Annotated in this window: 51 protein-coding genes, 1 tRNA gene and 1 pseudogene (1 of these 53 running past the window's edge); 40 read left to right on the forward strand and 13 right to left on the reverse strand. The window is 68.3% G+C overall.

Going from position 1 to position 57,671, the window contains the following annotated elements; all coding sequences use genetic code 11:
- On the reverse strand, positions 1 to 813 hold an 813-nt coding region (locus tag E6J58_09695), incomplete at its 3' end, for a hypothetical protein (GenBank protein TMB38157.1).
- Positions 814 to 979: 166 nt separating this feature from the next.
- Between E6J58_09695 and E6J58_09700 the strand changes: the two genes are divergently transcribed.
- The 24 genes from E6J58_09700 to E6J58_09815 all read left to right on the forward strand — a co-directional run bounded on the left by E6J58_09700 (position 980) and on the right by E6J58_09815 (position 27,573).
- On the forward strand, positions 980 to 2,539 hold the full coding sequence (locus E6J58_09700) for a tetratricopeptide repeat protein (protein TMB38099.1): 1,560 nt from the start codon (positions 980 to 982) through the stop codon (positions 2,537 to 2,539).
- Between the two features lie 15 nt (positions 2,540 to 2,554).
- A complete protein-coding gene (locus E6J58_09705; GenBank protein TMB38100.1) occupies positions 2,555 to 2,881 on the forward strand; it encodes a hypothetical protein in 327 nt (108 codons plus the stop codon).
- An 11-nt stretch (positions 2,882 to 2,892) separates the two neighbouring features.
- Complete coding sequence (gatC, locus tag E6J58_09710) at positions 2,893 to 3,186, forward strand: Asp-tRNA(Asn)/Glu-tRNA(Gln) amidotransferase subunit GatC (GenBank protein TMB38101.1); 294 nt, start codon at positions 2,893 to 2,895, stop codon at positions 3,184 to 3,186.
- Positions 3,183 to 4,643, forward strand: coding sequence for an Asp-tRNA(Asn)/Glu-tRNA(Gln) amidotransferase subunit GatA (gene gatA / locus E6J58_09715; protein TMB38102.1), 1,461 nt, complete (start codon positions 3,183 to 3,185; stop codon positions 4,641 to 4,643). The genes gatC and gatA overlap by 4 nt, the downstream gene beginning before the upstream one ends.
- A gap of 1 nt (position 4,644) precedes the next feature.
- Positions 4,645 to 6,048 (forward strand): Asp-tRNA(Asn)/Glu-tRNA(Gln) amidotransferase subunit GatB, encoded by a 1,404-nt coding sequence (gene gatB, locus E6J58_09720; GenBank protein ID TMB38103.1) that lies wholly within the window; start codon positions 4,645 to 4,647, stop codon positions 6,046 to 6,048.
- A 128-nt stretch (positions 6,049 to 6,176) separates the two neighbouring features.
- Entirely contained in the window at positions 6,177 to 6,506 is a 330-nt protein-coding gene (locus E6J58_09725; GenBank protein TMB38104.1) for a hypothetical protein, read from the forward strand.
- 75 nt (positions 6,507 to 6,581) lie between these two features.
- Positions 6,582 to 7,034: a GNAT family N-acetyltransferase gene (locus E6J58_09730; GenBank protein TMB38105.1), complete on the forward strand. Its 453-nt coding sequence runs from the start codon at positions 6,582 to 6,584 to the stop codon at positions 7,032 to 7,034.
- On the forward strand, positions 7,031 to 8,041 hold the full coding sequence (mtnA, locus tag E6J58_09735) for an S-methyl-5-thioribose-1-phosphate isomerase (protein TMB38106.1): 1,011 nt from the start codon (positions 7,031 to 7,033) through the stop codon (positions 8,039 to 8,041). The genes E6J58_09730 and mtnA overlap by 4 nt, the downstream gene beginning before the upstream one ends.
- A 110-nt stretch (positions 8,042 to 8,151) precedes the next feature.
- Positions 8,152 to 8,457 carry a 50S ribosomal protein L21 gene (gene rplU, locus E6J58_09740; protein ID TMB38107.1) on the forward strand — a complete coding sequence of 102 codons (306 nt, stop codon included), beginning with the start codon at positions 8,152 to 8,154 and terminating at the stop codon, positions 8,455 to 8,457.
- A gap of 13 nt (positions 8,458 to 8,470) precedes the next feature.
- Complete coding sequence (locus E6J58_09745; protein TMB38108.1) at positions 8,471 to 8,743, forward strand: 50S ribosomal protein L27; 273 nt, start codon at positions 8,471 to 8,473, stop codon at positions 8,741 to 8,743.
- Positions 8,744 to 8,784: 41 nt separating this feature from the next.
- Complete coding sequence (gene obgE / locus E6J58_09750) at positions 8,785 to 9,840, forward strand: GTPase ObgE (GenBank protein ID TMB38109.1); 1,056 nt, start codon at positions 8,785 to 8,787, stop codon at positions 9,838 to 9,840.
- Positions 9,828 to 10,604, forward strand: a complete 777-nt coding sequence (locus E6J58_09755) for an RNA methyltransferase (GenBank protein TMB38158.1) — start codon at positions 9,828 to 9,830, stop codon at positions 10,602 to 10,604. The genes obgE and E6J58_09755 overlap by 13 nt, the downstream gene beginning before the upstream one ends.
- 16 nt (positions 10,605 to 10,620) lie before the next feature.
- A complete protein-coding gene (locus E6J58_09760; GenBank protein TMB38110.1) occupies positions 10,621 to 11,247 on the forward strand; it encodes an outer membrane lipoprotein carrier protein LolA in 627 nt (208 codons plus the stop codon).
- Between the two features lie 8 nt (positions 11,248 to 11,255).
- A complete protein-coding gene (locus E6J58_09765; GenBank protein ID TMB38111.1) occupies positions 11,256 to 13,349 on the forward strand; it encodes a tetratricopeptide repeat protein in 2,094 nt (697 codons plus the stop codon).
- A gap of 115 nt (positions 13,350 to 13,464) precedes the next feature.
- Positions 13,465 to 14,667 (forward strand): hypothetical protein, encoded by a 1,203-nt coding sequence (locus E6J58_09770; GenBank protein TMB38112.1) that lies wholly within the window; start codon positions 13,465 to 13,467, stop codon positions 14,665 to 14,667.
- On the forward strand, positions 14,645 to 15,634 hold the full coding sequence (locus E6J58_09775; GenBank protein TMB38113.1) for a site-2 protease family protein: 990 nt from the start codon (positions 14,645 to 14,647) through the stop codon (positions 15,632 to 15,634). Before E6J58_09770 ends, E6J58_09775 begins: the two co-directional genes overlap by 23 nt.
- 99 nt (positions 15,635 to 15,733) lie before the next feature.
- On the forward strand, positions 15,734 to 17,605 hold the full coding sequence (locus E6J58_09780; protein TMB38159.1) for an ATP-dependent DNA helicase: 1,872 nt from the start codon (positions 15,734 to 15,736) through the stop codon (positions 17,603 to 17,605).
- Positions 17,606 to 17,772: 167 nt separating this feature from the next.
- On the forward strand, positions 17,773 to 18,456 hold the full coding sequence (locus tag E6J58_09785) for an MglA protein (protein ID TMB38114.1): 684 nt from the start codon (positions 17,773 to 17,775) through the stop codon (positions 18,454 to 18,456).
- Between the two features lie 3 nt (positions 18,457 to 18,459).
- Entirely contained in the window at positions 18,460 to 19,866 is a 1,407-nt protein-coding gene (locus E6J58_09790) for a histidine kinase (protein ID TMB38115.1), read from the forward strand.
- Positions 19,863 to 20,783: a thiamine-phosphate kinase gene (thiL, locus tag E6J58_09795; protein TMB38116.1), complete on the forward strand. Its 921-nt coding sequence runs from the start codon at positions 19,863 to 19,865 to the stop codon at positions 20,781 to 20,783. The genes E6J58_09790 and thiL overlap by 4 nt, the downstream gene beginning before the upstream one ends.
- 101 nt (positions 20,784 to 20,884) lie before the next feature.
- The gene (gene mfd, locus E6J58_09800; GenBank protein TMB38117.1) at positions 20,885 to 24,442 is read left to right on the forward strand and encodes a transcription-repair coupling factor; all 3,558 of its coding nucleotides are present in this window, start codon (positions 20,885 to 20,887) and stop codon (positions 24,440 to 24,442) included.
- Between the two features lie 126 nt (positions 24,443 to 24,568).
- Complete coding sequence (locus E6J58_09805) at positions 24,569 to 25,606, forward strand: peptidylprolyl isomerase (protein ID TMB38118.1); 1,038 nt, start codon at positions 24,569 to 24,571, stop codon at positions 25,604 to 25,606.
- Between the two features lie 16 nt (positions 25,607 to 25,622).
- Positions 25,623 to 26,585, forward strand: a complete 963-nt coding sequence (locus tag E6J58_09810) for a hypothetical protein (protein ID TMB38119.1) — start codon at positions 25,623 to 25,625, stop codon at positions 26,583 to 26,585.
- 34 nt (positions 26,586 to 26,619) lie between these two features.
- Positions 26,620 to 27,573 (forward strand): peptidylprolyl isomerase, encoded by a 954-nt coding sequence (locus E6J58_09815; GenBank protein TMB38120.1) that lies wholly within the window; start codon positions 26,620 to 26,622, stop codon positions 27,571 to 27,573.
- A 21-nt stretch (positions 27,574 to 27,594) separates the two neighbouring features.
- On the opposite strand, the gene E6J58_09820 is transcribed toward E6J58_09815, so the two are convergent.
- From E6J58_09820 to E6J58_09835, 4 genes are read right to left on the reverse strand one after another with little or no spacing between them, the layout of a single operon-like run.
- Positions 27,595 to 28,542 (reverse strand): hypothetical protein, encoded by a 948-nt coding sequence (locus E6J58_09820; protein ID TMB38121.1) that lies wholly within the window; start codon positions 28,540 to 28,542, stop codon positions 27,595 to 27,597.
- 23 nt (positions 28,543 to 28,565) lie between these two features.
- Positions 28,566 to 29,135, reverse strand: a complete 570-nt coding sequence (locus tag E6J58_09825) for a hypothetical protein (GenBank protein ID TMB38122.1) — start codon at positions 29,133 to 29,135, stop codon at positions 28,566 to 28,568.
- Between the two features lie 46 nt (positions 29,136 to 29,181).
- Positions 29,182 to 30,261, reverse strand: coding sequence for a hypothetical protein (locus E6J58_09830; protein TMB38123.1), 1,080 nt, complete (start codon positions 30,259 to 30,261; stop codon positions 29,182 to 29,184).
- On the reverse strand, positions 30,251 to 31,231 hold the full coding sequence (locus tag E6J58_09835) for a tetratricopeptide repeat protein (protein ID TMB38124.1): 981 nt from the start codon (positions 31,229 to 31,231) through the stop codon (positions 30,251 to 30,253). Before E6J58_09835 ends, E6J58_09830 begins: the two co-directional genes overlap by 11 nt.
- Before the next feature lie 160 nt (positions 31,232 to 31,391).
- On the opposite strand from E6J58_09835, the gene E6J58_09840 reads away from it, so the two are divergent.
- Complete coding sequence (locus E6J58_09840; GenBank protein ID TMB38125.1) at positions 31,392 to 32,462, forward strand: hypothetical protein; 1,071 nt, start codon at positions 31,392 to 31,394, stop codon at positions 32,460 to 32,462.
- 102 nt (positions 32,463 to 32,564) lie between these two features.
- Positions 32,565 to 36,344: a hypothetical protein gene (locus tag E6J58_09845; protein TMB38126.1), complete on the forward strand. Its 3,780-nt coding sequence runs from the start codon at positions 32,565 to 32,567 to the stop codon at positions 36,342 to 36,344.
- A gap of 12 nt (positions 36,345 to 36,356) precedes the next feature.
- Here E6J58_09845 and ychF read toward each other — a convergent pair whose 3' ends face one another.
- Complete coding sequence (gene ychF / locus E6J58_09850; protein TMB38127.1) at positions 36,357 to 37,466, reverse strand: redox-regulated ATPase YchF; 1,110 nt, start codon at positions 37,464 to 37,466, stop codon at positions 36,357 to 36,359.
- Positions 37,467 to 37,522: 56 nt separating this feature from the next.
- On the opposite strand from ychF, the gene E6J58_09855 reads away from it, so the two are divergent.
- From E6J58_09855 to E6J58_09865, 3 genes are read left to right on the forward strand one after another with little or no spacing between them, the layout of a single operon-like run.
- Complete coding sequence (locus E6J58_09855; GenBank protein ID TMB38128.1) at positions 37,523 to 39,877, forward strand: phosphoketolase family protein; 2,355 nt, start codon at positions 37,523 to 37,525, stop codon at positions 39,875 to 39,877.
- Entirely contained in the window at positions 39,865 to 40,878 is a 1,014-nt protein-coding gene (locus tag E6J58_09860) for an acetate kinase (GenBank protein ID TMB38160.1), read from the forward strand. Before E6J58_09855 ends, E6J58_09860 begins: the two co-directional genes overlap by 13 nt.
- 48 nt (positions 40,879 to 40,926) lie before the next feature.
- Entirely contained in the window at positions 40,927 to 41,952 is a 1,026-nt protein-coding gene (locus E6J58_09865) for a DUF2891 domain-containing protein (GenBank protein ID TMB38129.1), read from the forward strand.
- A 24-nt stretch (positions 41,953 to 41,976) separates the two neighbouring features.
- On the opposite strand, the gene E6J58_09870 is transcribed toward E6J58_09865, so the two are convergent.
- Entirely contained in the window at positions 41,977 to 42,207 is a 231-nt protein-coding gene (locus E6J58_09870) for a hypothetical protein (GenBank protein TMB38130.1), read from the reverse strand.
- 252 nt (positions 42,208 to 42,459) lie between these two features.
- On the opposite strand from E6J58_09870, the gene E6J58_09875 reads away from it, so the two are divergent.
- The 6 genes and pseudogenes from E6J58_09875 (at position 42,460) to E6J58_09900 (ending at position 47,121) form a co-directional block, all read left to right on the forward strand.
- Positions 42,460 to 42,530 (forward strand) — tRNA-Gln (locus tag E6J58_09875).
- Between the two features lie 56 nt (positions 42,531 to 42,586).
- Entirely contained in the window at positions 42,587 to 43,357 is a 771-nt protein-coding gene (locus E6J58_09880; protein TMB38131.1) for a hypothetical protein, read from the forward strand.
- Positions 43,358 to 43,365: 8 nt separating this feature from the next.
- Positions 43,366 to 43,605: pseudogene (locus tag E6J58_09885) on the forward strand (hypothetical protein).
- Positions 43,606 to 44,957: 1,352 nt separating this feature from the next.
- Entirely contained in the window at positions 44,958 to 46,220 is a 1,263-nt protein-coding gene (locus tag E6J58_09890; protein ID TMB38132.1) for a hypothetical protein, read from the forward strand.
- Positions 46,217 to 46,945 (forward strand): hypothetical protein, encoded by a 729-nt coding sequence (locus tag E6J58_09895; GenBank protein ID TMB38133.1) that lies wholly within the window; start codon positions 46,217 to 46,219, stop codon positions 46,943 to 46,945. The genes E6J58_09890 and E6J58_09895 overlap by 4 nt, the downstream gene beginning before the upstream one ends.
- Positions 46,942 to 47,121 (forward strand): hypothetical protein, encoded by a 180-nt coding sequence (locus E6J58_09900; protein TMB38134.1) that lies wholly within the window; start codon positions 46,942 to 46,944, stop codon positions 47,119 to 47,121. The genes E6J58_09895 and E6J58_09900 overlap by 4 nt, the downstream gene beginning before the upstream one ends.
- Here the strand turns inward: E6J58_09900 and E6J58_09905 are convergent.
- Positions 47,088 to 47,621, reverse strand: coding sequence for a hypothetical protein (locus E6J58_09905; GenBank protein ID TMB38135.1), 534 nt, complete (start codon positions 47,619 to 47,621; stop codon positions 47,088 to 47,090). The two genes, E6J58_09900 and E6J58_09905, sit on opposite strands and share 34 nt — an antisense overlap.
- An 86-nt stretch (positions 47,622 to 47,707) precedes the next feature.
- Here E6J58_09905 and E6J58_09910 point away from each other — a divergent pair, with 86 nt between their 5' ends.
- A complete protein-coding gene (locus E6J58_09910) occupies positions 47,708 to 48,421 on the forward strand; it encodes a hypothetical protein (protein ID TMB38136.1) in 714 nt (237 codons plus the stop codon).
- Between the two features lie 19 nt (positions 48,422 to 48,440).
- Here the strand turns inward: E6J58_09910 and gyrB are convergent, their stop codons facing one another.
- The 5 genes from gyrB to dnaA all read right to left on the reverse strand — a co-directional run bounded on the left by gyrB (position 48,441) and on the right by dnaA (position 55,228).
- Positions 48,441 to 50,876, reverse strand: coding sequence for a DNA topoisomerase (ATP-hydrolyzing) subunit B (gyrB, locus tag E6J58_09915; protein ID TMB38161.1), 2,436 nt, complete (start codon positions 50,874 to 50,876; stop codon positions 48,441 to 48,443).
- 108 nt (positions 50,877 to 50,984) lie between these two features.
- Positions 50,985 to 52,115 carry a DNA replication and repair protein RecF gene (gene recF / locus E6J58_09920; protein ID TMB38137.1) on the reverse strand — a complete coding sequence of 377 codons (1,131 nt, stop codon included), beginning with the start codon at positions 52,113 to 52,115 and terminating at the stop codon, positions 50,985 to 50,987.
- Entirely contained in the window at positions 52,116 to 52,472 is a 357-nt protein-coding gene (locus E6J58_09925) for a hypothetical protein (protein ID TMB38138.1), read from the reverse strand.
- On the reverse strand, positions 52,473 to 53,594 hold the full coding sequence (locus E6J58_09930; GenBank protein TMB38139.1) for a DNA polymerase III subunit beta: 1,122 nt from the start codon (positions 53,592 to 53,594) through the stop codon (positions 52,473 to 52,475).
- A gap of 194 nt (positions 53,595 to 53,788) precedes the next feature.
- A complete protein-coding gene (gene dnaA / locus E6J58_09935) occupies positions 53,789 to 55,228 on the reverse strand; it encodes a chromosomal replication initiator protein DnaA (protein TMB38140.1) in 1,440 nt (479 codons plus the stop codon).
- 315 nt (positions 55,229 to 55,543) lie between these two features.
- Here dnaA and E6J58_09940 point away from each other — a divergent pair, with 315 nt between their 5' ends.
- The 4 genes in view from E6J58_09940 to yidC are tightly spaced (at most 16 nt apart) and all read left to right on the forward strand, a layout consistent with a single transcriptional unit that may run on beyond the window.
- Positions 55,544 to 55,693: a 50S ribosomal protein L34 gene (locus tag E6J58_09940; GenBank protein TMB38141.1), complete on the forward strand. Its 150-nt coding sequence runs from the start codon at positions 55,544 to 55,546 to the stop codon at positions 55,691 to 55,693.
- Between the two features lie 16 nt (positions 55,694 to 55,709).
- Entirely contained in the window at positions 55,710 to 56,087 is a 378-nt protein-coding gene (rnpA, locus tag E6J58_09945) for a ribonuclease P protein component (GenBank protein ID TMB38142.1), read from the forward strand.
- A complete protein-coding gene (gene yidD, locus E6J58_09950) occupies positions 56,084 to 56,329 on the forward strand; it encodes a membrane protein insertion efficiency factor YidD (protein ID TMB38143.1) in 246 nt (81 codons plus the stop codon). The genes rnpA and yidD overlap by 4 nt, the downstream gene beginning before the upstream one ends.
- Positions 56,326 to 57,671 carry the 5' portion of a membrane protein insertase YidC gene (gene yidC / locus E6J58_09955; GenBank protein TMB38144.1) on the forward strand. Its footprint extends 403 nt past the window's final position, so the window shows 1,346 of its 1,749 coding nt (coding positions 1–1,346); the start codon lies at positions 56,326 to 56,328; its stop codon lies beyond the right edge, outside the window. The genes yidD and yidC overlap by 4 nt, the downstream gene beginning before the upstream one ends.

The raw sequence follows: 57,671 nt of genomic DNA on the forward strand, positions 1-57,671 counted from the left end.
GACGCCCGCCGATCCGGCGGGAGGCGGTTCCGACCGCATCGGGCGTGACGCGCCGGGCGGGAGAGAAACTCTCTTCCGCCGTCCATCGTCGAACGGCTCGCGAGGATCCTGGGGCGGCTCGTCGGCCGGCGCGACCACCAGGTCGAGCGCTGCCTGGCGCGGCGTCTGCCGCCGCGGCTCGACGATGCGCGCATCGTCGCCCGCGAACAGATCGGCTTCGTCGCCGAACGAGACCGTCCGCGCTTTCGCAATCGCTGCCGCGGCGCCGCGCACCGCCAGCGCTCCTCCGGCGACTCCGAGCTTCGCGGCGCCACGCGCCGCGTGCAGCGCCCACAGATCCGTCGCCACGACCAGCGCCGCGCCGCCGACCGCACAGAGCAGCACCGCCGCACCGGGAACGGAAAGCGCCGATCGCGCTGCGAAGGAGAGCATCGCTCCCACTGCGCCGCCGGCAGGGTGGCCCTGGAGGCGCGCGTGCGCAGTCAGGTCGAGCAGACCCATGGCGCACAGCGAGAACGTCAACCAGGACCCGGCGCGCGCCAACGACAGCCGCGGCCGTCCGACGACCAGCGCGCAGGCAACGGCGAGGAAGAAGATCGCCATCGCGTAGGCGCCGACCCCGATGACTTCGAGCAGCCCGCCTGCGAATCCGTACCCTACGGGCCCGGCCCAATTGCCGGTGAGGCCGCGAGGCCGGTACGACGAGAGCGCCAGGATGGCCAGCAGCGCCGCTCCCGCCAGGAGGATTCCGGCGACCGGCTTGTTCCAGCTCGCACCCTTCGGCGCCGACACGGTTTTCCCCTTGCGCCCCATCCGAACCTCCCGGGCGCACGACCACCGTTGCTGGCGGATGCGCCCGCGGCGACTTTAAGAGCGACCCCTGTTCCGTCAACTTTTCGGGTACGGCCGGGTCTGATACCGCCGCTTTACAGGTTACAGTGCCGATCCTATAGGTCACCGTCCGCACGGGGGCGCCTCCATGGAAGTCCGTTGCGACAAATGCCAGGCCCGCTACCGCGTCGACGACGCGCGGATCGGCCCGCAAGGCCTCAGCATGCGCTGCGGAAAGTGCCAGAACGTCTTCAGGGTAATGCCGCCGGGGGCAGCCGCGGCAGAGCCTCCGCAGAAACCTGTTCCGCCCGCGCCGAAGACGCTGCCCCGGCCGAACGCGACCGCAATTTTCGCTGCGCCTCCTCTTCCGAACAGCATTCCGTCCCCCGCGAAACCACCGCCACAGGCTGCCGGGGCCGGGAGGCCGCCTCGGTCGCCGGCCGCGCGGGTACCGCCCACATCCGAGGAGGCGGCGGGCCGGACCATGATGTTTCCGACGGCGAACCTGCCTTCGCAGCCGGCCGCCGCGAAGAAGGCGCCGGTTCCTTCCAAGCCAGCCGCCGGCGGGACCATGGTGTTTGGCGAGTCGCCCGCGAAGTCGGTGCCTCCGCCAGTGCCCGCCCGAGGTCCAAAACCTGCCGCCAAGGCGGCAGACGCAGCGCGATCGACGATGATGTTCGGTGCGCCGCAACCCAGGATCCAGGCAGCGCCTGCCGCGGCGGTGCCGACGCCGGAGCCGGCTGCGCTCGCGGAACCGCCTGCGTCGCCTGAACCTGCGCTGGAAGAGCCTTCAGCGATCGATGGCATGCCGCCGCCGCCTTCAGCCGGCGAGGCAGACGGCCCCGCCGCCGAAGCGCCTGCGGAGGCGCCGCCGGCAGCGGAAGGTGACGAGATCGCCGGAGAGCCGGGGCGCGAGGCTGGAACCTTCGACCGGGCGCCGCCGCGGGCCCTGCTCGTCGGCGTCGCGGCGGGTCTCGTGCTCCTCCTGGCCGTTGGCGGCGGACTCGTCGCATACCGCAAGCTCGGGCGCCGCGCTCCGCCGGCCGCGGCGGTCGAGACGCTCTCGGCGGCGCAGGCCGAGGCCGAGAAAGATTCGCTCGCGTCGATCGCCAGCGCCGAGACGAAGGCGCGCGATGCGCTCGACGTCGCCGGCCCCAGGGCGCGCTTTCCGGAAGCAACCGCGGCGCTGGCGCGCGTCGAGATCCAGTGGGCGGATGCCCTCGCCGATCAGGCGAGTCGCATCGCGGAGAAGAACGCGGACGATCCCCGCGCCGCCCAACTGCAGGCGCAGGCCAAGACCAAGGTGAAGGCCGCCTTCGATCTGCTCTCTCCAGCGGCCAAGGCCAACGCGGGCTCGCCCGACGTGCAACTCGCGTTCGCCGACTACTACCGGGCGAAGCGGCTGCCCTCGAGCATGAGCAGGTACCTCAAGGAGGTGAAGGACGAGCCGCGGGTGGCGCTGATCGAGGGCCTTGCGCTCCTGCAGGAGGACGACGGCGCGGAGAAGGCGCTGCCGAAGCTGAAGGCGGCGCTGGCGGCGAGCCCGCAGAGCGCGCGGATCCATTACCGGCTCGCACTCGCCCACCTCGCGCTCAAGGACGAGGGCAGCGCGCGTACGGAGCTGAAGGAGACGCTACGACTCTCCCCGCAGCACGAGCGGGCCCAGGCCCTTCTGGAGCAGCTCGGCGGCGCAGCGGAGCGGAAGTAATCAGAAGGACTGGAGATGACCATCGAGAGGCCGAGCAACTTCGAGGACGAGTACTTCGCGCGCGAGAACGCCGAGCGCCTGCGCAAGCTGCACTACGAGGAGCAGAAGCGCCTGCGGCAGAGCGAGAAGGACGCGCTGCGCGCGCTCCACGCCGGGCGCTGCTCCCAGTGCGGGGCGCTGATGGTGCCCGAGGACGCCGGCGGCGTGCGCATCCTCCATTGCCCGGCCTGCGGAGGCGCGTTCCTCGACAAAGCGACGTGGCATTTCCTCCATGCGCATTCCGAGCCGCACCGGGTCATCGACGCCGTGCTCAACTGGTTCAAGTCGGCGAACAAGCCGTAGGGAGCAGCACCGTGGCCATCGATCGCGCCCAGGTGAGGCACGTCGCCCGCCTGGCCCACCTGGCGTTGTCGCCGGAAGAGGAAGAGCGTTTCGCCGCGCAGCTCGCGCACGTGCTCGAGTACATCGAGCGGTTGCAGGCGGTGGACGTCAGCGGCGTCGAGCCCCTCGCCTTCGCCGGCGATGCGCAGGCCGGCGTCGTCATGCGGGCGGACGAGCCGCGCCCGTGCCTGCCTCGGGAGAAGGTGCTTTCGCAGTCGCCGCAGCATGACGGGCAGGCATTTCTCGTGCCGAGGATCATCGAGTGAAGATCGACCTCCTTCCGCTCTCGCAGATCTCCGACGCGCTCGCCTCCGGAGCGGTGTCGCCGGAAGCGCTGCTCGAGGCGTCGCTCGCCCGGATCCGCGCCGTCGACGGCCGGCTGCACGCGTTTCTTCGTCTGACCACCGACGAGGCGGGGGCCGCGGCGAAGGCCTCCGCGCAGCGCCGCTCGAGCCGCAAGCCGCTGGGTCCGCTGGACGGCGTTCCCCTCGCGCTCAAGGACATCTTCTGCATGGAGGGCGTCGAGACCACCTGCGGGTCCAGGATCCTCGAGGGCTATGTCCCTCCCTACGATGCGACGGTCGTCCGCAAGCTGAAGCAGGCCGGCGCGGTGATCGTCGGCAAGCTGAACATGGACGAGTTCGCGATGGGCTCCTCCACGGAGAACAGCGCCTTCGGTCCGACCATGAACCCGTGGGACCTGTCCCGAACGCCGGGCGGTTCCTCGGGTGGCAGCGCGGCCGCGGTTGCCGCGCGCCTGGTCGCCGGCGCGTTCGGCACCGATACCGGCGGGTCCATCCGGCAGCCCGCGGCGCTCGTGGGGTGCGTCGGGATGAAGCCCACGTACGGGCGCGTCTCGCGGTTCGGCGTCATCGCGTTTGCCAGCTCGCTCGATCAGGTCGGGCCGTTTGCCCAGGACGTGCGCGGAGTGGCGTACCTGCTCGGCGCGGTGGCGGGCCACGACAACGACGACCAGACCTCTTCGCCGCGCCCGGTGCCGGACTACGCAGCCGGTCTCGACCGGGGCGTGCGCGGTCTGCGGATCGGCGTGCCGCGCGAGTATTTCGGCGAGGGCCTGGCACCGGAGGTGGAGCGCGCGGTGCGCGCCGGTGTCGAGAAGCTGCGCAGCCTCGGGTGCGAGATCCGCGACATCTCGCTGCCGAATTCGCCGCATGCAATCGCCACCTATTACATCGTGGCGACGGCGGAAGCGTCGTCCAACCTCGCTCGCTACGATGGCGTGCGGTACGGTCACCGGGCCAAGGCCACCCAGCTCCTCGAGATGTACGAGAAGACGCGGGCCGAAGGATTCGGCGCGGAGGTGAAGCGCCGGATCATGCTGGGAACGTATGCGCTCAGCTCCGGGTACTACGACGCGTATTATCTGCGGGCACAGAAGGTCCGGGCGCTGATCCGGCGCGATTTCGACCAGGCGTTCGCAACCGTCGACGCGGTGCTGTCGCCGACGAGCCCGACGACGGCGTTCAAGCTGGGCGAGAAGTTGGACGATCCCCTTGCGATGTACCTGAACGACGTCTACACGGTCCCGGCGAACCTGGCGGGGCTTCCGGGCATCTCCGTCCCCTGTGGTTTCGATTCGAGGAAACTGCCGATCGGCCTGCAGTTGATCGGCAGACCGTTCGACGAAGAGACTCTGCTCCGCATCGCCCGCGCCGCCGAGCCGTCCGACTGCCCGCTGCCGCCGGTGTTGGAGGGCCGCTGACATGCCGGTCGCTGATTTCGAGCCAGTCATCGGCCTGGAAGTCCATGCACAACTGCTCACGCGGTCGAAGATCTTCTGCGGCTGCTCGACGCAGTTCGGCGCGCCGCCCAACACGCAGGTCTGCCCCGTCTGCCTCGGGCTGCCCGGCGCGTTGCCGGCGCTGAACCGGGCCGCCGTGGAGATGGCGATCAAGGCGGGCAAGGCATTCGGCTGCACCATCGCCAGACGCAGCATCTGGGCGCGCAAGAACTACTTCTACCCGGACCTGCCGAAGGGCTATCAGATCTCGCAGTACGAGGTGCCCATCTGCTCCGGCGGCGCGGTCCCGGTGCCCGGACTGGGGAAGATCGGCCTCGAGCGCATCCACCTCGAGGAGGACGCCGGAAAGAACATCCACACCGAGCGCGGCAGCGAGGTCGACCTGAACCGTTCGGGCGTACCCTTGATCGAGATCGTAGGGAAACCGGAGCTGCGTTCGGCGGAGCAGGCGAGCGAATATCTCAAGGCGATCCGCCTGGCCCTGATCTATCTCGGGATCAACGACGGCAACCTCGAGGAAGGGTCGTTCCGCTGCGACGCCAACGTCTCCGTCCGCCCGAAGGGGGCGACGAAGCTCGGCACCCGGGTCGAGCTCAAGAACATCAACTCCTTTCGCTTCGTCCGGCAGGCAATCGACTACGAGATCGCGCGCCAGGTGGAGCTGATCGAGAGCGGCGGCAAGGTGACTCAGGAGACGCGGCTGTTCGACAACGAGAAGAGCGTGACCCGCCCGATGCGCAGCAAGGAGGAGGCGAACGACTACCGCTACTTTCCCGAACCGGATCTCCCGCCGCTGGTCGTATCGCAGGAGCTGCTCGACACCGTCCAGGTGCCGAAGCTTCCGCAAGCGATCGCCGACGAGCTCATCACGGCTGGCGTTCCACAGGCCGACGCCCGCACGATCGTGAGCGATCCGCGCCTCGTCGACACGCATCGCCGCATCGGCGGAGATCCGAAGCGCGCGGCGCTGTTCGTGGTCGGCGAGCTGGCCCGAGCGGTCAACGAGAACGAAGCCGATCTCGGAGCGCTGAAGTTCGACCCGGCGCTGGTCCGGGACGTGTGGAAGCTGCAGGACGGAGGCTCGATCTCCTCGACGGCGGCGAAAGAGGTTCTTGGCGAGCTGATCCGGACCGGGGAAGCGCCCCAGCGGATCGTCGAACGGAAGGGCCTTGCCCAGGTCTCCGATGAAGGCGCGCTCGAAGCCGTGGTCGACGCCGTGATCGCGCGCAACCCGGGAGAAGTGGAGAAGTACAAAGGCGGCAAGACCAACCTGCTCGGGTTCTTCGTCGGCCAGGCGATGAAGGAGCTCAAAGGCAAGGGAAACCCCGGCGTCCTCAACACGCTGTTCCGGAAGAAGCTCGGCTGATGCGCAAGCGATTGCCCTCGCCCTCCTGCTCGCCGGCTGCAGGTCGACTCCCAAGCGCGAGCCGCAGCTCCGGGAGGCGCCTCGTCGCGGAAGCGGACGCACTGGAGAAGGCGAAGTAGTCTCGGCCCGTGCCGGCAGTGTTCGCCACCTTCCTGCTCCTCTCGCTCGCGCTCGCGGGCGCGCTCGCCTTCTCCGCGCCGAAGACGCGGCGCTGGCTGAAATGGGTGCTGCTGCTCTCGCTCGCCCTCGCCTGGCTCGCTCTCGGTTTCGCCGTGAGGGACATCGTGCAGCGCACCTCGGCGACGCTGGTGACGCCAGGCGGGGCGCGGCAGCCCCGGCTGGTGGAGCAGGCCGCGCGCGAAGGAGCGACGCTGGTCGCCTCGCTGGGCGGACCGGCGCTGCTCGCGACGTTCCTCGCGTGGCTTGCGGTGAGGGCGACGCGGCCCGGCCGGGGCTAGGGCGAATCTCATGAGGTGTACAGTCTCAGAAATAGTCGCCAAGCCGCCTTCGGCGGCCGCGACTAGAATCGACTCATGCAGCTCGTGCCCGTGGACCGCAGCGGACCTCATCTCGACGAGGTCCGGACTCTGCTCGGCGAATACTGGCGATCGTTCGGGTTCACCCCGTGCTTCCAGGGATTCGACGAGGAGCTCGCGAGTCTCCCCGGCGCTTATGGTCCACCCCGCGGCGCGCTGCTGCTCGCTCCGGGGCAGGGCTGCGTCGCGCTCCGCCCCCTCGACGCCGCGACGGCCGAGATGAAGCGCCTATATGTGCGGCCGGGCGCGAGAGGCACCGGCCTGGGGCGGTCTCTCGCCCTGGCGGCAGTGGCGCACGGGCGCGAATCGGGCTTCTCGCGCGTCGTCCTCGACACCATCGCCGAGAGAATGGCGGAGGCCGTCGCGCTCTACACATCGATGGGATTCCACCCCATTCCTCCGTACTCCGGCACCCCGGGAGTGCTCTGCATGGAGCTCCTGCTGCGATGAGCTTCCGCACCCTCTGGTTCGAGGACGGCACACTGCACCTGCTCGATCAGCGGCGGCTTCCCGCCCAGGTCGAGATCGTCCAGGCGCGCACCGCGCGCGAGACCGCGCAGGCCATCCGGGAGATGATCGTGCGCGGCGCTCCCGCCATCGGTTGCGCCGCGGCCTACGGCCTCGCGCTGGCAGTTCGGTCCGGTGAGAATTTCGCCGAGGCCCGCAGCGCCCTGCTCGATTCGCGACCGACGGCCGTGAACCTGCGTTGGGCGGTGGAGCGCCTGTCGGCGGTGCAGCCCAGGACGTTCGAGGCGTTGCGTGCCGAAGCGGACCGCGTGCTGGCGGAGGACCTCGCTGCCTGCAGGGCCATCGGCCGCCAGGGAGCGGCGCTGGTGCCGGACGGACGTGGAATCCTCACCCACTGCAACGCCGGAGGGCTCGCGACCGCCGGATACGGCACCGCGCTCGGCGTGGTTCGCGCCGCACTGGAGGCAGGGAAGAAGTGCGCGGTGTTCGCCGACGAGACACGCCCCTGGCTGCAGGGAGCGAGGCTGACCGCCTGGGAGCTCCTGCAGGACGGCATTCCCGTCACGTTGCTGCCGGACGCGGCGGCCGCTTCGTTGCTCTCGAGCGGCAGGATCGGCTGCGTGGTGGTCGGCGCCGACCGGATCGCCTGCAACGGCGATACGGCGAACAAGGTCGGGACGTATCCGCTCGCCTTGGCTGCCGACGCCGCCCAGGTGCCCTTCTTCGTTGCCGCCCCGACGAGCACTGTCGACCTGCGCGCCTCGAGCGGGCGCGAGATCCCCATCGAGGAGCGCGCGCCTTCCGAGGTCACCCACCTCGCCGGATCGCGGGTCGCCGCCGAAGGCGTGCACGTCTTCAATCCAGCCTTCGACGTGACGCCCTCGCGCTACATCACCGCCATCGTCACCGAGTGGGGCGTGGCGCGTCCGCCGTACGAGCGGACGCTTGCGGCGCTGGTCAGGCGCGAAAACCCGCCCGAAGGGCGATAGCTTGACTCCATGACTCCGACCCGCTAGATCGCCCGTTCCTTTCCGCGCCTGGCGGCGGGACTTCCCTGCCCGCCGGGCCGGTTCCAAGCCGGAAAGCCAGGAGATCTCCGATGTACGCAGTCGTCAGGACGGGTGGAAAGCAATACCGGGTCAAGGAAGGCGACCTTCTCAAGGTGGAGAAGCTTGCCCAGGACGTCGGCGCCAAGGTGGAGCTCGAGGTGTTGCTGGTGGGCGAGGGCGCGGACGTGAAACTGGGGGCTCCGCTCGTCTCCGGAGCCAGCGTCCGGGCCGAGGTGGTCTCGCACGGCAAGCGCCGCAAGCTCTGGCACTTCCGCACACAGGAAGAGGGCTGGGACCGGATCCGAGGGCACCGCCAGCCGTATACCGAGCTCCGGATCACTGGTATCTCGAGCTAAAGGACGCAAAGCGATGGCGCACAAAAAAGGTCAGGGGTCCTCGCGCAACGGGCGAGACTCGCCGGGACAGCACCGGGGCATCAAGGTGTTCGGCGGCGAGGCGGTCGTGCCAGGGAACATCCTCGTTCGCCAGGTCGGCACCCGGGTGCATCCCGGACGCGGTGTCGAGATGGGCCGCGACTTCACGCTCTACGCGGTGGTCGTGGGCAACGTGAAGTACCAGAAGGGACGCGGCGATCGCGTCTACGTGCACGTCGAGCCCGCCAAGGCGCAGGCTCAGGCGTAAGGCCCGCGCCGCGGTGGTCCGGCACAGGCCGCCGGAACGCCATGCAGTTCATCGACGAAGCGGAGATTTTGGTGAAGGCCGGCGACGGGGGCGCCGGCGCGGTGGCCTTCCGCCGCGAGAAGTTCGTCCCGCGCGGGGGGCCCTCGGGCGGCGACGGCGGCAACGGCGGCGACATCGTCCTCGAAACCGACGAGCGGCTCACTACGCTGCTCGACTTCCGCTTCAAGAGCGAGTACCGGGCAAGGAACGGCGAGCCCGGCCGCGGTCGCGATCAGAACGGCCATGCAGCGCCGGAGATGGTGCTGAAGGTGCCCCCGGGAACGCTGGTCCGCGATGCGCAGACCGCCGAGGTGGTCGCCGACCTGCGCGAGAACGGCCGCCGGTGGGTGCTGGCGAAAGGCGGCAGAGGCGGCCTCGGCAACATGAACTTCGCCACGGCCACCCTGCAAGCACCGCGCTTCGCGCAGCCGGGCACCGAGGGCGAGGAGAAGCGGGTGCGCCTGGAGCTGCGGCTGCTGGCCGACGTCGGCCTGGTCGGCTTTCCCAACGCCGGCAAGAGCACGCTGGTCTCCCGCCTCTCCCGGGCGCGGCCGAAGATCGCCGACTACCCGTTCACGACGCTTCAGCCCCACCTCGGGGTCGTCCAGTACAAGGACGGCCGCAGCTTCGTGCTCTCCGATTTGCCGGGCCTGATCGAAGGCGCGCACCGCGGCGCCGGCCTCGGACATCGCTTCCTCAAGCACATGGCGCGCTGCAGGACGATCATCCACCTCGTCGACGCAGCGCAGGATCGCGATCTCGTCGCCGACTTCGACGCCATCAACCGGGAGCTGGAGCTCTTCGATCCGGCGCTCGGGCGCAAACCGCAAGTCATCGCGGCGAACAAGATCGACATCCCGGAAGCACGGGAGCGGGCAGAAGCGCTCCAGCGCAAGCTGAAGCGCCGCAGGATCGGCGTCCATCTGGTTTCGGGCGCCACCGGAGAAGGACTGGATGCGCTGCTCGACGCGACCGTGCGGGCGCTGGACGCCGCGCCGATGCCGACTCCTCTCGAGCGCGACTCGCATCCCGACAAAGTTCGGAGATCGCGCACGTGAGTCGCCGCCGTCCGCCGCGCCCGTGGCCAGGTCCGGTGAGGCCGGTCGATCCGGCAGATCTGGTCGGACCGCGGGGCCTGACGGAGGAGGTCCTGCGCGAGGACTGCTGCGATGCGCCGGAAAGCGGCCCGGCGCAGTTCTTCTGGTCGCTGCTCACCACGGAGCGCAGGACGCGCATCCAGTCGGTGGTCGACGCGCGGCTGCAGAGCGTGACCGTGGTCCTCGATCGCCTGCTCGATCCGCACAACACCGCCGCCATCCTGCGCACGGCCGAAGGGCTGGGCCTTTCGCGGGCGCACGTCGTCGCGCACGCGGCAGGCGACGCGGTCGCGCATCGGCGCGTGACGCAGGATGCGCACAAGTGGATCGACGTGGAGGCGCATCCGGGCGGTGAGACGGCCGCGGAGAAGCTGCGCGCGGACGGCTACGAGGTCTGGGCTGGTCACCTCGATGCCGGCGGGCGGCTCTACACCACATTGCCCGCCGATCGGCCGGTCGCGCTCCTGTTCGGCAACGAGCACGAAGGACCATCGCCCGCGACGGTTCGTGCCTGCACGGGCACCTTCCGCATCCCGATGGCGGGGTTCACGCAGAGCTTCAACGTCAGTGTCGCCGCCGGCATTGCCCTGGCCTGGCTGGCGGACGCCCGGCGCCGCCATCTCGGCCAACCGGGAGATCTTTCCGGGGAGGCGCGCGTTCAGCTTCGGGACCGTTACACCCTGCTCGCCGCCAGGCTCGCCCGCCGGATGAAGGCCGGCCGCTGACACGAGTCCAACTTCCATGACCGCCCTCGTCGCCGCTCTCCTCCTCGCCGTCCCCGCGAAGGATCCCGGCCGCGCCATCGCCCGCCGCGTGCAGGCCTTCTACGCGCAGACCAAGGACTTCTCCGCCGGCTTCCGGCAGCACTACACGTACGTCGCCATCGGCCGGGTCGAAGAATCGGAAGGCGTGGTGCAGGTGAAGAAGCCCGGCAGGGTCCGCTGGGATTACGCGAAGCCGGACCGCCGCACGCTCTACATCGAGGACCGCACGCTGTGGATCTGGCGGCCCGACGAGCAGGAGGTGCAGGTGAAGCGCGATTTCGGCGGGGAGCAGCTGAGCAGCGCCTTTACGTTCCTGTGGGGCAAAGGGAACCTCCTCAAGGACTTCTCGCCGCGCGCCGTGCCGGCTCCGGACGGCCTTCCGAAGGGCGACGCGCTGGAGCTGACGCCGATCAAGGCGATGCCGGGCATCGAGAAGCTGCTCTTCGTCGTCGCCAGGGACGGTCAGGTCCTCGCCAGCGTGGTGACGAATCCCCAGGGCGACATCAACCAGATCGTGTTCACCGACGCGAAGATCGATCAAGGCCTGTCCGACTCGCTCTTCCACTTCGCGCCGCCGAAGGGCGCCTACGTCCAGGAATTGTGAAGCAGCGGATGACAAAGGAACGCGGTACAAGGCAGCTCGCCATGCAGAGGATGACCGCGGTCCTGTTGCTGTTCCTCTTCGCCTGCGCTCCCGCGCGCACGGTCAGGATCAACGGGCAGGACGTGCCGTACGAGGAGGCTGCCCGGGCCGAATTCAACGTCGCGAAGGCCTCCTATGACCAGGGCCGCTATGACGCTGCGGCGCAGCAGTTCGGCGCCTTCGCGCAGCGCTACCGCGACAGCGAGCTGCTCGACGAAGCGGTCTTCCGCCGCGGCCAGTCGCTGTCCAAAGCGGGCAAGCTGCAGGAGGCACAGGCGGCGCTGCAGGAGTTCCTCGACCAGCGCCCTTCTTCGCCGTTCCGGAACCCGGCCGTGGTCGAGCTGGCCTCCGTCCAGACGAAGCTGGGGCAACCCGCACCGCCTCTGCCGCCGATCGACACCTCGCAGATGAGCGACAGGGAAAAGAACCAGGCGGCGGCCGCTCTCGCCGAGTCGTACGCGCGCAACGGCCAATGGGGAGAGGCGATGCGCTGGTCGGCGCGCGTCTTCGAGACAGCGCCGCCGGCGGAACGCGAGACGCGGCGCAAGGACTACGAGCATGCCCTCGAGGCGGCCCCCGCGCAGGACGTCGCCAGGTTCGTCGCCGATCTGGATCGCGGATCTCCCGCCTGGCCCGCCGCCGCTCTCAAGCTGGCGCGCATCCAGCTTCACATGGGCGATCGCGCCCACGCCTCAGACCTGGCGCGCGACGTGCTCGCCTCGCAGTCGCAGGGCGCGTACGCGGACGGCGCCCGCGCAGTGCAGCAGGCCGCGCAAGGGAGCGGAGTGCGCCCCAATCTCATCGGCATCGTCCTGCCGCTGACGGGAGACCTGAAGGGATTCGCGGATCAGGCGCTCAACGGGATCGCCCTCACCCTCGACCTGCAGGGCCGCGGCAAGGTGCAGGTGGAGATCGTCGACACGAAGGGCGAGCCGGACGCCGCGGCCGAGGCGGTCGAGCAGCTTGCCCAGCGCGGGGTTATCGCCATCCTCGGGCCCCTCGGCATCGCCGAAGGGCTGGCCGCGGCGACGCGCGCTCAGCAGCTCGGCATTCCGATGATCTCGCTCTCCCGCGCCGACGGGCTCACGGCGCTCGGCGAGTACATCTTCCGCGACATGCCCACTTCCTATGCGCAGGCCAAGGCGGTGGCCGAGTACGCGCAGAAAAAGCTCAACGCGAAGAGCTTCGGAATCCTGCAACCCGACTCCGCCTATGGCGACGAGATGGCGCACTACTTCTGGGACGCCGTGGACGCCGGAGGCAGCGAAGTGCGCGCGTTCGAGCACTATCCGCTGCGCACCACCACCTTCAAGCCGTTCGTGCAACGGATGGTCGGCCGCTCCCCGGCGGACCTCGAGGAGCGCCAGCAGTTCTCGCAGGAGGCGGAAAAGATCACCCGGGAGATCAAGGATCCATACCGCCGCCGCAAGGCGCTGAGCCAGCTCCGCAACCAGCAGGCGCCCATCGTCGACTTCGACGCGATCTTCATTCCCGACGCGGCGCGCACGGTCCGCCTGATCGCTCCCTCCATTGCCGCCGAGGACGTGATCACCACCGGCTGCGATACGCGCGAGCTCGAGGTGGTGAAGCGGACGACCAAGAACGAGCAGCTGCGCACCGTGCAGCTCCTCGGGACGAGCCTCTGGGATTCGCCCGACCTGGTCGACGAGCGCTCGGGCGTCGCCCGCTACGTGCAGTGCAGCATCTTCGTCGACGTCTTCTTCGCGAATTCCGAGCGCCCGGCGACGAAGAAGTTCGTCGACGACTTCGGCAGCGCGTACAAGCGCGCGCCCGGCTTCCTCGAGGCGCACGCCTTCGACGCCGCCGGCATCCTCAAGCGGACGATCGAGGAGCGGCGCCCGCAGTCGCGCGACGAGCTGAGGGCGATGTTCGCCGGCATGGGCAAGCCCTTTGAGGGCGCTTCCGGGGACACTGTCTTCGGAAGGGACCGCGAGGCCCAGAAGCCGTTCTTCTGGCTGTGGATCAACCGCGGCAGCATCGTCGAGTTCGACCCCGAGGGCCCGCCGCCGGTGCCGCCGGCCGCGCCCGTTGCCAGACGCTAGTCGCGGCCGCCGAAGGCGGCTTTGCGACTACGCTTTTGCCTGTTCAAATCTGTGCGCTTGCGCACAGGCCGCGCCCGGTCCCCGGCACTAGACTTGTGCCTGCGCGGGGGTGCGCGTGGCCAAGCAGATGATGGTCTTTCCGTTCACCGTGCCGCTCGACGGCAGCGGGCGGATGCTCGATGCCGCGCAGGGTGTCTACGCCCGCTCGCTGGCGAGGACGCTGGCGGAGCGCCTCACCGAGCCGCCCCGACTGAACGCGAACCTCGCGCAGCTCACCGCCGACGGTCCCCTCGAGGGCGAGGACGGCGTGCGCGGTCATGGCTGGGTCGTGGCGTCGCAACCGTGGACGCTGGAGGAGGCCTGCCACATCGGCCTGCCCGAAGGCACCGAGTTCGTGCTGCACGGCTGCGCCGAGCTGACCGACCGCGTGCGCATCCGTATCCTGCTGGTGGACTCGCCGCAGAAACAGCTGGCGCTCGATCACGTGGTCCTCAGGCCCCGCAGCGAGCTGTTCTCCGCGCTCGACGAGGCGGCGGTGGAGATCGCCCGGGCCGTCGGGGAGGAGCCGCCGAATCTCGCCTGGCCGACGCGCGACGTGGAAGCGTACCTTGCTTATCTGCGCGGACGCGACATGAGCGCGGCCCACGAGATGGGGGTGCGCGTGCCCGACCCGCGCCGCAGCTTCGAGCCGTATCTGGAGGCAATGCGCCGCGACCCTCGCTTCGCCGACGCGCAGGAGCGCTTGCTGGCCCTCGCGCTCGACTTCGCACTCGGCGGCCAAGGCCCGCTGACCGCGGCGCGCGAGGCATGCGAGAAGCTGCTGGCCATCGATGCTTCCGCCTTCAAGGCCCACCTCGCGCTCGCCGAGATCGATCTGGCACAGGGCGACGCCGTGGCGGCCGAAGGCCGCATCGCCGCCGCGCTGAAGCTGCAATCGCAGTGGGCGCCGGCGTTCGAGCGCATGGGGACGGCGCTGGTGCGACAGAAGCGCCACGCGGAGGCGATCGGCTGGTTCGAAAAGGCGATTCGAGAGCGGCCCGAAGACACGGACGCGCTCCAGGGCCTCGGCGTCGCGCTGGCGGAATGCGGCCGGCTGGAGGATGCGGTGCGCAACTGGGAGGCGGCGCTGTCGCACGGCGTCCACACTGCCGACCTCCACGACAACCTGTCCAATTCCCTCTCGCTGCTTGGACGCCGCGCCGAAGCCCGCGCACACCGTGCACTTTCGCGCCGGCTGCAGGGCAAGCGGAGATTCGGGCTGGATCTGCTCCGCGAAGCGTGGGAATGGCTGTCAGGTGGAACCGGTCCCCGGCGCTGAAGAGACGCTGCTTCCACCGCCGCCCCCCGGCCCAGGTACCCTGGGCGCGCTCCGGCCGCCGCTGCTCAACATCTTCCTGTTCCTCTTGACGTTTGCCTCCGCGTTCCTCGCGGGTAGCGCGCTCAAGGACACCCAGATGCCCGAACCGTCGCGCGCCGAGATGTTGCGCCACGGCCTGGGGTTCGCGCTCGCGCTGCTCTTCATCATGCTCGCGCACGAGATGGGGCACTTCTTCCTCGCCAGAAAGCACGGCGTCGATGCGACCTGGCCATTCTTCATTCCGGCGCCGCTGCTCTCGGTGATCGGAACGCTGGGAGCCGTGATTCGCCTGCGGTCGCTGCCGCGTACCCGGCGGGCTCTGATCGACATCGGCGCGTCAGGGCCGATCGCCGGCTTCGTCGCCACCATCCCGGTGCTGGTGCTCGGACTGCGCTGGTCGACGGTCGTGCCGGTGGAGCCGGAGACGCCGCGCTGGACCCTCTTCGAGGCGTTCCTTCAGTGGTTCCAGCAGGGAACCTGGCCGTCCCCGCGGGAAGCCTTCGATCTCGGCTACCCGCTGGGCATGTCGCTGGTGCAGCAGCTCGTCGTCGGCACACTGCCGGAAGGCCAGACGCTCGCGCTCCACCCCATCGCGGTGGCCGGCTGGTTCGGCTTTTTGCTCACGGCGCTGAACCTGCTGCCGCTCGGGCAGCTCGACGGCGGCCACGTGCTCTTCGGCGCCTCGCCCAGGTTGCACAGCCTGTTCGGGCCGCCGCTCTCGGCGGTGCTGCTCGCGCTCGGCGTGTTCACCGCGTTTCCCGGCTGGATCCTCTGGGGCCTTTTGATGGGCCTGGGCCTCGGCATGCACCCGCGCCTCGCCGAACCCGAGGAGCGGATCGACGGCGTCCGCCGGGCGTGGGTCGGCGCGAGTCTTCTGCTGTTCGCGCTCTCGTTTTCACCCGTGCCGCTGGCCCTGCTCGCGCGGTAGAACGGTCGCATGTCCGATTCCTTGCGCGAGGTGCTCGGGCCGGGCGGCGCGCTCTCCCGGGTGCTGCCCGGTTACGAGCCGCGCCCCCCGCAGCTGGCGATGGCGGCGCGGGTGGAGGACGCGCTCGCGCACGGCAGGGCGCTTCTGGTCGAGGCGGGCACGGGCACCGGCAAGACGCTCGCGTACCTGCTTCCGGCGGCCCGCAGCGGCCTCAAGGTGGTGGTCTCCACGGCCACGAAGACGCTGCAGGAGCAGCTCGCGGACAAGGACGTTCCCCTGCTGCGCGCCCTCGGGGTCGACGCGAAGGTCGCCTTCCTGAAAGGCCGCCAGAACTACCTCTGCCTGCTCCGCTTCGATCGCTTCCTGCGCAATCCGACCTTTGCGGTGCGGGAGGAAGCGGCGGTTTTCGACGGCATCGCGGCCTGGGCGGAGACGACGCAGACGGGCGACCGCGCCGAGCTGAGCGACCTGCCGGAGAACCTCGCTTCCTGGCGCGATCTCTCTGCCAGCGCGGACCAATGCATCGGAACGAAGTGCGAGCACTACGATCGCTGCTTCGTCTTTCGCGTGCGGCGAGAGGCAGCGGACGCCGACGTAGTGGTCGTCAACCATCATCTCTTCTTCGCCGATCTGGCCCTGCGCACCTCCTCGGCGGGAGACGCCGGAGCGGCGGTGCTTCCGCGTTACGACGCCGTCGTATTCGACGAGGCCCACGCGGTCGAGGAGGTCGCGACCGAGCACTTCGGCGCGCAGCTCTCCAGCTTCCGCGTCGGCGAGCTCGGCCGCGATGCCCTGAAGAGCCTCGCGGCCCATTCCTCGCGGGTAGAGGCCGCGGGGCTGGCGGCGCGCCTGATGCGGGAAGGGCGCGAGTTCTTCGACGTGGCGCTCGAGTCGTCGCAGGAAGGGCGCTGGCCGCTCTTGCGCGGCGCGCTCCAACCCGCAGAGGCCGAGCGGACCAGGCTCGCGGAGCTGGTTCGCGCCCTCGGCGCCGCCGTGTCGGGCAGCGGAGACGAGGAGCTCGCGCTGATCGAGCGCCGCTGCCTTGCGCTCGGCGCCGACCTCGAGCTCTTCTCGGAGACCGAGCGCCGCCCCGATCTGATCCACTGGGCCGAGTCGCGCGCCGGGCACCTCTTCCTCCACGCCTCGCCGATCGACGTCAAAGGCCTGCTCCAGGACAAGCTGTATGACCGCATCGGGCCGGTGGTCTTCACCAGCGCAACCCTTGCGGTCGCCGGCCACCTCGAATACTTCGCGCAGCGCATCGGCCTCTCGGACGACTCCGGCCCCCTCTTTCCGCTCGAGTCGCACGTCCTGGCCTCGCCGTTCGACTACGCCTCGAACGCCGCCCTCTACCTGCCTCGCGACATGCCCGACCCACAGGATTCGGCCTTCCCGGAAGCCGTCGCCGGCGAGCTGCGCGAGCTGTTACCGATCACGTCCGGACGCGCCTTCGTGCTCTTCACCTCGCTGCGCAACATGCGCGCGGTGCACGCGCTCCTCGCCGCCGAGCTGCCCTGGCAGGTGCTGCTACAGGGCGAGGCGCCCAAGGCGCAGCTGCTCAAGCGCTTCCGCGATCGGCCGAGCGTGCTCTTCGCTTCCCAGAGCTTCTGGGAGGGCGTCGACGTTTCCGGCGAGGCGCTGAGCCTGGTGGTGATCGACAAGCTGCCGTTCGCCTCCCCGGGCGAACCGATCGTCGCCGCGCGCATCGAGCGCCTCCGCGCGGAAGGGCAAGACGCGTTCTACGGCTACCAGCTACCCCAGGCGGCGCTGGCGCTGAAACAGGGATTCGGCAGGCTCATACGCAGCTCGAGCGACCGCGGCATCGTCGCCGTCCTCGACGCGCGCATGAGCCGAAAAGGGTACGGGCGGGTATTCATCGAATCGCTGCCCCGCTGCCGCATCCTGCGCAGCCCTGCGGAAGCGGCGGACTTCTGGACCGGCGAACCCTGTAAAGGTGCGACAGGAGCGTAGCTGCGCTTACCCCGCCGTCCGGAGGCGGCCGGAAAGACTCTTGGCGGCATCGTGTGTTCAGGAGAAACTACCCGGTACTGAACTCTTCACCCGCAGTGATGGCGGGCGAAGGCCGGGGACCGCGCGAAGGCCCATCGGGCAGGCGTGTCGGGACGGGTGACCGCAGCGTGCAGTTCAACACGGGCCAACGCGAGCTGACGCTCAAGATCGTCTACTACGGCCCCGGCCTCTCCGGGAAGACGACCAACCTCCGCGCTCTCTACCAGCGCATCCAGCCGCAGCTACGGGGGCATCTGATGACGTTGGACACGGCCGACGACCGGACCCTGTTCTTCGACACGCTGCCCCTGGTGTTCACCGCCGGCACCCTGAAGGTGAAGCTGAAGCTCTTCACCGTTCCAGGCCAGGTGATGCACAACTCGACGCGGCGGATCGTCCTGCAGGGCGCCGATGCCATCGCCTTCATCGCCGACAGCCAGCCCTCCAAGCGGCAGGAGAACTACAAGTACTGGCTGAACATGGTGGAGAACCTGAAGGCGAACGGCCTCGAGATCGAGTCGATGCCGAACGTGGTCCAGTGGAACAAGAAGGACCTGGGCGACGCCTCCACCGACGAGGCCATCGAGAAGATGCGCCGCGAGAACAAGCAGCCCGTGTTCGAGGCGGTGGCGGTGCGCGGCGAGGGAGTGTTGGAGACGTTCCTGGGCCTCGTCGACCTCACCTTCGAGCACGTCGACAAGGTCTACATGCTCTCGCAGAAGATCGGGCTCGATCGGCGCGCGTTCGTCGAGGAAGTCCGTCGCTGTCTGGTCGATCCGCCCTCCGGGAAGACAGGAACGGACGGAGCCTGAGAGGTGGCCGAGAGCGTCATCCACAAGCAGCTCGTGTTGGGCGAGTTGCTCGATCTGACCAGCTTCACCAACGTCTGTCGCACGTTCGTGGACCTCTACAAGGTCGGCCTCAAGGTCTTCGACGCCAACGGCACGAAGCTCGTGGACATGAAGGTCGCCTCCGGCGACTTCTGCGCCTACATGTTCACCGGCCCCAACGGCCGCCGGCTGTGCACCGAGACGGTGACGCACATCAAGGTGCGGCCGCTGGAAGCGCCCAACGCCCAACCGGCGCTCGCGGTCCGCAACTGCTTCAGCGGTCTGCGCTATCTGATGATGCCCATCCTCTACGAGGGCGACATACTCGGTCGCATCATCTTCGGTCCCTTCATGCCCGAGGAGGTGGGCGACCTGGGCGCCGAGCTGCAAGCGCTGCAGGGCGAGTTCGACCTGAAGAAGGCGAAGGAGCTGATCGACCGGATCCGCAGGGCGCCGGAGACCACCGTCCGCCGCATCCTCGAGCACTTCGCCAAGCTGGTCGACGTGCTCGTCTTCACCTCGCACAAGGCGATGATCTCCAGCCAGCTTCACATCGAGAGCGTCACCGAGAGCTACCGGGAGGTGCAGGAGAAGAACAAGAAGCTCTCCGACGCGCTCGAGCGCCTGCAGGAGCTCTCGCGGCTGAAGTCCAACTTCCTCGCCACCGTTTCCCACGAGCTACGCACGCCGCTCACCTCGGTGATCGGCTACAGCGAGATGCTTCTGGCCGGACTTGCCGGCGATCTGAACGACGAGCAGAAGGACTATCTGAAGACGATCCTGGAGAAGGGCGAGTCGCTCCTTCGGCTCATCTCCTCCATCCTCGACCTCTCCCGCATCGAGGCCCGCGGCGTGCAACTCGTGCGCAAGCAGACCAGCCTCGACGAGATCGTGCAGAGCGCGATGGAGAGCGTGCTTCCGCAGAGCCTGAAGAAGAACCTGCAGCTCAAGTCCGAGGTCTCGCGCACGGTGAAGACGATCACCGTCGACGGCGACAAGATCCGGCAGTGCGTCGTGAACCTGCTCTCGAACTCGGTCAAGTTCACGCCGGCAGGCGGCCAGATCCTCATCCAGGCCGGTCCCGCGGAGCGGCCGCCCACCCAGGCGGGGCCCTTCGGCAGCTCCGGCTACTTCCAGATCGTGGTCACGGACAACGGCATCGGGATTGCGCCGGAGATGCAGCCCAAGGTGTTCGAGACGTTTTTCCAGGCGGATTCGTCGGCGTCGCGCGAGTACGGGGGAGCGGGCCTGGGGCTCTCGATCGTCCGCAGCTACATCGAAGCACACGGCGGCGAAGTGTCGTTGAAGAGCGAGCTCGGCAAGGGGTCGACGTTCACGCTGATCGTGCCCATCGAACCTCCGGGAAGCGCGCTCGAGATGCCGCGCAATTGAGCTCGGAATTCGACCTCATCGCCGCATTCCTGAAGCCATTTCCGCGTGGATACCGGGTTCGCCTCGGCCCGGGAAGCGACTGCGCGGCGGTATCCGTCGCTCCCGGCATGCAGCTGGTCGCGACCACGGACGCGGTCATCGAGGGCGTCCATTTCGATCTCCGCCGATTCTCGCCGGAAGACGTCGGGTGGAAGGCCCTGGCCGTCAACCTGTCCGACCTGGCCGCCGCGGGCGCGCGGCCGCGGTGGTTCCTCTGCGCACTGGGCATCCCCGCGAGCAGCCGCGTGGTGCAGATCGCGCAGAGGATCTCCCGCGGGATGTCGTCGTTGGCGCGCAAATCGCGTTGCGCGCTGATCGGCGGCAACGTCACCTCCGCCGCGGAATGGTCGGTGACCATCACGGCGCTCGGCGAGGCTCGCCGCCCTCTGTCGCGCGCCGGTGCGCGTCCCGGTGACGCGCTGGTGGTCATCGGGTCGCTTGGCGACGCCGCCGCCGGCCTGCGCTCCTATCCGTCCCCGGTCGCGGCGCGCGCGCAGCGCCGTCCGGTTCCGCGGGTCCGCGAAGGTTTGCTGGTGGCGCCGTTTGCATCCGCCGCCATCGACGTCAGCGACGGCTTTCTCCAGGATCTCGGGCACATCTGCGCCGAGAGCAGCGTTGGCGCGGTCGTCGAATGCAGCTCGCTTCCGCTGGGAAAGGCGGCTCGCCGTCTTCCCGACGGCATGGAGCTGGCACTGGGCGGCGGCGAAGACTACGCGCTGCTTCTGACCGTCCCGAAGCGGAAACTGCCGGCCCTTCGGAAGAAATTGAGGCTCGTCGAAGTCGGCCGCATCGTGCGCGGTCGAGGCATCCAGCTCACCGAGCTGGGCTCACCTCGCCCGCTTCCACGCCGCTCCGGATTCGACCACTTGAGAAAATAAAACCTTGGCGCGCTGAGCGTGCTTGGCGGTTGATCTGAAGCGCCAGTCCTCTTAAACCTTGCGCTCCGTCCCGCGCCTTCGCGCGGAGGCGGTCGTGTGCTTTGGAATCGACTCCGTCCGCAGCCTCGCACTTCGCCCCGCGCCCCAAAGGGAGCCCGACTGCGCTCGCCGAGCTCCTCGCTGCCTTCCGCGAAGGCGCGCGCAAGGTCCAGGCGCGCGGCCTTTTCGGCGCCGCCCGCGGATACGCGCTGATCCGGCTGGCGGAGGACTCGAAGCGGCCGCTCGTCTGCGTGGAGCCCGACGAGGAGGCGGCGGAGGCGCTGGAGCGCGACCTGCGGTTCTTCGCCCGCGACCGCGCCGTGGTGCGCATCCCGGGCGACGAAGTGCTGCCTTACGAAGGGCTCACCCCGGACCGGTTCGTCGCGCAGCAACGTCTCGCGGCCCTCTTCCGCTTGCACCTCGGCGAGCAACCGATCGTGGTCTGCTCGATCAAGTCCGTCGGGCGCCGTGTGCTTCCCCGCGCCGCCCTGGATCGGCGGAGCCTGCAGATCTCGCTGGAGATGGAGCACGACCGCGACGAGCTGGCCCGCAAGCTCACCGCGGCCGGCTACGCCCGCGTCCCGCTGGTGGACGATCCCGGCACCTTCGCCATCCGCGGCGGCGTGTTCGACGTCTGGTCTCCCCTGGACGCCCAGCCGGCTCGGCTCGAGTTCTTCGGCGACCTGGTGGAGAAGATCCGCTCGTTCGATCCGCAGACGCAGCGCACCTCCGGCGACCTGAAGGAGATCTCGCTCTGCCCGGCGCGCGAGATCGTGCTGGACGAGGAAGGGCGTCGCGCCGCCGTCGCCACTGTGCGCGCAGCCGCCGACGCGGTCGAGACTCCCTCCCGGCAGCTTCGCGAGCTCATCGACGATCTCTCCAATCTCTCGCAGGACGACGAGCTCTTTGCCGCAGGTCTGACGGCGATCCTTCCGGGGTTCTACCCGGGGGGCCTCTCGCCGCTCACCGAGTACCTGCCCAAAGACGCGATCTGGATCCTGGACGATCCGCTGGAGCTCGAGCGCCAGTGGGGAGATCTCTGGAGAGCATTGGAGGACGCCTTCACCGGAGCCCGCAGGAAAGGCGAGCTCGCGCTGCCCCCGGACCAGCATTTCGTGCACGAGCGCGATCTGCGCCCGACCGTGGAGGCGTCGCCGCTGCTCGAGCTGTCGGACCTCGCCGTCGGCGCGGACGCCGCGGTGGGAACTGCCGAGATCGACTTCGAGCTGCAGCCCACCCGCGAGCTGCGCGCCGAGATCCAGAGCCATCATGGCGAGGACGGGGCGCTGACGCCGCTGGTGCGCAGGCTGGAGTCTCTCCGCGAACGGGGCGCGACGGCCATCGTTGCCTGCCACTCGTCGGCGCAGGCGGAGCGGACGCGAAGGCTTTTCCTCGACCGCAATCTCATGGCGCAGATCGTGCCGCTGCAACAGGCGGCCTTCTCGCCGCACATCCACGCCCACCTGGTGGTCGGCGAGATCAGCGCCGGCTTCGTCGATTCCCACGAACGGTTCGCCCTCTACTCGGACGAGGACATCTTCGGTCCCCGCGCCGAGGTACGCCGCGCGCCGCGCAAGCCGCGGACGTTTGGCCCCGAGGGTGCGGACTTCCGCGACCTCAAGGAAGGCGATCTGGTGGTGCACGTCGACCACGGGATCGCACGCTACGACGGACTCACCCGCCTGAACGTGCGCGGGTTTGCGGCGGACTTCATCCTTCTGCAGTTCGCAGGCAAGGACAAGCTGTACCTTCCGGTCGGCCGCCTGCGGCAAATCCAGAAGTACGCCGGCGGCGATCCCGAGAAGGTCAGGCTCGACTCGCTCAAGAGCCAGACCTTCCAGAAACGAAAGGCGAGGGTCAAGGAAGAGCTGCTCCGGATGGCGGCGGAGCTGCTCGACATCTACGCGGCCCGGGCTGCGCACCAGGGTTACGCCTATTCGCCGCCCGACTCGATGTACCGGCAATTCGAGGCGGACTTCGAGTTCGAGGAGACTCCCGACCAGGAGCGCGCCATCTACGAGGTGCTCGCGGACATGCAGCAGAAGAAGCCGATGGACCGGCTGGTCTGCGGCGATGTCGGGTACGGCAAGACCGAGGTGGCGTTGCGCGCCGCGTTCAAGGCCGTCGAGGACAAGAAGCAGGTGGCAGTGCTGGTTCCGACCACGGTGCTTGCCGCGCAGCACTTCCGGACCTTCTCCAGGAGGTTCGCGGACTATCCGGTCATGGTGGAGATGATCTCGCGTCTGCGCGACGAGAAGCAGATTCGCGGAGCCCTCGCCCGCGCGCGCGAAGGGAAGGTGGACGTGCTGATCGGCACGCACCGCCTGCTCTCCGCGGACGTCTCGTTCAAGGACCTCGGGCTGGTCGTGGTGGACGAGGAGCAGCGCTTCGGCGTGAAGCACAAGGAGCAGCTGAAGAAGCTGCGCAAGCTCGTCGACGTGCTCACCCTCACCGCCACTCCGATCCCGCGCACGCTGCACATGTCGATGATGGGCGTGCGGGATCTCTCGATCATCGGGACCCCACCCGTGGACCGCCGCGCCATCCGCACCTTCGTCTCCAAATTCGACGGAGCGACCATCAAGGAGGCCATCGAGCGCGAGCTGGCCCGCGGCGGCCAGGTCTTCTTTGTCCACAACCGCATCGAGACCATCTCTGGCGTGTTGGACTACCTGACCCGGCTCGTTCCCCAGGCGAAGATCGCCGTGGCGCATGGCCAGATGGCCGAAGGCAAGCTGGAAAGGGTGATGACGGAGTTCATCGACAGGAAGCACGACGTGCTGCTCTGCACCGCCATCATCGAGAGCGGCCTCGATATTCCCTCCGCCAACACCATCCTCGTCGACCGCGCCGACCACTTCGGACTCTCGCAGCTGTACCAGATCCGCGGCCGCGTCGGCCGCAGCCGCGAGCGGGCCTATGCCTATCTGTTGATCCCGGCGCGCCGGAAGATCACCCGCGAAGCGCAGAAACGCCTCCAGGTCCTGCAGCAGTTCACCGAGCTGGGCGCCGGATTCCAGATCGCATCCCACGACCTGGAAATCCGCGGCGCCGGCAATCTCCTCGGTCCTGACCAGAGCGGCAACATCGCCTCGGTCGGATTCGATCTGTACACGCAGCTCATGGAGGAAGCCGTAGCGCAGATCAGGGGCGAGGAAGTGCGGCAGGAGTTCGAGCCGGACGTCGAGCTGCCCATCCCGGCGCTGATCCCCGAGGACTACGTCCCGGACGTGCAGCAACGGCTCTTCTTCTACAAGCGGCTCGCGTCCGCCAGCACCGAGGAGGCGCTCTACGACGCCAAGGGAGAGATGCGTGACCAGTGCGGCGACCCCCCGGCGGAAGTCGATGCGCTGGTCGAGGTGATGTCGCTCAAGAACGAGCTGCGCGCGCTGCGGATGCGCGGCCTGAAGAGCGGTCCGGACCGTCTGGTCGTGCAGCTCGGGCCGGACGCCGCTCTCGATCCCGCCTCCCTGGCTCAGCTCGTGGCGAAGGGAAAGGGGCGATATCGCCTCACACCCGGGATGGAGCTGGTCGCCACCATCAATGGCGTGTCTTCGCCACTGGAGAGCGCTCGGCAGCTCGTCCGGGAGCTGCGCGCCTGCGCACAGGTCTCGGACTAGCCCGGCGCGAGGTCTGCGCCGGCTGTCCCGTAGCGCCGCGCGAGCCCGCGCGCCTCGGGGAGTAAAGCCTTCCCCCAGCGTGTTCGCTCTGGTATCTCCTGGCCCCCTGACCGAAGGATCCGCCGCATGAACACCCGCTTTGCCAGCGTCCTCTGCGCCACGCTCGCCCTCGTCGCCTGCAAGAAGAGCGAGAAATCCGGACCTGTCGTGGCCGAGGTCGGAGACGAAAAGATCACTGCCGAGGAAGTCCGGCAGCGGCTGAACGAAACCAGCCCCTTCCTTCGCGCGCGCTACAGCACGGTCGAGCGGAAGAAGGAGTTCCTCGAGAACCTGGTCCGCAACGAGCTGCTCGCCCAGGAGGCGGTCCGGCAAGGCTACGACAAGAGTCCGGCCGTCCGCGACCAGATGAAGCGGGCGATGATCCAGGAGCTGATCAAGCACCAGCTCGATGCGAAGCTCTCCGGCACCGACATTGGCGATGAGGAGCTGAAGAAATTCTACGAGGCGCACCTCGACGACTTCGTGAAGCCGGAGCGGGCGCGCGTCTTCCACATCCTCCTGCCGGCAAAGGACGCGAAAGAGCGGGCCGATGCGCGCAAGAAGGGCGCCGCGCTGCTCAAGGACATCGACGCCCGCGAGAAGAAGGGTGAAGTGAACGCGTTCCAGAGCGCCGCGATGAAGGAGAGCAAGGATGCCCTCTCGGCGCCGATGGGCGGAGATCTCCGCTTCCTCTCCCGGGACGAGCTCGCCAAGGCCTACAACTCCGAGCTCGCCCACGCGGCGTTCGAGCTGAAGAACCCCGGCGACAAGTCCGGACCCGTCGATACGTCCGCCGGCGTGGAGCTGGTGAAGCTGCAGGTGAAGACGGTGGCGGTGAACCGCACCTTCGAGGAGAGCAAGGAACCGATCCGGCAGCGGATGGCGCGGGAACGGCGCAGCCGCGACTACGACGAATGGGTGAAGGGCCTGCGCGAGCGCACCAAGGTCGCCATCTACGACCAGGAGCTGGACAAGATCCAGGTGGACGCCGCTGCACAGCCGCCGCCTGCGGGTCCGGCGAGCATCTCCGGCGGCCATCCGGTGCCCCAGGCGATCGCGCCGGCTGCGCCGCCAGCGGGGCAGAAGTCGCCTTCGACGGCGACGTCGAACATCGGCGGGAAGTAGCCGCGTGAGTCGGGGCATGAAGAGGGCGATCCCGTTCGCGCTGGTCGCGCTCGGGCTCGTCCTCTCCGTCGCCGGATGCAAGCGCTCGAGACCAAATGCTCCTCCGCCGCCGCGCGCTGCCGCAGTGGTGAATGGCGCCCCCATCGCGGTGACCCGCGTCCAGGCCGAGCTGGACCGCATGCGCCGCGGCTCCGAGGAGAGCCAGGCAAAGGTCGCGCCGCAGGACGTGCCCCGGCTGGCCCGCGCGCTCCTCGATGCGCTGGTCGATCGGACCATCATCCTCCAGCGGGCGAAGGCAGCGGGGTTCGCGGTCACCGAGGCGGAGGTCCAGCGCGCCACCGACGCGCTCGCGGACGATACCCGCCAAGGAGGGGCGGCCTGGGGCGAGCAGCTCGCGAAGGCGGGGCTGAACCCGGAGCAGCTCTCCGACGATACCCGCGAGCGCCTGCTGGCGGAGAAATACGTGGCGGAGCAGACCCGCGCGGAACGCGCCTCGCCGGCGGAAACGCGGGCGTACTACGACACGCACATCGCGCAGTTCGAGGACCCGGAGGCAGTCCACTGCTTGCAGATCGCGGTGCGCACGCCCGAGGAGGCCAAGAGCGTCCTCGATCAGCTCCGCGGAGGAGCCGCCTTCGACAAGGTCGCACGCCAGGCGGGCACCTCTCCCGACGCGCGCACCGGCGGCGACCTCGGCTGGTTCTCGAAAGGCACGATGCCGAAGGTCTTCGACGACACCTGCTTCTCGCTCGGTACAAACAAACTCTCAGGCGTGGTCGCCTCGCCGTACGGGTACCACGTGTTCAAGGTGGTCGGACGGCGCGCGCCGCGGACGCGCAAGTTCGAGGACGTGAAGACGGAAGCCGGGCGGCGCACCACGGCGGAGAAGCGCGTCCAGGCCGAGCGCCAGCTTCTGCAGCAGCTCCGCTCGGCGGCCCAGGTCAAGATCGACGAATCCGCCCTCGCCCTGGTGCGCTAAGTCTTCCCTTCTTGATCTGAAGAATGGATCGATTATGGTCCGCCCCATGCTGCGTTTCTCGTTGGTGCTGACCCTCCTGCCGCTTGCGGCGCTTGCCGAGATCAAGGACCGGATTGCGGCCGTGGTGAATGGCCTGCCCATCACGCTTTCCGAAGTGGAGGAACGCGTCGCACCCGAACTGGCGCGCGTCCCTTCCGGTCCGGCCGGAGCGGCGCAGCGCAAGGACATCCTCAAGCATGCCCTGGGGCAGCTGATCGACGAGCAGCTCGTGGCGAGCGAAGCGAGCGCGCTGGGCATCGACGTGACCGAGGACGAGCTTCAGCGCCTCGTGGAACAGCTCGCGAAAGAGAACCGCCTCGACATGTCCCAGTTCCGCCAGGCGCTCGCGCAGCAGGGGCTCAGCCTCGAGACGGTGCGCGAGTCGCTCAAGCGCCAGCAGCTCACGGTGCGGCTCCTCCAGTACAAGGTGAAGCCACGCCGCGTGAGCGACGAGGAAGTGCAGGCGGCCTATGCCACGATGAACCGGAACGCGGAATACGAAGTGCGCGCCCGCGACATCTTCATCTCCGCGCCGGACGGGGCGAGCGCGACGCAGCAGAGCGCAGCGAGGGCCAAGGCCGATGCGGCCCTGCGCCGGATCCGCGAAGGAGAGAGCTTCGCCAAGGTCGCTCGCGACGTGTCCGACGGTCCCACCGCGCGCGAGGGCGGCGATCTGGGGTACTTCCGCCGCGGGCAGATGCTCCCGCAGCTGGAGCAGGCCGCTTTCGCACTGCAGCCGGGGGAGACCTCTGGGCTGATCCGCGTCGTCGGAGCGCGCGGGGGCTATCACCTCGTGACCGTCGAGGACCGCCGGCAGCTCGCGGCGCGCCCGCTCGCGGAAGTCCAGGAGGAGATCCGCAACCGCCTGACTGCGGAATCGGTGATGAAAGAGCGCGAGCACTATCTCTCGCAGCTTCGAAAGACGGCGCAGCTCGACGAGAAGCTCTAGCTTTGGGCTGTACAGGTTCGTTCAACGAGCGGGATCCGTCGGCGCGTTTCCTCTGCTGTCGAGGGCGGGCGCGAGGTCCTGGTTCTCCACGGGTCTGACCGACCCCTTCGTGGATTGCACGTCGATGGAGGCGAGCGCCCAGACGGCGCCAGGCGGATCGCCCGGACGGGATCCGTCGCGGTCGATCCAGGTCGCCTCCAGCTTCGCGTTCTTGCGCACCAGGTCGCGAAATGCCGCGTCGGGATCGTCGACGGTCTGCGCGAATTGATCGACGGTGAGACCGGAGCCGTTCTCCACCAGGAGCGTGTACGCCTGGACGTGCGCGCGCAGCGAGGCAGCGAGATTGTCGATCGCGTCTTCGCCCGCATACTTCTTCGCGTCATCCGCATGGTACGTGGGCCCGGAGTACCCGGTCGCGTACAGCTTCGCCTTCGCGACGGGAAGCCGATCGAGCCACGCTGGCCCGTTCCTTGCCGTCGTCGAGCCGCCGACCTGCGCCTCGGCGGCACTCTTTCCGCGCACGGAGTCGACCTCCAGGGTCGCCAGCGCCCAGACGCCGCCGGGCTCGCTGCGCTCGCCGTTCTCGTCGGTCCAGGTCGCCTCGATGCGAGAATTCTGCAGCACGACGTCTGCAGCTTCCTTGCTGATGGTGGCGCCCTGGTTTGCGCTCGCGGTGGCCCGGTCCAGTCCCAACACCTCGACGTGCGAGGCGAGGGCAAGAGCGAGCTTGCCCCGCGCGTCATCCGCCGCAGCGTTGATGGCGTCCTGTGGCCAGAAGCTCGCCTGCGCGTACCCGACCGCGACCAGCTTGCCGTTGCCGCTCTCCGGAACCTTTTCCACCCACGGCGGAACGGCGACGCCTTCCTTCCACGGCTTGCCCCAGCGATTCAGCTTCGGAGACGGCTCGACGCGCTTCTGCGCACCCGCGCAGGCGGTGCAGGCAAGTACAGCCCCAAGCCATAGCCGCAAAGCCACCCCAGAGACGGCAGCGGCTAGCGGACTCTCTTCGCTTCCTCGGCCGAAAGCTCGTCGAACGCCTTGTCGGCATTGGCGCGGACGGTGTCGCGCACCTTGGCATTCAGCTCCTTCATCTTGTCCATGTTGTTCTTGAAGGAGTCCATGTCCAGCGCAGCGAGAGCGTATTCGGTGCCGTCGGTATCCACCCAGTGATCGATGATCTGCACGCCGGAGAGCTCCATCTGCGAATAGGTCTTGAGGGCCTGCTGGACGTGCTGCTCTTCCGTCGACTGGCTCATGTCGCCGGCCGTGGTCGACGCCATGTAGTCCTTGTTCAGCACCGAGACGTAGGTGTCGAGGATCTTCGAGATCTCCGCCCGCCCCCGCGAGTCGGAGGTCGAGCGGCGCATGGCGGCGTTGCGGATTCCACTGGCGATGCCGACGCCATAGAAGACCTTGCCCTTGTCACCGCCGAACGCGCCCGTACCACGATTCACCCAGTCCGGGCCGTTGGCATGCAGCACCTGATTCGACATCTCCGGCGGCTTGCTGCCGCCGCACGCGGCGAGCGCCGCCACCATCGCGAACCCCAGAATCTTCTTCACTGTCGTTCCTCCATGTTTGCGGCGGCCTTGCCGACGCGCATCCGGTTCAGAGTCCCGCGTTCTCCTTCGCCACGAGCGCCGCCGCGAGATCGCTTCCCGCGCCGAGACCTGCCTCGCTCGCCGCTGCCTGCTGCGCCGCCTCTGGGGTCCGGCCCACCCCTTTGGCCTGCTTCTGCGTAGAGGCGACCACCGCCCCGCTCCGCGCATCCAAAGCCCGGACATCCAGAGCGGCGGTGGCGGCCACCTGAGCAAACACCCTGCCGCCCGGCGTGGTAGTCGCGTGGACCACGATCACCCACGGCATACCCTGCGCCTTTGCCTGAGCCAAAGCGGTATTTTCGCTGGCCTCGCCCTGCGTCTGGGCGGTGAAGCCTTGCCTGGAGAGGGCCTGCGTCACCGCTCCGGCTACCCAATCCGGCGCTACGACGATGGCCCTACGCGCCTTGCTCTGCGTCGCGTTCGCCGCGTCCTGCGCCTTCTGCAGCAGCGCGGCCGCGGTGGCGAGCTCGCGATCTCCGGTGGGGGTATTCCCGGCGACCTCCCTGGCCTTGGCCACGGCATCGCGGTAGCGGACGAGCGCGGCGATCACGTCGCCCTGCCTCTCCTGATCGCGTCCCTCGCGGTAGCGGGCCGCCGCGGCCGCAGCGGTTTGCTGGGCCTGCTGCGCCTGTCGCTGGCGCTCCTTGTCCACTTCGGCGCGAGGGAGCTTGAGGAGCACCCAGACGTCGTACCTGTCGACGGTCCCCGCACCCACCTCGCGCGAGATCCTCTCGTAGTAGACGTCGGCCAGCTCGGCGGACCGGAGCATGGCATTGGCGCGGCTCCTCACCGTGTCCTTCGCCTTGTTTTCCGCCTCCTCGGTGCTCATGACGTCGTGGTGCTCGGCGCTGATCTCCACGCCGATGTACTGCGCCGCCTGGCTCCGCGCCGACTCGATCGCGCTCGCCTTGCCCTCTTCGAGCGAGGCCGCGCCCTCCTTCGCTCCCGAGAAGTACAGCGAATCCCCAGAGGCAGGAACCTTTGCGAGCCAGACCGGCGGCTTCGGCGAGGAGCTGGTCTTCACCGCCGGTTTCTCGCCTCCGCACGCGGCGGCGAGGACGGCGAGCGCAAGGACCCTACTGCGCACCGGTGGCCTCCGGCGCCGCGGTCTGCTCGGCGAGCTTCTTCGCGTCGGCCTGGAGCCGGTGGATGTTGTCGATCTCGCCGAGCATGTCCTTCTCGTTGGAGAGCGAGTAAGCCTTGTTCACCATCGCCTCGGCCTTGTCGTATTCGCCGGCGTACTCATAGGCGAGGCCCAGGTTCCAATAGCACTTCGCGACCTGTCCCGCCTTCAGCTTGACGTTCTTCTCCGCAATCTGCGCCGCGTCGTTGAACGTGCTCTGCGCCTTCTTCCAGTCGCCGCGCTCCGCCCAGCCGATGCCTCCCTCCAGCTGAGGGATGTCGGAGTCCTTCTGGAAGTTGGCGTACATGAATTCCTGGTGCGGAACGATGGCCTTCATGAACCGCTCCACCACGGCGCGCCGCGCCGCGTTCTCGAGCGGCATGCGGTCGATGGGCTCGGGCCGGCGATCGAGTGCGCGGTTGGTGTCGTCGCGCCGCTCCTCGTAGGTCTTGGCGACGATCAGGCGACCCGTGGCCACGTCGACGATCTTGAACGTGGCGCGGACGTATGACTCGCCCTTGAGCGAGTACCAGACGTGCCAGACCTTCTTGTCGTCCTGGTAGCGCGTCTCGTTGGGCTGCTCCCGGTAGCTGTTCTGCACGTCTCCGAAGATCAGCGCCCCGGCCGTCACCACCTTGCCGAGCTTCGCGGCCGCCCTCGGATCGGCCAGATCGGTGGAGGAGAGCTGCAGCTCGCGCATCAGTTGCGCGATGTGCTGCCGGTCGACCACGGTGAAGCGGTTCGTGTTGACCAGCGCCTCCTCGAGCGAATCCGTCATCGGCCGGTTGCCCACGCCCGTCATGTCCCCGACCGCGACGTTCTGGTACGGAGCCATGTTGATCTCCGCCGGCCTCATCACCGGAACGCGGACCGCGACGCTTCCACAGGCGCAAAGAAGCCCTGCACTGAGCAGGCCGAGAACGAGGTTCTTCATCGTCGGTTTCCCCGAGGTACTAGAGCCAGTTGCGCGATCCGATGGCGTAGCACTCGCTTCCCGGTAGGGTCAAATTCCCGGTCGCAATTCTGGACGGTGGCCATCCGCGGCGATTAGCGTGTCCCCGGAACCGAAAAACCAGCCTTCCGCGGGACGGGTCATGCGCAATTTCCTTACCTTCGCGCTCTTCGCAGTGCCTGCTGTTGCCTTCGCGCAAGCGCAAGGCGCGCCGACGGTCGCCATCGCCGAGGTGACCGCGCGCGGCAACGCGGACGCCGACATGGCGTCGGAGGTGAACGACGCGCTCACCGACCAGCTCGTCTCGGACGGCCGGTTCCGGGTGGTCGAGCGGCAGCAGATCGCGAAGGTGATGAAGGAGCAGATGCTGGCGCAATCCGGCGTCATGAGCGACGAGGTGCAGATCAAGGTCGCCCAGCTCGTCGGCGCGCGGTTCATCGTGCTCGGGAGCGTGGGGACCAAGGGGCGCAGCTACGCGCTGTCGCTGCGGGCACTCGACTCCACCAGCGCGCAGGTGGCGTTCTCGGAGACGCTGAAGGTGGGCACGGAAGAACAGATCGAGGCTGGCTCGAAGCAGCTGGCGCGCAAGCTCGCGGACAAGCTGGTGGGGCCGTCCGCGGGCGGTTCGGCGCAGTCGGCGGCCTCGGCCGAGGTGCTCGGCGATTTCGACGCCGCCCAGGTGAAGGACGGAGCGCAGGCGGTGGCGCGCTCGCTGGCGTTGCGGTTTCCCAAGCTGACGGGAAGGATCGTGAACGCGCTGCCGAACGGAACCGCCTCCTGCTCCTTCGAATCCGGCGAGCCGTTCAAGGGCGAATTCTTCGAGGTGTCCGGCCGCGACGACGTGACCGAGCAGGACTCGCGCAAGGGATACTTCCTTCTCGGCAGCTGGTCACGGAACGGCTGCAGCGGCCGCGTCAAGCGCGAACCGGGCGGGATCATCGAGGACGGCGATACCCTCACTTCCTTGCCCGTCAAGATCGGCGTCGAAGCGCTGCAGCCCGGTCCCGGAACGCCACCGGAGCTTGCATCGCTCGTGGCGACCGAGCTCCGCGCCGCCCTGGACTCGTTCCCGCAGTTCCAGATCGCCCCCGATCCCCAACTCACTGCCACGGGCCGCGTCTCCGGCCCTCGCGGCCGCCGCAGCATCGAGGTGCAGGTCATCGACAAGTCCGGCACCGTCATCCAGAAAGTGAATGTCCCCACCTCGTTCTGACGGGCAACGCTGTACGAAGCGCATCACCGCGGAATCGTGAGCGAAATTCCGCTGTGCTGGCGCGGCGCCGTTACCGGCGTCACGCGATCGCACAGTGCGTGAATGTGCTCGCTTGTAGGAGCCCGGGGTACGCGGCGTACACTCCCGCCACTTCCAGGGACGGCCATCCCCGCATCAGGGGCTGCGCCGGGGGGAGCGGAGTTCGACATGACCATCATCCGGGATCATTCCTACCTCTTCGTGTGCCTCGCTGCCGCATGCGGCGGCGCTCTCGATTCCTCGCTCGTGGAGCGCGATCGCGCGCTCACGGCCGCGACCGCCGATTCTCCAGGGCAGGGAGAGATCGTCTGCAACAACAAGGTGGTCTTCTTCGGCCGCAGCGGCGCTCCGTCGGGCAGCGTCATCACCGCCGCTACGTTCGATTCCGGGATGGTACGACGCACGTGCACGGCCACGGTGGCGAAGGATCAGACCTGGTCCTGCGCGCAGACGCTTGGGGATGGGGGCTACACCTGGACCGCGCAGGTGGCCGCGAGCGGTCCGGCCTCGCAGCAGGTCGACTTCGTCGTCAACACGCGCGGCTACCCCGCGCCGACGATCGATCACACGCCGTCGCCGAACAGCGATGCGAAGCCTATCCTCACCGGCACCGTCAGCGCGTCGCTCACCAACAAGAGCTTCCATCTGGAGGTCACCGAGAACGGGAAAGCGATCTGCATCGTCTCGCCGATCAAATCGACGAACTGGGCCTGCGCGCTCGCGGACAAGCTGGGCGATGGGCCGCACGTGCTGAGCGTGGACGTCGACTTCTCCAACGGCGACGAAGCCACTCCTTCGGGAAATGCGAACGCGTTCGTGGTGAAGACGTCGATTTCGAAACCGACGCTGGCTCCGGTGCCCACCCCGACCAGCAGGACCAGCATCCTCTTCTCCGGCACCGGCGAACCTGCCGCGGTGGTGACGCTCGCCCAGAGCACTGGCGCGGGTGTCGCGGCGTCGCAGGGCAGCGCGGTGCTCTGCCAGAGCACCGTTTCCGCCGGAGGTGCGTGGTCGTGCATGCCGCCCTCGCCGCTCGGCGATGGTGCGCACACCGTCTCCGCCACGCAGCAGGACGCTGCGGGGAACGTCAGCGCCGCCGCCACCGCTTCGTTCGTCATCGACACGCACGTGCCGGCGGCGCCCACGCTGCAAGCGCCTGCGACGCCCACGGACAACCCCCGGATCACCTTCGCAGGCTCGGGCGAGGCGGGCGCGCGGGTGTCCGTCATCGACAGCTATTCGCGGCTGCTTTGCTCGGGGGCCGTGAGCGGAGCGGGAGCCTGGAGCTGCGCACCGGCGTCCGCCGTCGCCGACGGCGATTATCTGTTGACCGCGTTCCAGGTGACCCAGGTGGAAAACCGCAGCGGTCCCTCCGCGGCGGTGCCCCTCAGCGTGCGCACGCTGAAGACGCCGGTGTTCGACGCTCCGTCGTCGCCGACGCGCGATGCCTCGCCGCTCCTCACCGGCCATGCCCAGTCGGGATCTCTCGTCTCCGTGTACCTCGGCGAGACAGCGGTCTGTGACAGCAGCGCCGACGCGTCGGGATCCTGGAGCTGCAGGCCTGCGGCCCTCGCCGACGGCCCATACTTGCTGCAGGCGCGCGTCACCGACGCCCAGAGCCATGCCTCCGGACCGAGCGCCGCTCGCGCGCTGGTGGTCGACACGACCGCGCCGGCCGCGCCGGTCCTCGATCAGCCCGCTTCGCCCACTCGCAAGCGCGAGCCCGTGCTCAGCGGCACTGCGGAAGCCGGCTCCGCGGTGACGGTGACGGATGTGACGAGCGGCGGCGAGGTGTGCTCGGCGAACGCGACTGCCGCCGGAACCTTCCGCTGCGCGCCCTCGGCCACCCTGGCGCTCGGCGACCACCACGTGACGGCAAAGGCGGCCGACGCGGCGGGCAACCTCTCGCTGGCGGCAGAGGAAGTCGACTTCACAGTGTCCGACACGATGCCGCCTGCGCCGACCATCGAATCGCCCGCGAACGGCACCGTGCTCGACGAGCGACGGCCCGTGATCTCGGGACGCACCGCGCCGGGAACGCTGGTGGAGATCTCGGTCGACGGCCAGAGCTACGTGGCCCAGGTCACGCCGGGCGGCCTCTGGACGCTGCTGCCGGCCGCGGACCTGGCGGTGGGGAATCACGAGCTCCTCGCCTCCGCGACGGACCCCGAACAGAACGTAAGCGACACTGCGACGAGCCGGTTCTCGATCGCAGAGACGGGTTTTGCCCGTGGAGGGTGCAGCAGCGGCGGCATGCCCACGCCCGTGCTCGCGGTCGCGATGTTGCTCGCCTGGATGCGCAGGCGCCGTCGCGTGTCTCTCGCCTGCGCTCTCGCGATTACGGCCACGCCCCTGCTGGCGCGGGCGCAGGAGATCGACGTCTCCCTCTTCAGGCCCGCTTCCGGCGGCGATGGCTTCGCGGCCGTGGAGGGTGCGCGGCCGCCGTTGGCGGGCGAGCCGCGCCTCGAGCTGCGGACCTGGACGGACTACGCCGTGCATCCGTTGACGTACGTCACCTCGTCGGGCGCGGAGCAGCCGCTGGTCCGGGGGCGGGCCATGGAGTGGCTCGGCGCGCAGGTCCATCTCGTCGGGTCCCTCTCGCTCTCCGCCCAGGTTCCAGTCACGGTCTCGAGCACCGGCAGCCTCTCGCAGCTCTCGTCCTCGTCGGGCGGTTCGTCCCAGCTGTCGTCCGGCTTCGCCGACTTGCGCTTGACTCCGCGGCTTGGCCTGCTGCGACAGGAGTGGGCGGGGATCGATCTCGCCGCGCAGATGTCGTTCGAGCTGCCCACGGCGCACGCGCAGAGCTACTCCGGTGACGGCCGGGTCCGGGTGGAAGGCCTGGTCGCCGCAGGGCGAAGGCTCGCCGCGGTGCCGGCCGGCGATCTCGATCTGCTCGCCAACGCATACGTGCGCGTGCGGCCGGCGCGGGAGTTCCTCGATGTGAAGTCCGGCAGCGAGGCGGGTCTGCGGGCAGGCGTCGGGTACGGGATCGCCGCGGCACGCGCGTGGATCCCTCGACGTCTCTATGTCGAGCTGGAGGGGCGGTCCTTCCTCCGTGCGGGATTCGCGCCGGGCTCCGCGCCTGCCGAGTGGCGCGTCGGCGGCACCCTCTGTCCCGTCGGACACCTCGCCGTCGACGTCGCGGGCGGCGGCGCGTTGACCGACGGCGTCGGAGCGCCGCGCGCGCGGTTCCTCCTCGGATTCGGATTCTCTCCCACGGCGTGCGCGCGGACCTATCCGACCGCGCAGCCTTTGATGGCCGCCGCGCCGGCGCCCGCTCCCGCGCCGCGTCCGCGCACCGTCGCGGAAGCTCTGCCGCTGCCTCCGAAGCCCGCGGTCGTCGACAGCGACGGCGACGGGATTCCCGACGCCGAAGACAACTGTCCGGATCAGCCGGGTACCGTCGAGAACCACGGCTGTCCCCAGGGCATCCCCCAGCGCGTGGTCGTCTCGGCCACCACCCTCGAGATCCTCGATCAGGTGCACTTCGCAACCGGCGAGGCGCGCATCCAGAAGCAGTCGTACTGGCTGCTCGACCAGGTGGCCGCCGTCCTCAGGACGCACCCGGACCTGCTCCTGGTCCAGGTCGAGGGGCACACCGACGACCGCGGAGCTTCCTCGTTCAACATCCTGCTCTCGCACGCGCGAGCCACGGCGGTCGCCGACTACCTCGTCTCCAGGGGTGTCGACCGCGAGCGGCTCGTCGCGCGTGGGTTCGGTCCGACGCGTCCCGTGGGCAGCAATGCCACTGCGGAAGGTCGGGCGGCAAACCGCCGTGTCGCCTTCACGGTGGTGAAGACGCGCGCGCGGGTGATCGAGGCCGAGCGGCCCCCGGACTCCTGAAGGCCGCGCGCCTCAGACGTTGAAGAGGAAGTGGATGACGTCGCCGTCCTGGACGACGTAGTCCTTCCCTTCGACGCGCATCGCGCCCCGGCTCTTCGCCGCAGCCTCCGAGCCGTAGCGCAGCAGCTCGTCCCAGCGGATCACCTCCGCCTTGATGAAGCCGCGCTCGAAATCGGTATGGATCACGCCTGCTGCTTGCGGCGCACGGATCCCCTTGCGGATCACCCAGGCGCGGCACTCGTCCTCGCCCACGGTGAAGAAGCTCTGGAGCCCGAGCAGCACGAACCCTTCGCGCAGCAGCCGGTTCAGGCCCGGCTCCGTAAGGCCGATGTGAGCCAGATACTCGGCCCGCTCGGCCGGGGGAAGTTGTTGGATCTCGGCCTCCACCTTGCTGCAGATGGCCACTGTCCGCGCTCCCTCCGCTTCGGCGAGCTTGCGGACTCTGGCGACCAGCGGGTCCGAATCGAGCCGGGCGAGCTGTGACTCGTCCACGTTGGCCACATGGAGCACCGGCTTCGAGGTGAGCAGGAACAGCTCGCGCGCCCGCGGCTTCTCGTCGTCGCCGAGCGCGACGCTGCGGGCCGGCCGGCCCGCCTCCAGCGCTGTTTTCAGCTTCTCGTAGACGGCGAGATCCGCCTTCGCTTCCTCGCCAGGCTTGCCCGGCGCCTTCGCGTCCTTGAGCCGGCGCTCGCGCTTCTTCTCCAGCGACTCGAGATCCTTGAGCTGCAGCTCGGTGTCGACCACTTCCTTGTCGCGCAGCGGGTCCACCGTCCCGTCGACGTGCACCACGTCCGGATCCTCGAAGCAGCGCAGCACGTGCGCGACCGCGTCCACCTCGCGGATGTTGGCGAGGAACTGGTTGCCGAGCCCCTCGCCTTTCGAGGCGCCGCGCACCAGCCCGGCGATGTCCAGGAACTCGAGGGCGGCGTGGGTGGTCTTCTTCGGTTTGTACAGGGTGGCGAGCCGGTCGACGCGATCGTCGGGAACCGGGACCACTCCGACGTTCGGGTCCTTGGTCGCGAACGGATAGTTCGCGGCGAGCACGGAAGCGCCCGAGAGCGCGTTGAACAGCGTGCTCTTGCCCACGTTGGGCAGACCGACGATGCCGATGGAAAGACCCATGGGGCGTGCGATCTACACCAAAGAGGTACAGGATCGCCCGACCATATGGAGGAACGATGCCTCATACCCTGACCGCGGACGAGCTCAGCCTTCTCGACGCCTGGTGGCGCGCGGCGAACTACCTCACCGTGGGGCAGATCTATCTGCAGGCGAATCCGCTCCTGCGCGAGCCTCTGCGGCCGGAACACATCAAGCCGCGGCTGCTCGGGCATTGGGGCACGTCGCCAGGCCTGTCGCTCCTGTACGCGCACCTGAACCGGTTGATCCGCAAGCGGAACATCGACGCGATCTTCCTCGCCGGACCGGGACACGGCGGGCCGTCGCTGATCGCCAACGTCTGGCTCGAGGGGACCTGGAGCGAGATCTATCCCGAGGTCCCGCGCGACGGCGAGGGCATGCGGCGGCTCTTTCGCCAGTTCTCCACGCCCTACGGCGTCCCCAGCCACGTGAGCCCGCCGGTTCCCGGATCCATCCACGAAGGCGGCGAGCTCGGTTACGTGCTCACCCACGCCTTCGGAGCTGCGTTCGACAACCCGGACCTGCTGGTCGTCGCCGTCGTCGGTGACGGCGAGGCGGAAACGGCGCCGCTGGAGGGATCCTGGAAGGGGGTCAGCTTCCTGCAGCCGGCGCGAGACGGAGCCGTTCTTCCGGTGCTGCACCTCAACGGCTACAAGATCGCGAACCCGACGGTGCTCGCGCGCAAAGACGACGAGGAGGTCGCCTCGCTGTTGCGCGGCCATGGCTACGAGCCGTTCGTCGTCGCCGGGAACGATCCACCCCGCGTCCATGCCGCGTTGGCGGAGACGCTGGATGCCTGCCACGACCGAATCCGCGAGATTCAGCAGCGCGCCCGCGGCGGCTCCTCCGGGCGTCCGCGTTGGCCGATGATCGTGCTCCGCACGCCCAAGGGGTGGACCGGACCGCAGACCGTCGACGGCGTCCAGGTCGAGGGCACGTTCCGCGCGCACCAGGTCCCGATCGCGCAGGTGCGGGAGAATCCCGATCACTTGCGCCGCCTCGAGGCCTGGATGAAGTCCTACAAGCCTGGGGAGCTGTTCGACGATGCGGGCGCTCCCAGGGATTTCCTCGCGGCGCTGGCGCCCCGCGGGCAGAAGCGGATGAGCGCCAGCCCGCACGCGAACGGAGGCCGCGTCCTGGTGCCCCTCGACCTGCCGGACTACACCGGTTACGCCGTCGAGGTGAAGGCACCGGCGACGCAGCTCCACGAGTCCGTCCGCCAGCTCGGCGTGATGCTGCGCGACGTCTTCGTCCGGAACCAACGGCAGCAGAACTTCCGCCTCTTCTGCCCCGACGAGCTCAACTCCAACCGGCTGGGAGCAGTCCTGGAGGCTACGGACCGCTGCTGGGTAGAGAAGCGCCTGGATGGCGATGACCATCTGGCGCCCGATGGCCGCGTGCTGGAGGTGCTCTCGGAGCACAACTGCGAGGGTTGGCTGGAAGGTTATCTATTGACGGGCCGACACGGGCTCTTCTGCACGTACGAGGCCTTCGCCATGGTGGTCGCTTCGATGACCACGCAGCATGCGAAGTGGCTGGAGATGTGCCGGGACCTTCTCTGGCGCGCTCCCGTCGCTTCCCTGAACGTGCTGCTCACCTCGACGTGCTGGCGCAACGACCACAACGGCTTCTCCCACCAAGGGCCGGGGTTCATCGACACGCTGATCTCGAAACAGGGAGAGGTGGCGCGCGTGTACTTGCCCGCGGACGCGAACTGCCTGCTCTCCGTCGCCGATCACTGCCTGCGCAGCCGCAACTACGTGAACCTGATCGTCATCGACAAGCAGCCGCAGCTGCAGTGGCTCTCGATGGACCAGGCGCGCGCGCACTGCGCCCGCGGCGCCGGCATCTGGGACTGGGCGTCGAACGGTGGCGACGAACCCGACGTGGTGCTCGGCTGCGCCGGCGACATCCCGACGCTCGAAACCGTCGCGGCAGCGCATTGGCTGCGGCAGCGCGCGAAGGAGCTGCGCGTGCGCGTGGTCAACGTCGTCGATCTCTTCGCCATCGCGGATCCGCAGGAACACCCGCACGGGATGCCGGGGGATCAGTTCGTTGACCTGTTCACGCGCGACACGGACGTCGTCTTCGCCTTCCACGGCTACCCGAACGTGCTGCACGCGCTGTTGCACGGCCGCCAGAACGCGCGGCGGTTCCACGTCCGCGGCTACAACGAGGAAGGGACCACCACCACCCCGTTCGACATGGTGGTGCTGAACCGGATGTCCCGCTTCCATCTGGTCATCGAGGCGCTGCGCCGGGCGCGGCGGCCGCCGGAGAACGCGGACCAGCTGATCGACGATTGCGAGGGCTCGCTCCGGAGCCACACCGCGTACGTGAAGGAGCACCTCGAGGACATGCCGGAGGTCCGCGACTGGACCTGGACGCCGTGATCCTCGCGCTCAATTGCGGATCGTCCTCGCTGAAGTACGCGGCGTTCGAAGGGGAGCGGCGCACCGCGGGCGGGGCCGTCACCGGCATCGGCGTCGAAGGGGGCCACGCCACGCACGCGGAGGCGGTGCACGCCGCCCTCGATGGCTTGCGGCCACCGGATGCCGTCGGCCACCGGTTCGTGCACGGCGGTCCGAAGCTGCTGGAGCCGGTGCGCATCGATGACGTCGTCCTGAAGGTGCTGCGCGAGGCCGTGCCTTTCGCGCCGCTGCATCTCCCGCCCGCGCTGTCTGCGGTCGAAGCGGTCGCCCGCCGCTACCCACATGTCGTGCAGGTCGCCTGCTTCGACACCTCGTTCCATCGCTCGCTGCCCGAAGTGGCGCGGCGCTTTCCCCTGCCGGCCACCGTGGACGCGCTCGGGGTGCGGCGCTACGGCTTCCACGGCCTCTCGTACGAATGGGCGACGTCCGAGCTGCGCCTGCCGGGTCGAGTGGTCGTCGCGCATCTGGGGAACGGGGCTTCGATGTGCGCGGTCAAGGACGGCGTCTCCATCGACACGACGATGGGCCTGACCCCGGCCGGAGGATTCATGATGGGGACGCGCTCCGGCGACCTGGATCCGGGAGTCATCGTCTTCCTGCTCGAAACGATGTCCCGCGAGAAGATCGGCCGCCTCGTCGACCACGAGTCCGGCCTGTTGGGCGTCTCGGGCACGACGGCGGACATGAAGACGCTGCTCGCCTCGGAAGATCCCTGGGCCCGGCTGGCCGTGGAGATGTTCTGCTACCAGGCGCGCAAGTCGGTGGGCGCCCTGACCGCGGCGCTTGGCGGTCTCGACGCGCTCGTGTTCACCGGCGGCATCGGAGAGCACGCCGCGGAGATCCGGGACCGCATCCGTGGCGGTCTCGCGCACCTGGGCAGCTTCGTCGTCCACGTCATCGCAGCGGACGAGGAGCGCGTCATCGCCCGCCATGTCCGTCGGCTGCTCGGGGTCGCAGCGTAGAATTGCAATGGCCCGTCCCAGTCCCTGCGCGCAGAGTAGACTGCGCGGATGGTCCACATCCTCGCGGTAGCCCTCTCGCTGGATGCAGGCGCGGCCTCGCACTTTGCGCAGCTCGCGCTGCAGTGCGCGGAGAAGGAGTACCCGAACAAGCTCGACCACGTGATGAACGGGCCCCACGAAGTGCAGTCGCCCCGTGCCCTCCACCCCGCATTCTACGGCTGCTACGACTGGCACTCGACGGTGCATGGGCACTGGATGCTGGTGCGCCTGCTGCGGCAATTTCCCCAGCTTCCCGAGGCAGCCGAGATCCGCCGCCAGCTGGACGAGCATCTCTCCGAGCAGCCCGTCGCGGTGGAGGTCGCTTACTTCGGACAGCCGAATCGCAAGAGCTTCGAGCGGACGTACGGTTGGGCATGGCTGCTCAAGCTGCAGGCGGAGCTGCGCAGCTGGGATTCACCGGAGGCGCGCCGCTGGGCCCAGGCTCTCCAGCCGCTGGCCGATACCGTGACGCGCGCTCTCTCCGATTTCCTGCCGAGGCAGACGTATCCGATCCGCACCGGTGTCCACCCCAACACGGCGTTCGGCCTGACGCTCGCGCTCGACTACGCGCAGGCCGTGCACGACGAGAAGCTCGGGGCGCTGATCGCCGAGCGGGCGCGGACCTACTTCGCGAAGGACACCGAAGCGCCGCTCAAGTGGGAGCCGGGCGGCGAAGACTTCCTCTCTCCCGCGCTCGAGGAAGCGACGCTGATGGCGCGCATCCTTTCGCCGTCCGCTTTCCGCTCCTGGATGAAGGCCTTCCTTCCGGCGGTGAAGCTGACGCCAGCGATCGTCTCCGATCGTACCGACCCGAAGATCGTCCACCTCGACGGGCTCAACCTCTCGCGCGCCCGCTGCCTGTACGCGCTCTCGACGGCGCTCCGACGCCCGGCGCTCGCGCAGCTGGGCGACACGCACGCGCAGGCCTCGCTGCCGTTCATCGCGAGCGGCAGTTACGAGGGCGAGCATTGGCTCGGCACGTTCGCGGTGCAGATGCTGGACGCGCGCGAGCAAGGAACCGCGCTGACCCGCTGACGAACCGCCCGATTCACCGACCCGTCAGCGGTGGCCAACGCGACGGGGCTTCGCCGGCAGTTTGCTCGAGAGGAACCGCACGGTCCGCAGGTACTCCTGACGAAGAAACGAGATCTCCACTGCGCTCGGGTCCGCGTCGAGCGGCCCCAGGTAGTCCTGGTGTGGTGTGCCGCAGTTGGCGCACCGGACCCAGATGACTGCCGGCTTGAATGCGAGGCAGTATTTCGGCTTCTGTACGAACACATGCGGGCGCACGACGCCCTCTGCGAATACCGATATGTAGCCGCACCGCGTGGCTACGTCCGGAATCGGCGTTGGACGACAGCGCCGTCCGGAGATGCAAGTCAATACCGCCCACAGGGTATGGCGCTTTTACAATGCTGCGGTGCGGATCGTCATCGCTCTTGCGAGAGCCAGCGGCCTTGCGTACTGGACGGACGTGCAGGCAGGGAAGCGCTGTGTCGGTCGTTTGCGCAAACTGCCATCGTGAGCGAACCTATGGAGCGATCGGGAGTCGTCTAACGGTAGGACAGCGGCCTTTGAAGCCGTGAATCGGGGTTCGAGTCCCTGCTCCCGAATCTTCGTGCGGCGGCCGCCAGCTGACCGATAGGATTCGCCGCGTACGCGACAGACGATGTCGCGCATGCGCAGGAGCGACGACGGGCAGGCGCTGGTCGAAGCGGCGTTCGTCTTGCCTGCCTTCGTCTTCCTGTTGCTGGTTGCGCTGCAGCTGACGCAGCTCCAGCAAGCACGGATCCTCGCGGACCACGCGGCGTTCGCCGCCGCGCGCGCCGGCATCGTGATGAACGGCGATCCGGCGAAGATGAGGGACGCAGCCGTCCTCGCGGTGCTGTCCGGAGTGGGTCCGACCGACGGCGCGGTGGCGCTGGCCAGGACGCTCATCCGTTTCAAGGCGGAAGAGGCTGCGCTCGGCGCCTTCGGGCTCGAGCAGATGCGCGTGCACGTGCACAACCCGGTCGCACAGGACTTTCCGGTCTGGGGCCAGCACCTGCATGGCGAGGAGATCGACTTCGATGATGTCCGCCCCGGCGTGACGGATGCGACCCTGCTCTCGCTGCAAATCAGGTGGCTGTACGAGCTGAAGGTGCCGTTCGCCAACAAGCTGCTCCAGACCATCTGGATGGCGGCAAAAGGCGGACTTCTCGGCGGCTGGCAGGGCTGGGATCTGTCCAGCCCGCGTCTCGGGTCGCAATCCGGACCCGACGCGGTCCGGGCGTCGCGGGCCGGCGCGGCCGGCAACGCCGTCGAAGACGGCATGCCGCAGGGTCTCCGGCTCGGGGCGCTCGTCGCCGCCGCCAGCGCCGGTCGGTACTACCTGCCCGTCCAGGCCTTCTACACGATGAGGATGCAGTCCAACCCCTACCGGAAGTGGGCGCACCGGTGATCGGCACCATGAATCAGCTCCGGCGCACGGAGGAAGGGCAAGCGCTGGTGCTCGCGGCCATCTTCGGGCTCGTGCTGATGCTGTGCGTGCTCGGCACCGTCAATCTCGGCCGCACCGTATACGACAGGATCCAGCTCCAGGCTGCCGCAGATTCGGCGGCCTATTCGCAGGCGGCGATGGAAGCGCGGGTGATGAACTTCACCGCGTACACCAACCGCGCCATGGTCGCGCACTACGCCTCGGTGATGGCGGCTACGAGCTACCTGACCTGGCTGCATTTCATCTGGGCCGGCCTAAAGCCGCTGCTCGAGATCCTCGGCGAAGTTCCTTTCATCGGTCCGATCGCCGCCGCGATCGAGAACGGCCTCTCGGCGCTGATCCGCGTCATCGACGCCGGCGTCGCGGCGCTGAGCCCTCTTCTCTCGGCCGCAAACATGCTCCTCTACGGCCTGCAGGAGGGAGCCTGGCAAGCCGTGTGGGCGCGGCTGGGAAGGTCGCTTCCACCGGAAGCGCATTCCGGCGACTCGGCGGCGCGCCCGTACCAGCCGATCTGGCCTGCGGCGCTTTCGCTCGCGAACCAGGCGGTCTTCGCGCAGACGCGCGGTCACCTGACCATGCCTCAGGACGCGGCTGAGACGCTCCAGATCCTGGCCAATGCAAAGGACAAGCAAGTACAGCAGGCGCGACTGCACATGCTGGAGATCGCGAACTCCGCGCGACAGCCGTGGGTTGCGTACGGAGACCGCTACGGGAACCCGGCGCTGTCGCCGATGGCGCGTCACTTCCGCTGGGGATTCTCCATCGGGGTGGTGTCGCTGCAGTTGGGCAGCGTCGGGCGGACGGAGATGGGCGCGTACGCACCCCGCTCCGGTCTGCAGCGCGGACAGACGGCACCGCCCCAGATCTGGAGCGCACAGCGGCTGCAACTCGTCGCCGAAGCGTTCGGGTTCACGAAAAGGCTGAACGTCCTGTCGCTGGTGGAGATGGATCAGCTCTACGCGCCGTTCCCGCGGCCGGAGCACCAGTACTACCTGCTGTTCTCGCTGCCAGGCTGGCTCAAGACGATCCTTCCCGGCGTCGGACGCGTGCGCGACGCCATGAGCGACGCTCTCCAGCAGTATGCGCCTTCGCCGGCGCAACGCCTGTTCTGGATGTCGCCGTACGTCTACTTCGCACCCGAGGCGAAGGCGAAGCCATCGCCGGGACCTGGCGCCGCGCTGGGCAATTTCGGCCAGCCGGATGTCGTCGTCGGCCTCGCTCTGGACGAGACCGATGCGGAGCCCTCGGCCTCGGCCGTCTACCGGCGCCGCTTCTCCTGGAACGGCCGCAAGGCCGGCGCGGCGGCCGTGGACTTCCGTTGGAAGGAGAGCGATTCGCCGGCGATTCCCGGGCTGCCGCCGGCGCTGCAGCCGCTCCATCGCGGTCTCAACGTCTTCGCCGCCGCGCAGGCGTACTACCACCGCCCCGGCGACTGGAAGGAGATGCCCAACTTCTTCAACCCGCTCTGGGGAGCGCGCCTGATGCCGGTGCTCGAGACGAACGTGGCGGCGAAGCTCGGGCTCACCGCCGTACCCGCACTCCGCCAGCTTCTCCTGCACTGATGAACCGGGCGCACACCGACGAGCAGGGCAGCGCGCTGGTCGAGGCGGCCCTCGTCATTCCCGTCCTGCTGCTTCTCGTGTGTGGTTCGGTGGCGCTGACGGATGCGGCGGCGCTGAAGCTGAAGCTCGCCGAGGCGCTGCGCTACGCGCTCTGGGAAAGTACGGTGTTCAAGCCCGAAGCGAGGATCGAAGCGGAGGTGCGAACCAGGTTCGCCGATCTCCGCTCGCCGTCCGCGGTTCGGTCGCAGGCCACAGGCCTCGTCCTGTACCCGCACGCGCGAAACCTCTCGTTCCGCGCAACCGTCGACACCACCTCCGCCGAGGTTGCTCTCGGCGGATCGGCGAAGTTCCCGAAGCGCGGCGGGCCCTGGGATCGGTTCGTCGACGCCCTTGGCGGTGCGCTGGACGAGGCGGTCGGACCGGCGACCAGGGCGATGGGATTCAATACCCACGGCGTTTCCGTCGCGCGCGTCGCCCTCGAGGCCCACGCCGACGGGCACAGCGTCATCGCCGGCGAGTTGTGGCCGCGGTCCGGCCTGCGTCGATTCCGTCTGCAGGCGCCACTCGAATCGCAAGGGCCGATGCAGCTCGTCTTCGACACCTGGAAGGCCTGGCCCAAGCCCGCCGCTTACACCCCCAGCGACGCGGGTACGTACGTGCGCGTTGCTCCCGCGCGCACGTACCCGGAAGTGGAGAAGCAGGTCAGCGCGCAGGTGAGGCAGATCGCATTCTTCGGCGCCCGCCGCATTCCCGGATCCGACGATCTTCGCGCTTTCGCTTCCGGCCTCCTGCGCGCCGGCGTCACGCGGACTCTCGCCGGCGGGACGCTGCCGGACATCTTCTCCACGGACCGGATGGACGACCGCGGGAGCACTCGCGGTCCCATCACCATTCTTCCGCCGGAGCGCGCTGCGGAAAGCTGGGTCCCGCACTGGTGCGAAATCGCAGGCGCCGACGTGCCGTGCCCGACGCAGCGGGCTGGCGATGTGACCAGCGCGGGCGCGGCGCGATACCTGGACGGCGAGCACAGCATCGGGGACCGCGTGGACCGTACCCGGTACACGGTCCCGTACCGGATCCGCACGACGTACTGGAGCCGCTATGGGGGCATGGACCGCGAGCTCGATGATGCGCGGCTCGACGCGGTGGACCCGCGCATTGCCGCAGAGAATGGCTACGTGAAGACCTATCGGTGCCGCGGGCATTTCTTCGGAGGTTCGCAGAAGGCGCAAACGGCAAAGGCTTTCGGAGGCTGCAAATGAAGGTCGTGCGAATCCTTGCCGCCATCGCGACGTCGGCCACGGTCCTCGTCGGTGGGGCCTGGTCGGGAGGCGCGCTCGCTGAACGGCGCGCACCGGAGCGTGCCGCCGCCGTCACCTGTCCCGGCAGCCATGACGTCGTTCGGATCGGCGAGGGCCTCGCGGTCGCCGGTCAACCCATGCAACTCTCGCTGTTCCGTACCGGCGACCCGCCAGCTCGCATCGCGCGGTTCTACGCCGACGCCTTCCGCGCGCGCGGGCTGACGCCGGTCATGTCGAGCGAGACGAACCTCGCGCATGTCGCGGCGTTCGACCCCGGGGACGGACTCCAGCGGTTCATCACCGCCATCCGGTGGCCCGATGGCGCCACGCTGGTCATGGTGGGCTCGGCCAATCCGCGCATGCCGCCGCGGTTCCTCGAGGGCGGGGAACGAGCTTCCTTCCCACTGCCTCCCGGACATCGGGGCGTTCTCGCGTTTCGCAGCGCCGATGCGGGTTCGAGCGCGGAGAGCGCGCACTTCGTGACTTCCCTTCCTCCCGGCGAGGTTGCGAGCTTCTACCGATCGGCGCTCGCAGCCGAGGGATACAGCGAGACGCCGGACCCTCGGAACGAGGGCCTGTTGACCTTCCTGAAGCGCAATTCCGCGATCTCGCTCGCGATGCAACATCTGGGCGAAACGTCGGGCGCCGCGGTATTCATCATGCGGTCCGAAGGCGAAGTGCGATGAGACGGCGCGGTGAGCAAGGCCAGGCGCTGGTCGAGTCGAGCATCCTCCTCGCGACCTTGCTCGGAGGGCTGGCAGTGGGCGGCGTCTGGCTGATGAAGACGCATCCGCAGATGCTCCGCGCCATCGACGCGCACGTCCGCGGCTATCTCTTCGCGCTTTCCCTTCCGTTCCCCTGATCCCACCCCGGTGGAAAGACGGAGTGGCCGCCAGTGGTCCCGGAGGTGAGCAACTCCACCGATTGCCGCGGAGAGCGCGCCTTCACGAGTCCCCAGAGCGGTACGCTCCTCGCCCGCCAGACCCGCACTGGCACGCGCGCCGTACTGCGTGGCAAAGCCAGGCGGATGCGATCGAGCGGGATTTCGACGGGCTGCTGCGCGGCGAGCATCACGTACATGCGTCCGACGTTTGCGGGCCAGGGCCGGTCGCCCTCGATGAGCACTCTGGCCGCCGAAGCGATGCCGCTTTCCCCCGCTGCGGTCAGCTCGAGCCAATATCGTCCTTCGCCTTCGGCTGGCAAAACCGTCGCGCGAACCCGGACGTCCTCGCGGCCCCGCGTGCGCACCAGATACTCCGCCCACGATCCCGGTCGCGGATTGATGGGCCCCAACGCGGCGGGGATCGCGGGATCGGCAAAGAACGGCAACGACGCCGCGGCGAGCAGGAACGCGAGAGCCACGGCGAGAAGCCTGGAACGCTCCGGCCGGCGTTGCAATGCGATCTCTGGCGGAGCCACCGCCGTCGGCCGACGACTATGATGCCTCGGTGATCCGCCTCGCCTACTTGTGCGCGTACGCCCTGGTCGCGGCGCTGGGCGAGGCACTGGTCGCGCGCCCCGCGTCTCTCTGGCTCCGCTCACAGGGCCTCTTCCACCCCGCGCTCGCCTGGGAGGTTCCTTACGGTTCGCTGCTCGCCGCGTCGGCTGCCGCCCTCGCTCTGTTCACAGTCTGGCTCGGCTCGCACACCGCGATGGGCCGGAAGCCCGTCCTGCCTCTCCACGTCGCCTTCCTGCTGCTCGTCGGGATCTGCCTCGCCCTGCGCTCCGCCTCGGGCGAGCCGCGGCCGCCGCCGGATCCCGCTCCCGCTCTCGTCTCCGCCCTCGCGGCCGCCGCGGCCGAGCTGGATCGCAGTTATGCCAGCCTCTACGCGTCAGACGCTGCGCAGTTCGCCTCTTCGCTCGCCCAGATCGCTGCGCCCCCGTTCCTCAGACTTGGCCGGCGGATCCCACTGCACGCGAGAATCCTCTCCGCCGCAGAGGGCGCCCAATTGGAGCCGCTTCCAGACGATCAGCCCGGAACGCTGTACATCGCGATCTCCCGGGATCGCCAATCCGCCTGGCTCACGGCACTGTCGCTGAACGGGATCCTCGAGCTCCCTCCCGGGAGCCCGGCAATCGCCGAAGCGCACGCAGGGACCCACTCCGCACCTGGCGCCGATCCGAAGATCCCGTCCTATACGCCTGTGCGTTCAGGAAAATGATGGCGGTTGACCCGCAGCGCTAGATGTCGAGATTCGTCGCATCCAGCGCGTGCCGCTCGATGAACTCCCGCCGAGGCTCGACCGCGTCGCCCATGAGCGTGGTGAACATGAGCTCCGCTTCCGCCATGTCGTCGGCGTGCACTTCCAGCAGCGTCCGCTTCGCCGGGTCCATGGTCGTACTCCAGAGCTGCTCCGGGTTCATCTCGCCCAGCCCCTTGTACCGCTGGATCTCGAGTCCCTTCGACGCCGCCCGCTTCACCGTCTCGACCAGCTCGATGGGATTCTGCGCCGTCTGCCCCGCCGCGCCGTCCTTCGTGGTCAGCGCGTACGGCGCCTTCCCCAGCAGCGCGAACTCCCGTCGCAGCCGCTGCAGCTCGGCGAAATCCGGCCCGCTCAGGAAGACGTGGTCCACGGCCGTCTCCCGCATCGAGCCGTTGTGGCCGAGCCGCACCACGATCTTCTGGCAGCCATGCTCGGGATCGTCCGCGACCTGCAGCGACAGCGTCTCCGCCGGCTCCGCCTTGGCCAGTGCGTTCTTCAACGCGTCGGCCTGCTTCGCAAGGACCGCCGGAGCGCGGAGCGCCTGCGCATCGATCTCGGTGGCCGCGAGCACCGCGTCGACCACCCGCCCATCGCGCCGCTTGTCGACCTTGCTCAAGAGTCGCCGGTATTGGAGCACTTTCTCCAGCAGGGCCTTGAGCTGCGTGCCCGAAATCTCCTTGCTGCCTTGCCCGCGCACCGATGCGCCTTCGGTTCCCAGATCGAGAAGGTGCGCATCCAGCGACGAGTCGTCCTTCAGGTAGATCTCCTTCTTGCCCTTCGCGACGCGGTAGAGCGGCGGCTGCGCGATGTACAGATGGTGTTTGCGGGCGCCTTCCTCCGTCTGCCGCGCCACCACGTCGTGCATCTGCCGGTAGAAGAACGTGAGCAGCAGCGTGCGGATGTGGCTGCCGTCCACGTCGGCATCCGTCATCAGGATGATCTTGTGGTAGCGCAGTTTCTTGATGTCGAACTCGTCGTGGATGCCGGTGCCGATCGCCGTGATCATGGTGGCGATCTCCTGCGACGAGAGCATCTTGTCGAAGCGCGCCTTCTCGACGTTGAGGATCTTGCCGCGCAGGGGAAGGATCGCCTGCGTGCGCCGATCGCGGCCCTGCTTCGCCGACCCGCCTGCGGAGTCTCCCTCGACGATGTAGAGCTCGCACTTCTCGGGGTCGCGCTCCTGGCAGTCAGCCAGCTTGCCCGGCAGCGACGCCGAGTCGAGCGCGCCCTTCCGGCGGACGGTCTCGCGCGCCTTTCGCGCCGCAATGCGCGCGCGAGCCGCATCGGCCACCTTCGCCATCACTCGCTTCGCAACCCCGGGATTGCGCTCCCAGTACTCCGTCAGCTTGCGCCCGACGAGATCCTCGACGACGCCCTTGGCCTCGGTGTTGACGAGCTTGCCCTTGAGGTTGCCTTCGAACTGCGCGCCGGGGATCTTCACCGAGACGACGGCGGTGAGGCCTTCGCGGATGTCCTCGCCCGAGGGTGATTCCTTGATCTCCTTCCAGGAGCCGTTCTCGTCGCCGTACTTCACCACCGTGCGCGTGAGCGCGCTCTTGAATCCGATCAGGTGCGGGCCGCCGTCGACGGTGTTGATGTTGTTGGCGAACGAGAACACCTTCTCGTCGAAGCCGTCGTTCCACTGCAGCGCCACGTACACCTCGGCGCCGTTGACGTCCCCGCGCACCGCGATGGGCGGGTCGAACAGCACCGTCTTGTTCTTGTTCAAGAGCTCCACGTAGGCGACGATTCCGCCGTCGTACCTGAAGTCGTGGCTCTTGTCCGACCGCTCGTCGCGCATCAGGACGCGAAGGCCCGGGTTGAGGAACGCGAGCTCGCGCATCCGGTTCGAGAGCACGTCGAAATTGAAGTCGGTGGCCTCGAGCACGGAGGCGTCGGGCTTGAAGGTGACCCTGGTCCCGCGAAGGGAGGTGCTGCCGATCGACTTCACCTGCCCGGTAGGAATGCCCGTCTGGTACCGCTGCTTGAAGATCTTGCCTTCCCGATAGACTTCGACCTCCAGCCACTCGCTGAGCGCGTTGACGCAGGAGACGCCGACGCCGTGGAGGCCACCGGAGACCTTGTACGAATTGCCGTCGAACTTGCCGCCGGAGTGGAGCTTGGTCATCACGACGTCGAGCGCGTCCATCGGCTCCGTCGGGTGCGGCCCCACGGGAATTCCGCGGCCGTCGTCCTGGACCGAGAGAGAGCCATTGGCGTGGATGGTCAGCTCGACAGTCTTCGCGTGACCGCCGAGCGCTTCGTCGACGGAGTTGTCCACGACCTCGTACACGAGGTGGTGCAGGCCCTCCGCGCCGACGCCACGGATGTACATGTGCGGGCGCTTGCGGACGGCTTCGAGCCCCTCGAGGACCTTGATGCTGTCAGCCGAGTATTCACCTGCGGCGGGCACCGAAGAGGGTGCCCGCTTCTCGTGCGCAGTCTCCAAAATCTCACCTCTGGGAAGTGCCCGGAATTATCACCCGAAACGCGCCGGAAGCAAGGCGAAAAAGCGCTCAGATCACTCTGAAAACAGGGTGTTTTTTGGAGCGATCCGGCCGCTCTCCACGCGCTGGAAAACGGCCTCTTTCACGGCGCTTTTCGCCACCAGGTTCGGGTCGGTGGTCGTGAGGACCACCTGCCCGTCCAGACCGCCCAGATAGCGCATGAGAAACGCGTTGCGCGAGGGGTCGAGCTCGCTGGAGACGTCGTCCAGCAGCAAGAGCGGCGCCCGCCCCTGCGCGGCGCGGAGATTCTCGATCTCGCCGATCTTGAATGCCAGCACGATTGCGCGCGACTGCCCCTGGCTCGCATACGTTCGCGCCTGCGTCTCGCCCAGCAGCAGCCCGAGGTCATCCGCGTGGGGGCCGACGCTGGTGTAGCCGCGTTCGCGGTCGCGCGGCAGGCGGCGGCGCAGCGCTTCGAGGAGCCGTTCCTCGAGCGAAGCGCCCCCTTCGGCAAGCGCGTCCGATTCCCGACCCGCGGCGAGGTACGCGAGGGTCAGCGGTTCCTCTCCGCGCGCTACCTCCGCGAACGCTTGCTGCGCGTGCGGCCGGAGCTCCGCCAGTACGCCCTCGCGCCGTCTTCTCACCGAGGCGCCGAGCTTCGCCACGGGCTCATCGAAGCTCGCGATCAGCTCCGGCGCGGCCTGGTGCCGCAGCAGCTCATTGCGCGAGCGCAGCGCTCGCAGATACGCCCGCGCGTCCGCGAGGTGCGCCGGATGGCGATTTTGCGCCGCGCGGTCGAGCAGCTTGCGTCGCCCTTCGGGTCCTCCCTTGACGACCAGGACGTCGTCTGGCGTGAAGGCGACGGTGGCGAGCCCGCCGAACAGCTCGTCAGGATCGCGAACTGTCTTGCCGTCCACGCGGGCGCTGCGCCCTTCCCTTCCGACTTCGACCTCGACTTCGCGCACGCCACCTGGCAGCTCGAAGCGCCCTCGCACCAGCGCCGGCTGGTCGCTCCCGATCCGGACCAGCTCGGCGAGCTTCTGCGCCCGCAGTGGCCGCAGCGTGCAGAGGAGATGGCAGGCTTCGAGGAAGTTCGTTTTTCCCTGGCCATTCGAGCCGAACAGCACGGTCGTGTGCCGCCCGAGCTCGACGCGAGCATCGGCGAGATTGCGAAACGCGCGCGTGCTGACGTCGAAGAGAAGCACCTACTGCTTTACGCACATGTCGAACGGCACGCCGGCGCCGGCGCTGCGGCACTCGTACTTCACTGGGCACCGCGGCGACGGCTTCTTCGCCTTCCTGCCGACGTCGACGGGAGCGCCGGGACTGAGCTTCTGTGTGCCGGATTCGAAGGAGGCGCAGGGCAGCACGCAGAATCCCTTGTCCAGCGGCTTCCCCTTCATGTCGCTCTGGTGGACGCACCGCTGCGACCGGTGCTTGCAGTCGGCGTTCTTTCGACAGCTCTTCCCCAGTCCCATCGTTCGCGGGTCCCTGGACACCTTCTGCGACGGGCGGGCGTCGGATGCGGCAGCGAGGAGAACGGCTGCGAGCAGAGCGCTCATTCAGATGCGCATCGGCATGATCACCGCCGTGTATCTCGCGCCTGCTCCCGGTTCCCCGGCGGGCTTGAGCACACCCGGCGACAGCTCGTCGCAGAGCTCGACCTTCATCTGCTCGGCGTCGACCACCTGGAGGACATCCATCAGGTATCGGGCGTTGAAGCCGATCTGCAGCGGCAGTCCTTTGTAGGAAACCGGGATCTCTTCCTTCGCGTCTCCCAGGTCGGGGTTCTGCGAAGTCACCTTCAGCGATCCCTCCTGCAGCTCGAAGCGGACGGCGTTGGTGCTGCGGTCGCTCGAGAGCAGGCTCATGCGCTTGAGCGTGTCGAGCAGGCGCGGCCGGTCGACGGTGACCGTCCGGTCGGCCTCCTTGGGGATCACCTGCTGGTAATCGGGGAAGATGCCGTCGATGAGGCGCATCACCATGGTGACGTCGCCGCGGCGGAAGACGCCGGAAGTCTCGGTGAAGCCGAGCTCGCAGGTTCCGGTCTGGTCCTCGGACAAGAGCCGGCGCAGCTCGAAGAGTCCCTTGCGAGGCACGATCACGCCCCGCTTGAGATTGAACTGCCCCTCGAGCCGACGCTGCACCAGGCTGAGCCGGTGCCCGTCGGTGGCCACCATCCTCACGTCGCCTTCGCCGCTCTCGAAAAAGACGCCGTTCAGGTTGTGCCGGGTCTCGTCGGCCGAGATGGCGAATTGGGTCTTCTCGATCATCTCCAGCAGCGCGGTCGGATCGACTGGGACAAAGTTGACCTTCTCCGAGCGCGGGAAGGGCGGATAGTCCTCGGCGGGCTGCCCGACGATGTTGAACTCGGCCGCTCCCGAGGTGAGCCTCACCCGGTTGTTCGCCTCGCGCCGGAGCACCGCCGACTTCTCGGGCAAGGCGCGGACGATGTCGTAGAGCTCCTTGTGCTTCAACGCCACCGAGCCGCCCTTGCGCACCTCGCAGGGGTGCGTCCCGGTGACGCCGATCTCCAGGTCGAATGCCGAGACGCGCATCCTCCCGTCCTCGGTCGCCTCGAGCAGCACGGAGGCAAGGATCGGCATCGTGCTCTTCTTCTCGACGATGCCCTGCGCCCGGTACAGCGCCCGGGAGAACTCGTCGGTCCCGATCTGGAGCTCCATCTCTGCTTACCTTTCTGATCAGGAAAAGAGGATCTCGTAGTGCTCTTAGAGCCTGTGGATCTGTGGGGAGTGAGCGTTCATCCGCAGGATCGTTGATCTTCGGGTTGCGGACAACCGATTCGAATCGCTGTGCGCGAGCTGTGCGGCGGCCGCTGGCGAAACCGTCCACATGTGTCGCGCAACCTTTCGCACACTCAGGAGTTCAGCCGGCGAAGGAGGGACTGAACGGTCTTCGAAAGGTCGGGTTCCTCGTTCATCAGCTGATCGATCCGCTGCTCGGCGTTGATCACCGTGGAGTGATCCTTGCCGCCGAACTTCTCGCCGATGACTGGATACGAAAGGCCGGTGATCCGCCGCGTCAGGAACATGGCCACCTGGCGGGCGCGGGCGATGTTCTGCTGCCGCCGGTCGCCCTTGATGTCCTGCGGCTTCACCTGCATCGCTTCGGCGACGATCTTGATGATGGTCTCCACGTCCGGCTTGTCGCCGCGCACGACCAGGATGTTCTTGAGGACGTCCTGGGCCAGCTCGACGGTCAGCGCCGCCCCGGTCAGGCTCGCGAACGCCGCGAGGCGGATGAGCGATCCCTCCAGCTCCCGGACGTTGCTGCGGATGTGCGTCCCGAGGAAGAGGGCGACGTCGTCGGGAAGGGCGATATGGTCCGTCGCCGCCTTCTTCTTGAGGATGGCGACGCGCGTCTCGGTTTCTGGCGGCTGGATGTCCGCGATCAGTCCCCACTGGAACCGGCTGCGGAGCCGCTCCTCGAAGCCCTCGATCTCCGTCGGGAGCTTGTCGGAGGTGACGAAGATCTGCTTGCCGGCCTCGTGAAGCGCGTTGAAGGTGTGGAAGAATTCCTCCATCGTCTGCTTCTTGTTGCCGAGGAACTGGATGTCGTCGAGCAGGAGGATGTCGCACTTCTCCCGGTAGCGCGCGCGGAATTCGGGCATCCGGTGCTGCTCGAGGGCATGGATCAGGTCGTTGGTGAACGACTCCGACGACAGGTAGACGACGTGGCAGTTGGGGTTCTGCCGCAGCGCGTGGTTGCCGACGGCGTGCACGAGGTGCGTCTTGCCCAGTCCCACGCCGCCGTAGAGGAACAGTGGGTTGTAGGCCTTGCCCGGAGCGTTGGCGACCGCGGTGCAGGCGGCCACCGCGAACTGGTTCGAAGGGCCGACGACGAACGAGTCGAAGGAGTACTTCGCGCTGATCTGGAGCTGGCGGGCCCCGGGGGGCGGTTCAGAGGGAGGAGGGGTAGTAACCGGAGGACGGCTCTCCGGAACGGGGATGGCCTCGGCGACATCCTCGCCCGGTGCGCGCTCGCGTACGACAAACTTGACGACGCACGGGCGTCCGAGCTGCGCCTCGAGGTCCTGCAAAAGGACATCGAGCAGGTTGTCGCGGACCCAGTCGATCATGAAACGGCTGGAGTGGGCGAGCGTCAGCTCGTCGCCTTCCAGGCTGACCGGCTTGATCGGCTCGAAGTAGGTCTGGAACGTGTGCCGGGAAAGCCGACCCTTCAGACGGTGGATCGCCCGCGTCCAGAGATCCGTCGCTGCACGTTCCGACTCGAGAGAATTCGCCACCGCAGAGCCGTCCACAGTGTTGTTCACAGCTGTGGATAAGGAGCCAGGCATCGGAAGTCCCCCGGGATTTGTCTTAGGAATAGGACGCCCCTCGAGCGCGCGGCGCGGCTCGCTGGCCGTGGATGTCGGTTCTCCGGAATGTCTGCCTGACAACAAAAACGAAACAGCGCCGCGGACCCTAGCAAACGGGGCGAAAGCGGATCAAGCGCGATCTCCAAAGTGGCTGGATCGACGCCAGATCAATGGCAGCCGGGGCCCGAATCGTTTGCGCAGCGAACGATCGGTCGTGCGCCGCGGACGTTTCTTGACTTGCCCGGTCGCGCATGCTTTCTTGCCGCGCTTTTCGCTCTCAGGAGGCAGTCCGTCGTGAAGCGCACGTATCAGCCGAGCAAGGTCCGCCGCAACCGCGAGCACGGGTTTCGCAAGCGAAATGCGACGCGAGCGGGGCGGAGAGTCCTCAAGCGCCGCCGCGCGAAGGGCCGCAAGCGGCTCGTGGTGAGCGCGCCGAGAAAGTAGCCGCACGGGAGGGGCCGTGGCGGCCTACGCATTTCCAAAGAGCGCGCGTCTGCTCCGGCGTTCTGATTTTCTCGAGGCCCGGAAGACGGGCAGCAGTTTCGCGGACGGGCCCTTGGCGGCAAGTTTTCGCCCGCGTGAAGCAGCGCCGACGCGGCCGGGAATTGCAGGCGGCATGGCGCGCGTTGGACTCATTGTGTCGTCCAAGGTAGGAGGCGCCGTGGCCCGAAACCGGATCAAGCGTCGCCTTCGAGAGGCGGTCCGGCTCGAGCTTTCCGCGCTCCCCGCCGTGGATCTGGTGCTGGTCGCGCGCGCGGGCGCAGTGGATGCGTCCGTCGAGGACTTCCGCCGCTGGCTGCGCCGGGCCGCGGTCCGCATCGCGGCGGTGACGCCGTGACGGTACGTCTGCTGTCGCTGCCCCTCCTGGCCCTGATCGCGGTCTATCGGCGGCTGATCTCCCCAATGATTCCAGCGGCTTGCCGCTACTACCCGAGCTGCTCCCAGTACGCGCAGGAAGCGGTGCTCGCGCATGGGCCGTTGATCGGGCCCTGGCTCGCACTGCGGCGGCTGCTCCGTTGCCATCCGTGGGCCGTCGGCGGTCCTGACCCCGTGCCGCCCGCGCGAAAGAGACTCGCATGAAGAACCAGAACCAGAACCTGCTCGTCGCCGTCGCCATCTGGCTCGCCTGCATGTTCGGGCTGTACCTCTTCTTCCCGAACGTGATGGGGGGCAAGCGCGCGGCGCAGCACAAGCCGGAGCCGGCCGTCCAGGCTCCGCCTCCGACGGCGCCACCCGCCGCGGCCCCTTCCGCCACGGGAACGGCGGCTGCCCAGAAACCCGCCGATGTTCCACGTGGAACGCCGGCGGCGAGGCCTGCGCTGCGGACGGTGACGTTCGAGACGGCGCGAACGCGCGTCGTCGCCACCAGCGAAGGGGCGGCGATTCAGAGCGTCCAGCTGATCGGCGAGAAGTGGACGCGGCACAAGGGCCTGAAAGACGAGTCCCAAGTCGATCTCGTCTTCTCCCACGGCGGAGAGCCGCTCCCGTTCAGCACCGTCGTCTCCGGCGCCGATGGCAAGCCAATCGTTCCGGCTGCGACGCCGTACGAGCTCCTGAAGTCAGACGCCACCGGCGCGACGTTCCGGGCGGAGCAGGGCGGGGTGACGATCACCAAGACCCTCTCCGTCAACCCGCAGAACTACGGCATTGCCCTCGCGGTCGAAGTGCGAGCCGCACAGGGAGTCTCCGGCCAGCTCACGGTCCTCTCGGGAACGCACGCAGAAGAGCCGCAGGGAGGCTTCTTCACTCCCCACAGCAACACGCCGGCGCGCAGCATCTGCTCCGCTGGGAACAACAAGGTGGAGCGCCTGGCCATCGGCGCGAAGAATCCCGTCTTCGAGGCGGCCGCAGCCCAATTCGCGGGCATCGACGAGCAGTACTTCCTCAGCGCCATGATGCCTCCCGCGGGAGTCCCCGCCACCTGCCGCCTGGAGGCGCAGGGCGAAAAGGCGGGATCGCTGATCGCCTCGCTCACCGTACCGCTGCAGGTCGCGGCTGCCGCCCCCGCGCAACTGGCGTTCCAGGGCTACGCAGGCCCCAAGGGCGAGTCTGAGCTCACCCAGGTCGGCAAGCCCCTGAAGGCGTCGATCGACCTGGGGTTCTGGTCCGTGATCGCGGAGCTTCTCCTCGGGATCATGAAGTTCTTCTACCGCGTGGTCCCACCGCACAACTGGGGCATCGCCATCATCCTGCTCACGCTGGCGATGAAGGTCCTGACCTTCCCGCTGCAGCACAAGAGCATGAAGTCGATGCAGGAGATGCAGCGGATCCAGCCGCAGCTGGAGGAGATGAAGAAGAAGTACGCCGGCGACACCCAGCGTCAGAACCTCGAGCAGATGAAGCTGTTCAAGGAGCACGGGGTCAACCCGATGGGCTCCTGCCTGCCGATGCTGATCCAGATGCCCATCTGGTTCGCGCTCTA

The organism is Deltaproteobacteria bacterium, from assembly GCA_005879535.1.
Classification (GTDB): domain Bacteria; phylum Myxococcota; class Myxococcia; order Myxococcales; family 40CM-4-68-19; genus 40CM-4-68-19.

Coding starts and splice junctions, on each gene's coding strand:
- E6J58_09700 (TMB38099.1), top strand. CDS start 980: ATGGAAGTCCGTTGCGACAAATGCCAGGCCCGCTACCGCGTCGACGAC.
- E6J58_09705 (TMB38100.1), top strand. CDS start 2,555: ATGACCATCGAGAGGCCGAGCAACTTCGAGGACGAGTACTTCGCGCGC.
- gatB (TMB38103.1), top strand. CDS start 4,645: ATGCCGGTCGCTGATTTCGAGCCAGTCATCGGCCTGGAAGTCCATGCA.
- E6J58_09730 (TMB38105.1), top strand. CDS start 6,582: ATGCAGCTCGTGCCCGTGGACCGCAGCGGACCTCATCTCGACGAGGTC.
- mtnA (TMB38106.1), top strand. CDS start 7,031: ATGAGCTTCCGCACCCTCTGGTTCGAGGACGGCACACTGCACCTGCTC.
- rplU (TMB38107.1), top strand. CDS start 8,152: ATGTACGCAGTCGTCAGGACGGGTGGAAAGCAATACCGGGTCAAGGAA.
- E6J58_09745 (TMB38108.1), top strand. CDS start 8,471: ATGGCGCACAAAAAAGGTCAGGGGTCCTCGCGCAACGGGCGAGACTCG.
- obgE (TMB38109.1), top strand. CDS start 8,785: ATGCAGTTCATCGACGAAGCGGAGATTTTGGTGAAGGCCGGCGACGGG.
- E6J58_09760 (TMB38110.1), top strand. CDS start 10,621: ATGACCGCCCTCGTCGCCGCTCTCCTCCTCGCCGTCCCCGCGAAGGAT.
- E6J58_09765 (TMB38111.1), top strand. CDS start 11,256: ATGACAAAGGAACGCGGTACAAGGCAGCTCGCCATGCAGAGGATGACC.
- E6J58_09780 (TMB38159.1), top strand. CDS start 15,734: ATGGCGGCGCGGGTGGAGGACGCGCTCGCGCACGGCAGGGCGCTTCTG.
- E6J58_09805 (TMB38118.1), top strand. CDS start 24,569: ATGAACACCCGCTTTGCCAGCGTCCTCTGCGCCACGCTCGCCCTCGTC.
- E6J58_09810 (TMB38119.1), top strand. CDS start 25,623: ATGAAGAGGGCGATCCCGTTCGCGCTGGTCGCGCTCGGGCTCGTCCTC.
- E6J58_09815 (TMB38120.1), top strand. CDS start 26,620: ATGGTCCGCCCCATGCTGCGTTTCTCGTTGGTGCTGACCCTCCTGCCG.
- E6J58_09835 (TMB38124.1), bottom strand. CDS start 31,231: ATGAAGAACCTCGTTCTCGGCCTGCTCAGTGCAGGGCTTCTTTGCGCC.
- E6J58_09840 (TMB38125.1), top strand. CDS start 31,392: ATGCGCAATTTCCTTACCTTCGCGCTCTTCGCAGTGCCTGCTGTTGCC.
- E6J58_09845 (TMB38126.1), top strand. CDS start 32,565: ATGTGCTCGCTTGTAGGAGCCCGGGGTACGCGGCGTACACTCCCGCCA.
- ychF (TMB38127.1), bottom strand. CDS start 37,466: ATGGGTCTTTCCATCGGCATCGTCGGTCTGCCCAACGTGGGCAAGAGC.
- E6J58_09855 (TMB38128.1), top strand. CDS start 37,523: ATGCCTCATACCCTGACCGCGGACGAGCTCAGCCTTCTCGACGCCTGG.
- E6J58_09865 (TMB38129.1), top strand. CDS start 40,927: ATGGTCCACATCCTCGCGGTAGCCCTCTCGCTGGATGCAGGCGCGGCC.
- E6J58_09880 (TMB38131.1), top strand. CDS start 42,587: ATGTCGCGCATGCGCAGGAGCGACGACGGGCAGGCGCTGGTCGAAGCG.
- E6J58_09890 (TMB38132.1), top strand. CDS start 44,958: ATGAACCGGGCGCACACCGACGAGCAGGGCAGCGCGCTGGTCGAGGCG.
- E6J58_09895 (TMB38133.1), top strand. CDS start 46,217: ATGAAGGTCGTGCGAATCCTTGCCGCCATCGCGACGTCGGCCACGGTC.
- E6J58_09900 (TMB38134.1), top strand. CDS start 46,942: ATGAGACGGCGCGGTGAGCAAGGCCAGGCGCTGGTCGAGTCGAGCATC.
- E6J58_09925 (TMB38138.1), bottom strand. CDS start 52,472: ATGAGCGCTCTGCTCGCAGCCGTTCTCCTCGCTGCCGCATCCGACGCC.
- E6J58_09930 (TMB38139.1), bottom strand. CDS start 53,594: ATGGAGCTCCAGATCGGGACCGACGAGTTCTCCCGGGCGCTGTACCGG.
- dnaA (TMB38140.1), bottom strand. CDS start 55,228: ATGCCTGGCTCCTTATCCACAGCTGTGAACAACACTGTGGACGGCTCT.